At 67.4% G+C, this 54,788-nt stretch carries 60 protein-coding genes (1 of these 60 only partly in view); 30 read left to right on the top strand and 30 right to left on the bottom strand.

Annotation, left to right across the window (positions count from 1 at the left end; genetic code table 11):
• Nucleotides 1–69: 69 nt before the first annotated feature.
• Nucleotides 70–1,326 (bottom strand): cytochrome P450, encoded by a 1,257-nt coding sequence (locus IEY68_RS20335; RefSeq protein WP_058853269.1) that lies wholly within the window; start codon nucleotides 1,324–1,326, stop codon nucleotides 70–72.
• Between the two features lie 157 nt (nucleotides 1,327–1,483).
• Here IEY68_RS20335 and IEY68_RS20340 point away from each other — a divergent pair, with 157 nt between their 5' ends.
• A complete protein-coding gene (locus IEY68_RS20340) occupies nucleotides 1,484–2,647 on the top strand; it encodes a steroid 3-ketoacyl-CoA thiolase (RefSeq protein WP_058853270.1) in 1,164 nt (387 codons plus the stop codon).
• A 436-nt stretch (nucleotides 2,648–3,083) separates the two neighbouring features.
• Complete coding sequence (locus IEY68_RS20345; protein ID WP_011207048.1) at nucleotides 3,084–3,500, top strand: helix-turn-helix domain-containing protein; 417 nt, start codon at nucleotides 3,084–3,086, stop codon at nucleotides 3,498–3,500.
• A 234-nt stretch (nucleotides 3,501–3,734) separates the two neighbouring features.
• Here IEY68_RS20345 and IEY68_RS20350 read toward each other — a convergent pair whose 3' ends face one another.
• The 5 genes from IEY68_RS20350 to IEY68_RS20370 all read right to left on the bottom strand — a co-directional run bounded on the left by IEY68_RS20350 (nucleotide 3,735) and on the right by IEY68_RS20370 (nucleotide 8,598).
• On the bottom strand, nucleotides 3,735–4,757 hold the full coding sequence (locus tag IEY68_RS20350; RefSeq protein ID WP_058853271.1) for a hypothetical protein: 1,023 nt from the start codon (nucleotides 4,755–4,757) through the stop codon (nucleotides 3,735–3,737).
• Nucleotides 4,754–5,266, bottom strand: a complete 513-nt coding sequence (locus IEY68_RS20355; protein WP_058853440.1) for an ImmA/IrrE family metallo-endopeptidase — start codon at nucleotides 5,264–5,266, stop codon at nucleotides 4,754–4,756. Before IEY68_RS20355 ends, IEY68_RS20350 begins: the two co-directional genes overlap by 4 nt.
• Before the next feature lie 5 nt (nucleotides 5,267–5,271).
• Nucleotides 5,272–6,528, bottom strand: a complete 1,257-nt coding sequence (locus tag IEY68_RS36825; RefSeq protein WP_058853272.1) for a hypothetical protein — start codon at nucleotides 6,526–6,528, stop codon at nucleotides 5,272–5,274.
• A 313-nt stretch (nucleotides 6,529–6,841) separates the two neighbouring features.
• Nucleotides 6,842–7,753 (bottom strand): SDR family oxidoreductase, encoded by a 912-nt coding sequence (locus IEY68_RS20365; RefSeq protein WP_058853273.1) that lies wholly within the window; start codon nucleotides 7,751–7,753, stop codon nucleotides 6,842–6,844.
• Nucleotides 7,754–7,800: 47 nt separating this feature from the next.
• Nucleotides 7,801–8,598, bottom strand: coding sequence for an SDR family oxidoreductase (locus IEY68_RS20370; RefSeq protein WP_058853274.1), 798 nt, complete (start codon nucleotides 8,596–8,598; stop codon nucleotides 7,801–7,803).
• Between the two features lie 65 nt (nucleotides 8,599–8,663).
• Here IEY68_RS20370 and IEY68_RS20375 point away from each other — a divergent pair, with 65 nt between their 5' ends.
• Genes IEY68_RS20375 through IEY68_RS20390 form a run of 4 tightly spaced genes read left to right on the top strand, consistent with a single transcriptional unit; the run spans nucleotide 8,664 to nucleotide 12,157 of the window.
• Nucleotides 8,664–9,428, top strand: a complete 765-nt coding sequence (locus tag IEY68_RS20375; protein WP_058853441.1) for an enoyl-CoA hydratase family protein — start codon at nucleotides 8,664–8,666, stop codon at nucleotides 9,426–9,428.
• Nucleotides 9,429–9,444: 16 nt separating this feature from the next.
• Nucleotides 9,445–10,323, top strand: coding sequence for a CoA transferase subunit A (locus IEY68_RS20380; RefSeq protein ID WP_082681141.1), 879 nt, complete (start codon nucleotides 9,445–9,447; stop codon nucleotides 10,321–10,323).
• On the top strand, nucleotides 10,320–11,078 hold the full coding sequence (locus tag IEY68_RS20385) for a CoA-transferase subunit beta (RefSeq protein WP_058853276.1): 759 nt from the start codon (nucleotides 10,320–10,322) through the stop codon (nucleotides 11,076–11,078). Before IEY68_RS20380 ends, IEY68_RS20385 begins: the two co-directional genes overlap by 4 nt.
• Nucleotides 11,075–12,157, top strand: coding sequence for an NAD(P)H-dependent flavin oxidoreductase (locus IEY68_RS20390; protein WP_058853277.1), 1,083 nt, complete (start codon nucleotides 11,075–11,077; stop codon nucleotides 12,155–12,157). Before IEY68_RS20385 ends, IEY68_RS20390 begins: the two co-directional genes overlap by 4 nt.
• A 177-nt stretch (nucleotides 12,158–12,334) precedes the next feature.
• Here the strand turns inward: IEY68_RS20390 and IEY68_RS20395 are convergent, their stop codons facing one another.
• The 5 genes from IEY68_RS20395 to IEY68_RS20415 form a co-directional block, all read right to left on the bottom strand.
• Nucleotides 12,335–13,075: a group II truncated hemoglobin gene (locus IEY68_RS20395; protein WP_058853278.1), complete on the bottom strand. Its 741-nt coding sequence runs from the start codon at nucleotides 13,073–13,075 to the stop codon at nucleotides 12,335–12,337.
• 193 nt (nucleotides 13,076–13,268) lie between these two features.
• Nucleotides 13,269–14,015 carry a DUF427 domain-containing protein gene (locus tag IEY68_RS20400; protein WP_058853279.1) on the bottom strand — a complete coding sequence of 249 codons (747 nt, stop codon included), beginning with the start codon at nucleotides 14,013–14,015 and terminating at the stop codon, nucleotides 13,269–13,271.
• Nucleotides 14,016–14,108: 93 nt separating this feature from the next.
• Nucleotides 14,109–15,356: an MFS transporter gene (locus IEY68_RS20405; protein WP_058853280.1), complete on the bottom strand. Its 1,248-nt coding sequence runs from the start codon at nucleotides 15,354–15,356 to the stop codon at nucleotides 14,109–14,111.
• Nucleotides 15,356–15,823, bottom strand: a complete 468-nt coding sequence (locus IEY68_RS20410) for a MarR family winged helix-turn-helix transcriptional regulator (protein WP_082681120.1) — start codon at nucleotides 15,821–15,823, stop codon at nucleotides 15,356–15,358. The genes IEY68_RS20405 and IEY68_RS20410 overlap by 1 nt, the downstream gene beginning before the upstream one ends.
• 19 nt (nucleotides 15,824–15,842) lie before the next feature.
• A complete protein-coding gene (locus IEY68_RS20415; RefSeq protein ID WP_156426020.1) occupies nucleotides 15,843–16,019 on the bottom strand; it encodes a hypothetical protein in 177 nt (58 codons plus the stop codon).
• Between the two features lie 35 nt (nucleotides 16,020–16,054).
• Between IEY68_RS20415 and IEY68_RS20420 the strand changes: the two genes are divergently transcribed.
• Nucleotides 16,055–16,777, top strand: coding sequence for a cytochrome P450 (locus tag IEY68_RS20420; protein ID WP_058853283.1), 723 nt, complete (start codon nucleotides 16,055–16,057; stop codon nucleotides 16,775–16,777).
• A 185-nt stretch (nucleotides 16,778–16,962) separates the two neighbouring features.
• Here IEY68_RS20420 and IEY68_RS20425 read toward each other — a convergent pair whose 3' ends face one another.
• From IEY68_RS20425 to IEY68_RS20440, 4 genes are all read right to left on the bottom strand, one after another.
• On the bottom strand, nucleotides 16,963–18,339 hold the full coding sequence (locus IEY68_RS20425) for an alpha/beta hydrolase family protein (RefSeq protein ID WP_156426021.1): 1,377 nt from the start codon (nucleotides 18,337–18,339) through the stop codon (nucleotides 16,963–16,965).
• A 7-nt stretch (nucleotides 18,340–18,346) separates the two neighbouring features.
• A complete protein-coding gene (locus tag IEY68_RS20430; RefSeq protein WP_058853285.1) occupies nucleotides 18,347–18,928 on the bottom strand; it encodes an ArsR/SmtB family transcription factor in 582 nt (193 codons plus the stop codon).
• 189 nt (nucleotides 18,929–19,117) lie between these two features.
• Nucleotides 19,118–20,269 (bottom strand): acetyl-CoA C-acetyltransferase, encoded by a 1,152-nt coding sequence (locus tag IEY68_RS20435; RefSeq protein ID WP_058853442.1) that lies wholly within the window; start codon nucleotides 20,267–20,269, stop codon nucleotides 19,118–19,120.
• 42 nt (nucleotides 20,270–20,311) lie between these two features.
• Nucleotides 20,312–20,959 carry a TetR/AcrR family transcriptional regulator gene (locus tag IEY68_RS20440; protein ID WP_156426022.1) on the bottom strand — a complete coding sequence of 216 codons (648 nt, stop codon included), beginning with the start codon at nucleotides 20,957–20,959 and terminating at the stop codon, nucleotides 20,312–20,314.
• A 205-nt stretch (nucleotides 20,960–21,164) separates the two neighbouring features.
• Between IEY68_RS20440 and IEY68_RS20445 the strand changes: the two genes are divergently transcribed.
• Nucleotides 21,165–21,671, top strand: coding sequence for a nitroreductase/quinone reductase family protein (locus IEY68_RS20445; protein WP_058853286.1), 507 nt, complete (start codon nucleotides 21,165–21,167; stop codon nucleotides 21,669–21,671).
• Between the two features lie 78 nt (nucleotides 21,672–21,749).
• Here IEY68_RS20445 and IEY68_RS20450 read toward each other — a convergent pair whose 3' ends face one another.
• On the bottom strand, nucleotides 21,750–22,547 hold the full coding sequence (locus IEY68_RS20450; RefSeq protein ID WP_058853287.1) for an SDR family oxidoreductase: 798 nt from the start codon (nucleotides 22,545–22,547) through the stop codon (nucleotides 21,750–21,752).
• A complete protein-coding gene (locus tag IEY68_RS20455) occupies nucleotides 22,544–23,695 on the bottom strand; it encodes an acyl-CoA dehydrogenase family protein (RefSeq protein WP_267886551.1) in 1,152 nt (383 codons plus the stop codon). Before IEY68_RS20455 ends, IEY68_RS20450 begins: the two co-directional genes overlap by 4 nt.
• A 201-nt stretch (nucleotides 23,696–23,896) precedes the next feature.
• Here IEY68_RS20455 and IEY68_RS20460 point away from each other — a divergent pair, with 201 nt between their 5' ends.
• The 6 genes from IEY68_RS20460 to rsgA all read left to right on the top strand — a co-directional run bounded on the left by IEY68_RS20460 (nucleotide 23,897) and on the right by rsgA (nucleotide 31,013).
• Complete coding sequence (locus IEY68_RS20460; protein ID WP_058853288.1) at nucleotides 23,897–25,465, top strand: FadD3 family acyl-CoA ligase; 1,569 nt, start codon at nucleotides 23,897–23,899, stop codon at nucleotides 25,463–25,465.
• On the top strand, nucleotides 25,465–26,379 hold the full coding sequence (locus IEY68_RS20465; protein ID WP_058853289.1) for an enoyl-CoA hydratase: 915 nt from the start codon (nucleotides 25,465–25,467) through the stop codon (nucleotides 26,377–26,379). Before IEY68_RS20460 ends, IEY68_RS20465 begins: the two co-directional genes overlap by 1 nt.
• Nucleotides 26,380–27,519: an acyl-CoA dehydrogenase family protein gene (locus tag IEY68_RS20470; RefSeq protein WP_058853290.1), complete on the top strand. Its 1,140-nt coding sequence runs from the start codon at nucleotides 26,380–26,382 to the stop codon at nucleotides 27,517–27,519. It abuts the gene before it with no gap.
• The gene (locus IEY68_RS20475; RefSeq protein WP_058853291.1) at nucleotides 27,516–28,550 is read left to right on the top strand and encodes an acyl-CoA dehydrogenase family protein; all 1,035 of its coding nucleotides are present in this window, start codon (nucleotides 27,516–27,518) and stop codon (nucleotides 28,548–28,550) included. Before IEY68_RS20470 ends, IEY68_RS20475 begins: the two co-directional genes overlap by 4 nt.
• Nucleotides 28,551–28,623: 73 nt before the next feature.
• Nucleotides 28,624–29,676 (top strand): acyl-CoA dehydrogenase family protein, encoded by a 1,053-nt coding sequence (locus IEY68_RS20480; protein WP_058853292.1) that lies wholly within the window; start codon nucleotides 28,624–28,626, stop codon nucleotides 29,674–29,676.
• 290 nt (nucleotides 29,677–29,966) lie between these two features.
• A complete protein-coding gene (gene rsgA / locus IEY68_RS20485; RefSeq protein ID WP_058853293.1) occupies nucleotides 29,967–31,013 on the top strand; it encodes a ribosome small subunit-dependent GTPase A in 1,047 nt (348 codons plus the stop codon).
• A gap of 332 nt (nucleotides 31,014–31,345) precedes the next feature.
• On the opposite strand, the gene IEY68_RS20490 is transcribed toward rsgA, so the two are convergent.
• The 3 genes from IEY68_RS20490 to IEY68_RS20500 are packed head-to-tail and all read right to left on the bottom strand — an operon-like array spanning nucleotide 31,346 to nucleotide 33,305.
• A complete protein-coding gene (locus IEY68_RS20490; RefSeq protein WP_058853294.1) occupies nucleotides 31,346–32,107 on the bottom strand; it encodes an SDR family NAD(P)-dependent oxidoreductase in 762 nt (253 codons plus the stop codon).
• 2 nt (nucleotides 32,108–32,109) lie between these two features.
• Nucleotides 32,110–32,790 (bottom strand): SgcJ/EcaC family oxidoreductase, encoded by a 681-nt coding sequence (locus tag IEY68_RS20495; RefSeq protein WP_229718883.1) that lies wholly within the window; start codon nucleotides 32,788–32,790, stop codon nucleotides 32,110–32,112.
• Between the two features lie 56 nt (nucleotides 32,791–32,846).
• Nucleotides 32,847–33,305: an SgcJ/EcaC family oxidoreductase gene (locus IEY68_RS20500; RefSeq protein ID WP_058853295.1), complete on the bottom strand. Its 459-nt coding sequence runs from the start codon at nucleotides 33,303–33,305 to the stop codon at nucleotides 32,847–32,849.
• Nucleotides 33,306–33,394: 89 nt separating this feature from the next.
• On the opposite strand from IEY68_RS20500, the gene IEY68_RS20505 reads away from it, so the two are divergent.
• Nucleotides 33,395–33,919 carry a MarR family winged helix-turn-helix transcriptional regulator gene (locus IEY68_RS20505; RefSeq protein WP_058853296.1) on the top strand — a complete coding sequence of 175 codons (525 nt, stop codon included), beginning with the start codon at nucleotides 33,395–33,397 and terminating at the stop codon, nucleotides 33,917–33,919.
• Between the two features lie 66 nt (nucleotides 33,920–33,985).
• Here IEY68_RS20505 and IEY68_RS20510 read toward each other — a convergent pair whose 3' ends face one another.
• A complete protein-coding gene (locus tag IEY68_RS20510; protein WP_058853297.1) occupies nucleotides 33,986–34,315 on the bottom strand; it encodes a hypothetical protein in 330 nt (109 codons plus the stop codon).
• A gap of 1 nt (nucleotide 34,316) precedes the next feature.
• Entirely contained in the window at nucleotides 34,317–35,600 is a 1,284-nt protein-coding gene (locus IEY68_RS20515; RefSeq protein WP_189094402.1) for a 3-ketosteroid-9-alpha-monooxygenase, oxygenase component, read from the bottom strand.
• 214 nt (nucleotides 35,601–35,814) lie between these two features.
• Here IEY68_RS20515 and hsaA point away from each other — a divergent pair, with 214 nt between their 5' ends.
• From hsaA to IEY68_RS20545, 6 genes are all read left to right on the top strand, one after another.
• Nucleotides 35,815–36,978, top strand: a complete 1,164-nt coding sequence (gene hsaA / locus IEY68_RS20520) for a 3-hydroxy-9,10-secoandrosta-1,3,5(10)-triene-9,17-dione monooxygenase oxygenase subunit (protein WP_058853298.1) — start codon at nucleotides 35,815–35,817, stop codon at nucleotides 36,976–36,978.
• The gene (gene hsaD / locus IEY68_RS20525; RefSeq protein WP_058853299.1) at nucleotides 36,978–37,856 is read left to right on the top strand and encodes a 4,5:9,10-diseco-3-hydroxy-5,9,17-trioxoandrosta-1(10),2-diene-4-oate hydrolase; all 879 of its coding nucleotides are present in this window, start codon (nucleotides 36,978–36,980) and stop codon (nucleotides 37,854–37,856) included. Before hsaA ends, hsaD begins: the two co-directional genes overlap by 1 nt.
• A 2-nt stretch (nucleotides 37,857–37,858) precedes the next feature.
• The gene (gene hsaC, locus IEY68_RS20530; RefSeq protein WP_058853300.1) at nucleotides 37,859–38,758 is read left to right on the top strand and encodes an iron-dependent extradiol dioxygenase HsaC; all 900 of its coding nucleotides are present in this window, start codon (nucleotides 37,859–37,861) and stop codon (nucleotides 38,756–38,758) included.
• 92 nt (nucleotides 38,759–38,850) lie between these two features.
• Nucleotides 38,851–39,474 (top strand): 3-hydroxy-9,10-secoandrosta-1,3,5(10)-triene-9,17-dione monooxygenase reductase subunit, encoded by a 624-nt coding sequence (hsaB, locus tag IEY68_RS20535; RefSeq protein WP_058853301.1) that lies wholly within the window; start codon nucleotides 38,851–38,853, stop codon nucleotides 39,472–39,474.
• An 81-nt stretch (nucleotides 39,475–39,555) separates the two neighbouring features.
• Nucleotides 39,556–39,768, top strand: coding sequence for a type II toxin-antitoxin system VapB family antitoxin (locus IEY68_RS20540; protein ID WP_058853302.1), 213 nt, complete (start codon nucleotides 39,556–39,558; stop codon nucleotides 39,766–39,768).
• 2 nt (nucleotides 39,769–39,770) lie between these two features.
• Nucleotides 39,771–40,187: a PIN domain nuclease gene (locus IEY68_RS20545; RefSeq protein ID WP_058853303.1), complete on the top strand. Its 417-nt coding sequence runs from the start codon at nucleotides 39,771–39,773 to the stop codon at nucleotides 40,185–40,187.
• 230 nt (nucleotides 40,188–40,417) lie between these two features.
• Here IEY68_RS20545 and IEY68_RS20550 read toward each other — a convergent pair whose 3' ends face one another.
• Entirely contained in the window at nucleotides 40,418–41,299 is an 882-nt protein-coding gene (locus IEY68_RS20550; RefSeq protein ID WP_058853304.1) for an NAD(P)-dependent oxidoreductase, read from the bottom strand.
• A 158-nt stretch (nucleotides 41,300–41,457) separates the two neighbouring features.
• On the opposite strand from IEY68_RS20550, the gene IEY68_RS20555 reads away from it, so the two are divergent.
• Nucleotides 41,458–41,844: a winged helix-turn-helix transcriptional regulator gene (locus IEY68_RS20555; protein WP_058853305.1), complete on the top strand. Its 387-nt coding sequence runs from the start codon at nucleotides 41,458–41,460 to the stop codon at nucleotides 41,842–41,844.
• Here the strand turns inward: IEY68_RS20555 and IEY68_RS20560 are convergent.
• Both IEY68_RS20560 and IEY68_RS20565 read right to left on the bottom strand, forming a co-directional pair.
• Nucleotides 41,823–42,572, bottom strand: a complete 750-nt coding sequence (locus tag IEY68_RS20560) for a hypothetical protein (protein ID WP_058853306.1) — start codon at nucleotides 42,570–42,572, stop codon at nucleotides 41,823–41,825. The genes IEY68_RS20555 and IEY68_RS20560 overlap by 22 nt on opposite strands.
• 164 nt (nucleotides 42,573–42,736) lie before the next feature.
• Nucleotides 42,737–43,114 carry a MerR family transcriptional regulator gene (locus tag IEY68_RS20565; protein WP_058853307.1) on the bottom strand — a complete coding sequence of 126 codons (378 nt, stop codon included), beginning with the start codon at nucleotides 43,112–43,114 and terminating at the stop codon, nucleotides 42,737–42,739.
• Between the two features lie 65 nt (nucleotides 43,115–43,179).
• On the opposite strand from IEY68_RS20565, the gene IEY68_RS20570 reads away from it, so the two are divergent.
• Nucleotides 43,180–44,283 (top strand): alkene reductase, encoded by a 1,104-nt coding sequence (locus IEY68_RS20570; RefSeq protein WP_058853308.1) that lies wholly within the window; start codon nucleotides 43,180–43,182, stop codon nucleotides 44,281–44,283.
• A 97-nt stretch (nucleotides 44,284–44,380) separates the two neighbouring features.
• Here the strand turns inward: IEY68_RS20570 and IEY68_RS20575 are convergent, their stop codons facing one another.
• On the bottom strand, nucleotides 44,381–45,334 hold the full coding sequence (locus IEY68_RS20575; protein WP_058853309.1) for a helix-turn-helix transcriptional regulator: 954 nt from the start codon (nucleotides 45,332–45,334) through the stop codon (nucleotides 44,381–44,383).
• 97 nt (nucleotides 45,335–45,431) lie between these two features.
• On the opposite strand from IEY68_RS20575, the gene IEY68_RS20580 reads away from it, so the two are divergent.
• A complete protein-coding gene (locus tag IEY68_RS20580; protein ID WP_058853310.1) occupies nucleotides 45,432–46,049 on the top strand; it encodes a TIGR03086 family metal-binding protein in 618 nt (205 codons plus the stop codon).
• 165 nt (nucleotides 46,050–46,214) lie between these two features.
• On the opposite strand, the gene IEY68_RS20585 is transcribed toward IEY68_RS20580, so the two are convergent.
• Complete coding sequence (locus tag IEY68_RS20585; protein ID WP_058853311.1) at nucleotides 46,215–47,864, bottom strand: FAD-binding protein; 1,650 nt, start codon at nucleotides 47,862–47,864, stop codon at nucleotides 46,215–46,217.
• Between the two features lie 103 nt (nucleotides 47,865–47,967).
• Between IEY68_RS20585 and kstD the strand changes: the two genes are divergently transcribed.
• Both kstD and chsH3 read left to right on the top strand, forming a co-directional pair.
• Nucleotides 47,968–49,656 carry a 3-oxosteroid 1-dehydrogenase gene (kstD, locus tag IEY68_RS20590; protein WP_058853312.1) on the top strand — a complete coding sequence of 563 codons (1,689 nt, stop codon included), beginning with the start codon at nucleotides 47,968–47,970 and terminating at the stop codon, nucleotides 49,654–49,656.
• A gap of 22 nt (nucleotides 49,657–49,678) precedes the next feature.
• Entirely contained in the window at nucleotides 49,679–50,542 is an 864-nt protein-coding gene (gene chsH3 / locus IEY68_RS20595) for an enoyl-CoA hydratase ChsH3 (RefSeq protein WP_058853313.1), read from the top strand.
• 143 nt (nucleotides 50,543–50,685) lie between these two features.
• On the opposite strand, the gene IEY68_RS20600 is transcribed toward chsH3, so the two are convergent.
• Together IEY68_RS20600 and IEY68_RS20605 are read right to left on the bottom strand one after the other, a co-directional pair.
• Nucleotides 50,686–51,489 carry an esterase/lipase family protein gene (locus tag IEY68_RS20600; protein WP_063916284.1) on the bottom strand — a complete coding sequence of 268 codons (804 nt, stop codon included), beginning with the start codon at nucleotides 51,487–51,489 and terminating at the stop codon, nucleotides 50,686–50,688.
• Nucleotides 51,490–51,764: 275 nt separating this feature from the next.
• Complete coding sequence (locus IEY68_RS20605; RefSeq protein ID WP_058853314.1) at nucleotides 51,765–52,742, bottom strand: helix-turn-helix domain-containing protein; 978 nt, start codon at nucleotides 52,740–52,742, stop codon at nucleotides 51,765–51,767.
• Nucleotides 52,743–52,784: 42 nt separating this feature from the next.
• On the opposite strand from IEY68_RS20605, the gene IEY68_RS20610 reads away from it, so the two are divergent.
• The 4 genes from IEY68_RS20610 to IEY68_RS20625 are packed head-to-tail and all read left to right on the top strand — an operon-like array spanning nucleotide 52,785 to nucleotide 54,393.
• A complete protein-coding gene (locus tag IEY68_RS20610) occupies nucleotides 52,785–53,390 on the top strand; it encodes an amidohydrolase family protein (RefSeq protein WP_062998192.1) in 606 nt (201 codons plus the stop codon).
• Entirely contained in the window at nucleotides 53,387–53,968 is a 582-nt protein-coding gene (locus IEY68_RS20615; RefSeq protein WP_058853316.1) for an acyl-CoA-like ligand-binding transcription factor, read from the top strand. The genes IEY68_RS20610 and IEY68_RS20615 overlap by 4 nt, the downstream gene beginning before the upstream one ends.
• A 44-nt stretch (nucleotides 53,969–54,012) precedes the next feature.
• Complete coding sequence (locus IEY68_RS20620; RefSeq protein ID WP_058853317.1) at nucleotides 54,013–54,222, top strand: inorganic diphosphatase; 210 nt, start codon at nucleotides 54,013–54,015, stop codon at nucleotides 54,220–54,222.
• Between the two features lie 3 nt (nucleotides 54,223–54,225).
• Nucleotides 54,226–54,393 (top strand): hypothetical protein, encoded by a 168-nt coding sequence (locus tag IEY68_RS20625; protein ID WP_156426023.1) that lies wholly within the window; start codon nucleotides 54,226–54,228, stop codon nucleotides 54,391–54,393.
• Nucleotides 54,394–54,580: 187 nt separating this feature from the next.
• On the opposite strand, the gene IEY68_RS20630 is transcribed toward IEY68_RS20625, so the two are convergent.
• Nucleotides 54,581–54,788, bottom strand: partial view of a hypothetical protein gene (locus IEY68_RS20630; RefSeq protein ID WP_156426024.1) — the 3' end only. It continues 995 nt past the right edge of the window; 208 of the gene's 1,203 nt are visible here — the last part of the coding sequence; its start codon lies beyond the right edge, outside the window; the stop codon is at nucleotides 54,581–54,583.

The raw sequence follows: 54,788 nt of genomic DNA on the forward strand, positions 1-54,788 counted from the left end.
CCCACCCCGCCTGTCACTTGTGCACAGACCCCCGTTGTGCGGGGTCGAGCTGTCGGCGTGAGGCCACCGTCAACCGGCGGTTTTGCCGGTGACCGGGCAGGTCTTGTAGTCGACCTCGAACTCCTTGATGCCGTTGAGCCAGCCCGAGCGCAGCCGCCTGGGGTCGCCCAGCTTACTGATATCGGGCATATGGTCGGCGATCGCGTTGAAGATCAGGTCGATCTCCAGTTTGGCCAGGTTGGCACCGATGCAGTAGTGCGCGCCCGTCCCGCCGAAGGCCACGTGCGGATTGTCCTCGCGCATGATGTCGAACTTCATCGGATTCTCGAAGACGTCCTCGTCGAAGTTCGCCGACCGGTACAGCATCAGGACCCGCTGGCCCTTCTTGATCTCGACGCCGCCCAGTTCGGTGTCCTCGAGCGCGGTGCGCTGGAAGGTGGTGATCGGGCTGGCCCACCGGATGATCTCGTCGGCCGTGGTCTTCGGGCGTTCCTTCTTGTAGAGCTCCCACTGGTCCGGGTTCTCCAGGAAGGCGATCATGCCGTGGGTGATGGCGTTACGGGTGGTCTCGTTACCCGCGACAGCCAGCAGCATCACGAAGAAACCGAACTCCTCGGACTTGAGGGATTCGCCGTCGATATCGGCTTCGACCAGGGTGGTGACGATATCGTCGGCCGGGCACGCCTTGCGGGCCTCGGCCATCATGTAGGCGTAACCGAGCAGCTCGGTGGACGCCTGCACCGGATCCACATCGATTTCCGGATCGTCGTATCCGGTCATCTCGTTGGACCAGGTGAACACCTTCATCCGGTCTTCCTGCGGGACTCCGATCAGCTCGGCGATCGCCTGCAGGGGCAGTTCGCAGGCGATCTGAGTGACGAAATCGCCGGACCCCGCCTCGGCCGCCGCCTTGACGATGGCCTCGGTCCGTTTCGACAGCTCTTCCCGCAGCGAGTTGATCGCCCGGGGGGTGAACCCGCGCGAGATGATCTTGCGCATCCGAGTGTGCTCGGGCGGGTCCATATTCAGCAGGATGAAACGCTGCAGTTCGATCTGCTCACGCTCGATATCGTCGTTGAAGCGCGGCAGCGCCGTGTTCTCGAAGGTCGAGAACACATCACTGCGCCGGGACACCTCCTTGACATCGGCGTGTTTGCTGACGACCCAGAAGCCGTCGTCGTGGAACCCGCCGACCTCCGGCGACTTCTCCTGCCACCAGATCGGCGCGGTACGCCGGAGTTCGGCGAACTCCTCGACCGGTATCCGCTGCATGTACATGTCGGGGTCCGTGACGTCGAACCCGTCCGGCAGGTTCGGCCGGGCCATGCGCGTATCCACCACCAGATGTCTCCTTCGACAAACTGAAACACGTTCTACAATCATTGAAGCACAGGCGGGAGAACGAGGAAAGAAACGGTCCGAACCCGCCTCGTGCCGTGCGCGGAACACGTTACAGTTTTATGTCCGAAACGAAAGGTTCAAGATGGGCACACCCGTTATCGTCGAGGCAGCTCGCACCCCCATCGGCAAACGCAACGGCTGGCTGTCCGGGCTGCACGCCGCCGAGATCCTCGGCCTCGCCCAGCGTGGGCTGTTGGATCGCGCCCACCTCGACCCCGCCAAGGTCGAACAGATCATCGGCGGCTGCGTCACCCAAGCGGGCGCACAGTCCAACAACATCACCCGCACGGCCTGGCTCGCCGCCGGTCTGCCGTGGCAGGTGGGCGCCACGACCATCGACGCCCAATGCGGTTCGGCTCAGCAGGCCAACCATCTCATCGCCGGCCTGATCGCCACCGACGCCATCGATATCGGTGTCGCCTGCGGTGTCGAGGCCATGAGCCAGGTTCCGCTGGGCGCCAATGTCGGCGATCAAGCCGGCCCGCGGCGGCCGGATTCCTGGGATATCGATATGCCCAATCAGTTCGAGGCCGCCGAGCGAATCGCAAAGCGGCGCGGTATCACCCGCGCGGACGTGGACGCCCTCGGCGTACGATCCCAGCGGCTGGCCGCGCAGGCCTGGACCGAGGGCCGCTTCGACCGTGAGGTGCTCACCCTCACCGCTCCGGTGGTCGACAGGGAGGGGAATCCGACCGGTGAGAAGCAGGAGGTCAGCCGGGACCAGGGTCTGCGCGAAACCAGCGCGGAGAGCCTCGCGAAGCTGAAGCCGGTCCTGGAAGGCGGAATCCACACCGCCGGAACGTCTTCGCAGATCTCCGACGGCGCGGCGGCCGTACTACTGATGGACGAGAAGACCGCGCAGCGAGAGGGTTTGCGGCCGCGGGCCCGGGTGGTGACCCAGTGCCTGGTCGGCTCCGAACCCGAGTTCCACCTCGACGGCCCGGTCCAGGCGTGCACCCGCCTGCTGGAGCGGTCCGGGATGAGCATCGGCGATATCGATCTCTTCGAGATCAACGAGGCATTCGCTTCCGTCGCATTGTCCTGGGCACAGGTCCATCAGCCCGATTTCGATCGGGTGAATGTGAACGGTGGCGCGATCGCCCTCGGCCATCCGGTCGGCTCCACCGGGTCCCGTCTGATCACCACGGCCCTGCACGAACTCGAGCGTTCCGATCAGAATGTCGCAATGGTTCTCATGTGCGCCGGTGGCGCACTCGCGACAGGAACCATCATCGAACGGCTGTAGCAGATCGGCCGAATTCCCTATTGCAACAGTGCATCGGGGCCCGTACGGACAACAGCCGCACCGTACGGGCCCTGTGTCCATCACAAATTCGACCCGGTAGGTTGAACGTTCATCTCAACTTTCGGCAGACGTGTCGTACGCCACACAATGGCCGGGACACGGCTACGGGAGGGATATCAGCTATCCAGAGGCTACTCGCCACCCGTCCGGGAAGACCCCCGCGACGGGCAGCTACCTGGCCGTATCAGAGGTCCACAAGTTCCGTGCGGGCAACCCGCAAACGCGATACCCCGGTCCACTTCACCTGATACGTGCCTGGAAGCTTCAAGGAAATCCTGATTCAGGCGTAGGTTTTCAGTTACTGAGCCGCTAATATCAATGATAGGTATCCGAGATAACATCTGTTAGTACAGTGAAGGGAATTGGGCGGCTCACAATGGCTGATTTCGCGGCGCGGCTGAACAAGCTGTTCGAAACCGTGCATCCCCCAGGGCGAAAGCCGCATACCAATGCAGAGGTAGCGGCAGCACTGACGGCATCCGGTCATCCGATCTCCAAACCGTATCTGTCGCAGTTACGGTCGGGCCAGCGCACGAATCCTTCCGATGAAACGGTTGCGGCGCTGGCGAAGTTCTTCAAGGTGAAGCCCGACTACTTCTTCAACGACATCTACGCCGCGAAGATCGACCACGATCTGGAACTCCTATCGCAGCTACAGGGTTACGGTCTGCGCCGGCTGTCCAGCCGGGCGTTCGACCTGTCGGAGGAGTCGCAGAATCTGCTCACCTCCATGGCGGAGAAACTGCGCGCAAGCGAGGGCTTGCCCGAAATTCCTCCGGACGGCACCGAATAGTAGACATCGTCGGCGCGGTGCGATCCCCAAGTGGGGTCGCACCGCGCCGACGCCTGTGCGGTAGAAATCCGTACACCGTGTTCCCACGGTCGGCATGAATTCTTCGGTGTAGGTATCAGCGTGCCTGAACATCTGCGGTACGGAAGAATGCAGACCGACCGCTCGGCACGATTTCGCGGCCCTCGCCGGACTTAATCACAGTGACGTAACGGACATACCGCACACCCCGGGCAACTAACGAATGGAGGCTCCGGGGCGTTCTGCAGTTTCCGGCTGTGCCTCGAAGGCCGCCGCGATCGCCCGCACCCAGCCGCGCGGGCTGATGCCCTCGGGCGGGGCGATCCACCGCGAATCCACCACCGCCCGGCCGAGCGGATGGCGTGCCCACTGCGCGACCCGTTCGGCGCGCGCGGCCACCGCGGCGGGAGGCTCTCCGGCAGCGGCGATCTCGACACCACCACCGGACTGCAGATACAGAGCGTCCATGATCTGGGCCACTCGATCGGAAGCTCTGAGTTGGGTCGAAGTCCCGGTTTCCTCTCCGACGACCTCCGGGAAACGTTTCACCAACACGTTGTGCAATGTACGCACGCGGCGCAGCAGCAATCGTGCGCGCACCCACATCTCGACCACGATCCACACCGCGCCGAAGGCGATGAGCAGCGCGGCCAGCTGCCAGAAAGGCCAGGCCCAGCCCGGCTCACCCGAACCGGGCCGGGTAGCGCCGATGACATCGCGCTGCACCTGACCGGCAGCCAGCACCACCACCAGAACGGTGCCTGTCACATAGACGGCGATACCCCGGCCGAGCGCGGTCCAGCTCAGATTGCGCAGGCCGGTCACTACGACGAACATCCCGGCCAGCCCGGTCACCACCCAGCCCGCGGTGAACGAGGTACTCAACGTCGCGGCGACGGCGAAAAGCCAGGTGCCGTATATACCCCCGGCGATCTGGCGCAGATTCCGGCGCGAAACCACAGGCCAGGCCGCCGAGGCGACGACCGAGGTCGCGGCGGCGAACAGCAGCCACGCGGAGACCACCGATCCCTCGGAGAGCCTGCCCGGCGGCAACCCACCGGGCAGCAGGTTGTCGAGGGCCAGCGCGATATCGGGAACGGCGGCGGTGCAGGCCAGCGCGACGGCCGAGACGGCCACCACTATCGCCACCCGCGCGGTGGTCGCGGGTTTGACGAGCACCCGTCCCACCCGCGCACCCGCGGCGATCCAGACGATCAGGGCGGTCAACCAGAACGTCATCCCAGAGCCTCATCGAATCGAAGGACCGAGACGCCCGCGCCCCGGCTGTTGAACACGCGCAGCCGCGTCATCAGCATGGCGGCGAAAGTTTCGGCCTCCCATTCGGCCTGATCGTCCGCGCCGTCCTCGAGCGCGGTCTGATGAGCGCGCTGACTCAGCATGTACGCGATGAGTTCGTCGCTCACCTCGAGAGTCACCTCGGGGGCAGGTGCGCCTTCGTGATCGAAAACGATATGCCCCAGTTCGTGGGCCAGCGTATGGTCGCGGCTCGGCAACGTGCTGGCCAGCACGATGATGTCCTTGTTCGGGTAGTAACGCCGCTGTCCGCAGACTCCGGGGCCGAGGTCGGCATCGGCGATCTCGATCGGGCGGCCGCGTTCGGCGGCCACCGCTTCCACGACCTCCGCGAGGGTGGTGGCGTCCGCGTCCGCGGCGACCGCGCATACCGCGTCGACCGCGGCGGCCACCCGGCGATAGGCCCGCGCGCTCTGTGTCCGGCTCTGCGTCATCGCGATCACGCACCCGTTCCGAAGAATTCGGCGCGCGCGGCATCGACCCGCGCCTGCGCCTGCGCGGCACTCTGGTAACTCATCACGGCCGATCCGGTCCCGGCGATGGCCAGCGCGATCAGCCCGCCGATCACCGACAGCACCTTGGGTTCGGGCAGCAGACCCTCCGCATTCGTCGGGCGCACCGCGTGATTCGGCGGCGCGGCGACGATCGACGGTGCGGCCCCGCCGGGGGCGGGCGCACCGGGAATACCCACCGCGGGTACCGGGGCGGCGACACCGAACACCGGCATACCCGCACCGCCACCCACGCCGGGCGCCGGCAGGGCCAGCGGTGGTCCGACCGGAGGGGCCGGCAACGGAGGTACCGGCAGGAGCAGCAGGAGAAGTGGTGCCGCCGAGCCCACTCCGGCGGAACCGAGCGCGGCCGAACCAGTGGCCGCCGAACCCGCGGCGGCCGAACCGGTCGCCGCGGAACCGACGGCGGCGGAACCGAGAGCAGCCGAACCGGTGCCCAGCACTCCGGTTCCGGCCGAACCCGTAGCCGCGGAACCGGTACCGAGCGCCCCGATACCGGCCGAACCCACGGCAGCCGAACCCGTGCCGAGCGCGGCCGAACCGGTCACGCCCACCCCGATACCGGCCGAACCCACGGCAGCCGAACCCGTGCCCAGCGCGGCCGAACCCACACCGAGCGCAGCGGATCCGGTCGCGCCCAGTGGTGCGGCGGCGGAGCCCACCGCGGCCGAACCGGTGGCGAGAATGGTGCCGAGAGCCGTCCCCAGGCCGACCGGTTCGGCGATCGGCGCCGGATCCGGTTGCGGAGCAGCGATCTCCGAAGGTTCGCCGGTATCGACTGTTTCGGTCTCCGCGACACGGCCGGGGATCCCCAGCCGCTGCCACTGCGCGATCTCCCCCGAGTCCGGGCCGCGGCTGCCGGTACCGGCGTCGCCTGCGGGCGGATCACCCACCGGTGCCGGAGCACTACTGCCCGTCCCGAGACCGGTGGGCGGCGCTGTTTCGATCGTGGGTTGCGGTCCGGCCGGTTCGCCGGGGGACGGGATGGCGAGCGCTCCACCGCCGTCGGCGGGTTCTCCCGCGCCCGGCCCCGGTGGGGCGATACCGCCGCTACCGGTCGGCCCCTGTTCGGGTACCGATCCCCGTCCCGGGTTCGCTTGGGCGAGCGCCGGTCCCCCGAGTAGTCCCAGGCATCCGGCCGCTCCGGCTACTGCGAGCAATCGCTTGATGCGACCCACGGCCATGCGCCAGTCAACCCCTTGATCGATATTGCGGATTCGCCCGGCGATGACGCCTTCCAGGCCGAACGAATAGATGGTTGCTCATGGTAAACCAGCAAACTCGCCGGTGCATGATGAAGCGACAACCTCGAGGGGACGGTAAGGTCTATCCGCTGTTCGAGCGGCAGTACATCGCGGACGGCGACGGCTGAACCATGGGATAGATCACATTCACCCGGCAGCCGCTCCAGTAGCTGGGGACCCGGGGCCGCTACAGAAAAAAGCCCGTCCCGCCGCCGACCGGCAGCGGGACGGGCCCGTCGGGCTGTGCGGGCCCTTACGCTCCGTATACGGGTTCCGGAGTCACGCCCTTCGCGATCAGCTCCGAGACCACGGTGCCGAGTTCGGCGGGATTCCACCGGGCGCCCCGGTCGACCGGAACCCCGTGCCGCCAGCCCTCGCCCAGTGCGAGACGGCCGCCCTCGACCTCGAACATCCGGCCGGTGACACCCGCCGATTCGGTACTGCCCAGCCACACCACGATCGGCGAGATGTTCTCCGGCGCCATAGCGTCGAATCCGTCCTCCGGCGCGGCCATCATATCGGCGAAGACGGTTTCGGTCATCCGGGTCCGCGCCGACGGGGCGATCGCGTTCACTGTGACGCCGTAGCGGCCGAATTCGGCTGCGGCGGTGAGGGTGAGACCGGCGATACCCGCCTTGGCGGCGCCGTAGTTGCCCTGGCCGACGCTGCCCTGCAGACCGGCGCCCGAGCTGGTGTTGATGATCCGGGCGTCGACCGCGCGACCGGCCTTCGATTCGGCACGCCAGTACGCGGCGGCATGGCGCATGGTGGCGAAATGGCCTTTGAGGTGAACTCGGACAACCGAATCCCATTCCTCCTCGGCGAGGTTGACCAGCATACGGTCGCGGACGAATCCGGCGTTGTTGACCAGGACGTCCAAGCCACCGAAGGTGTCCACTGCCTGCTGGACGAGGCGCTGCGCACCCTCCCAGCTCGCGACGTCGTCGCCGTTGGCGACAGCTTCGCCTCCGGCCGCGCGGATCTCCGAGACCACCTGTTCGGCGGGAGTTTCCGCGGTCGATTCACCGCTGAGGGTGGATCCGAGATCGTTCACCACGACCTTCGCGCCCTCGGCGGCGAAGGCCAGAGCGTGTGCCCGGCCGATACCCCGGCCGGCACCGGTGATGATCACGATCCGTCCGGCGCAGATGCCCTCGGTTGCCATATCCGTTCCTATCGTCGATGGTCGATATCTGTTCGAGCTGGGCCGGGTCAGGTCTTCGCCGTGTCACCGGGGTGAGTGGCGGTCGCGACCGACAGGAAGGCGGGGGGTTCGCCGCCGCCGTGGATCTGCAGGGTCGCTCCGGAGATGTATCCGGCCAGGGGGGAGAGCAGGAAGGCCACCCCGTTGCCGACATCCTCGGGCCGGGCCAGCCGGCCCATCGGGATGGTCCGCCCGACGGCGGCCACTCCGTCGGCGTCACCGTAGTGCAGCGCGCTCAATTCGGTTTCCACCGCGCCGACGATCAATGAGTTGATGCGGACCTTCGGCGCCCATTCGGCCGCGAGGGAAACCGTGAGCGAGTCGACCCCGGCCTTCGCCGCACCATAGGCCGCTGTTCCCGGCGAGGGGCGGTGGCCGCTGAGGCTGGAGATGTTGACGATCGATCCGCCTTCTTCCTGCCGGCTGATCACCGCGTGCGCCGCCTGCGCGACGTGCAGGGCCGAGAGCAGGTTCAGCTCGATGATCTTGGTGTGGAATTTGGGGCTGGCGTCCTGCGCCAGAGCGTAGGGCGCTCCCCCGGCGTTGTTGACCGCGTGGTCCAGCCGGCCGTGGCGCCGGACGATCTCGGCGATCATCTCCCCCACCGCCTCCGCGTCGCGCACATCGCACGGCAGGAAGTCGATACCACGCCCGTCCACCTCGACCGGGATATCGCCGGGGCGGCGGGCACATGCCACCACCGTCGCACCCGCGGCCAGCAGGACGCGACTGATCCCGGCGCCGACGCCGCGGACGCCGCCGGTTACCAGAACGACGCGATCGGACAGGTCGATTTCGAGTGCCACCGTGTTAACCTACCAAGCAATTGCTTGCTTAGCCAAGATGCTCGAGATGCGAGATGGGATACGCGATGGGGATCAAGCGCCATTCGGAATCCGCCGGTATCGCCGTGGTCACGGTCGACTATCCGCCGGTCAACGCCATACCCTCGGACGGCTGGTTCACCCTCGCCGACGAGATCCGCGCCGCCGGGCGCGACCCGCAGACCCGCGTGGTGGTGCTGCGCGCCGAGAACCGCGGCTTCAACGCGGGGGTCGATATCAAGGAGATCCAGCGCAAACCCGGGCATCAGGCGCTCATCGACGCCAATCACGGATGTTTCGAGGCGTTCGGCGCGGTCTACGACTGCCCGGTCCCGGTGATCACCGCGGTCCAGGGCTTCTGCCTCGGCGGCGGTATCGGCCTGGTCGGCAATTCCGACATCATCATCGCCTCCGAGGACGCGACCTTCGGCCTGCCCGAGGTCGACCGCGGCGCCCTGGGCGCCGCCACCCACCTCTCCCGGCTGGTCCCCCAGCACCTCATGCGCGCGCTCTTCTTCACCGCGAGCACCGCCACCGCGCAGCAGCTGCACCATTTCGGTTCAGTGCTCAAGGTGGTCCCGCGCGAAGAGCTCGACGCCGCCGCGCTCGAGGTCGCCAAGGACATCGCGGCCAAGGACGGCCGGGTCATCCGGGCCGCCAAACGCGCGCTCAACGGTATCGACCTACAGGACGTGCACCGCAGCTATCGCTTCGAACAGGGGTTCACCTTCGAACTGAACCTCTCGGGCGCCTCCGACGAGATCCGCGAGCGTTTCGACGACGATCTGGCGGCGCAGAAGGACAAGAACTGACATGGAGCGGAAAACCATGCGAGACAAGCGGAAAACGCTGGACGAGATCGTCGGCGAACTGCGCAGCGGTATGACCATCGGGATCGGCGGCTGGGGATCGCGGCGTAAGCCGATGGCCCTGGTGCGCGCGCTGCTGCGATCGGATGTCACCGACCTCACGGTGGTCACCTACGGCGGCCCCGACCTGGGGCTGCTGCTCTCGGCCGGGAAGGTCCGCAAGGCCTACTACGGCTTCGTCTCCCTCGACTCGGCGCCGTTCTACGACCCCTGGTTCGCGAAGGCCCGTACCTCCGGGCAGATCGTCGCGCGGGAAATGGACGAGGGCATGCTCAAATGTGGGCTCGAGGCAGCCGCGGCCCGGCTGCCGTTCCTGCCGATCCGGGCAGGCCTGGGGTCGGATGTACCCAACTTCTGGGACGGCGAACTACAGACAGTCGCCTCGCCCTATCCGGGTCCGGACGGGCGGACGGAAACCCTGATCGCGATGCCCGCGCTGAATCTCGACGCGGCACTGGTGCACCTGAATATCGGCGACGCACACGGTAATGCGGCCTACCAGGGCGTGGACCCCTACATGGACGACCTGTTCTGCCTGGCCGCCGAGAAGCGCTACCTCTCGGTCGAACGTGTCGTGGAGACCGAGGAACTGGTGAAAACCGTTCCCCAGCAGGCACTACTGCTCAACCGCATGATGGTCGACGCGGTGGTCGAGGCACCGAACGGCGCGCACTTCACCCTGGGCGGCGAAAGCTACGGGCGGGACGAGAAATTCCAGCGGCACTACGTCGAGGCAGCGGGTTCACCGGAGACCTGGAAAACCTTCGTAGCCACCTACCTCAGCGGCTCCGAGGACGACTACCAGGCCGCCGTCGCGCGATTCGAGGAGGAGCAGTGACCAGCACCGAAACCAGCACCCGGGCCGAGGTGTGCGCGATCGCCTGCGCCGAGATCTTCCGCGGCGCCGGGGAGATCTTCGCCAGCCCGATGTCACCGATGGCACAACTGGGCGCGCGGCTGGCGAAACTCACCTTCGAACCCGATCTGCTGCTCTCCGACGGCGAGGCGTTCTTCCTCGCCGAAACCCCGCCCATCGGCGGTAAGGCGCCGGTGGAGGGCTGGATCCCGTTCCGCAGGGTCTTCGATGTGCTGGCCTCGGGCCGCCGTCATGTGGTCATGGGCGCCAACCAGATCGACCGCTACGGCAACCAGAACCTCTCGGCTTTCGGCCCGCTACAGCAGCCGACCCGGCAGATGTTCGGTGTGCGCGGGGCGCCCGGCAACACCATCAACCATCCGACCAGCTACTGGATCGGCCGCCACACCAAACGAGTGTTCGGCGAGAAGGTGGATATCGTCGCCGGTATCGGCTACGACAAGGTCGACCCCGGCAACCCGGCCTTCCGTTTCCACCACCTCCACCGGGTGGTCAGCAACCTGGGTGTTTTCGATTTCAACGGCCCGGACCACACCATGCGGGCGCTGAGCCTGCATCCCGGGGTCACCGCCGACGAGGTCGCGGAGAACACTTCGTTCGAGATCGCCGACCTGGGCACCGCCGGGGAGACCCGCCTGCCGACCGCCGAGGAACTGCGGATCATCCGTGAGGTCCTGGACCCGAAGAAGATCCGCGACAGGGAGGTCCCGCGGTGACTCCCCGGCTGCGGACCCCGCTGACCGAGCTGGTCGGGATCGAGCATCCCGTCGTGCAGACCGGAATGGGCTGGGTCGCGGGCCCCGGCCTGGTTTCGGCCACCTCCAATGCCGGCGGACTGGGCATTCTGGCCTCGGCCACCATGACCTACGACGAGCTGGAAGCGGCCATCGCCAAAACCAAGGCGCAGACCGATAAACCTTTCGGCGTGAACATCCGCGCCGACGCCTCGGACGCACCCGAGCGGATCGACCTGCTCATCCGCGAGAACGTGAAGGTCGCCTCCTTCGCCCTGGCGCCGAAGAAAGACCTCATCGCGAAGCTGAAAGACGCGGGCGTCGTGGTGGTCCCGTCGATCGGCGCCGCCAAACACGCGGTGAAGGTCGCCGCCTGGGGCGCCGACGCGGTAGTCGTACAGGGCGGTGAAGGCGGCGGGCACACCGGCCCTGTCGCGACCACCCTGCTGCTGCCGTCGGTCCTGGACGCGGTCGATATCCCGGTGATCGCGGCCGGCGGTTTCTTCGACGGGCGCGGCCTCGCCGCCGCCCTCGCCTACGGCGCCGCCGGTGTCGCCATGGGCACCCGCTTCCTGCTCACGCAGGAGAGCAGCGTCCCGGATTCGGTGAAACAGGAATACCTGCGCCGCCAACTGGGCGAAACCGTGGTGTCCACCAAGGTCGACGGTATGCCGCACCGGGTGCTCAACACCGAGCTCGTGCAGAAGCTGGAGAACTTGGGGCGCGTCCGCGGCCTGACCGCCGCCGTGGGTAATGCGGCCAAATTCAAGAGTATGACCGGGATGAAGTGGTCCACGCTGGTCCGCGACGGCCTGGCCATGCGCAAGGCCAAGGACCTCACCTGGTCTCAGGTGATCATGGCGGCCAATACCCCGATGCTCTTGCGCGCCGGACTGGTCGAAGGCAACACCGAGGCCGGGGTGCTGGCGGCGGGACAGGTGAGCGGGATCCTGGAAGATCTGCCGACCTGCCAGGAGTTGATCGACCGGATCGTCACGGACGCGTTGGCCCGGATCGGCACCCTCGCCGAGATACCCCACACCGTCGATTCGGCCGGCTGACGAACCAAGGGCCCGCCCGCGAATTCGTGGGCGGGCTTGTCGGCGGCCTGGAACCGCTGCCGGCCGGCTCGATTGGCGGGACGTATCGCCATGGCCCGGCGGACGGGGCGTGGGCATTGGTGAACCGTGCGGAGAGAAGTCCGAAACCCGGACGAACTCAGCAGATCCGGTAGGCGGTCAGCCCCGGGGCCACGGACGCACCTCACCCCAGCCCCAGGCGGGGGTGGGTTCGCCGGCGGAGTCCGGGGCATCCGGGCCGGAGAAGAGCAGAGCCATGCGGGTGCCCCATTCCAGATATCCCACGAAGGCCGACCGGAACTCGGCGTCGGCGGGCAGCCCCACCTGGTCGGCGGTGTCGATCAACAGGCTCATCCAGCGCTGACGCTGTTCCTCGGTAAGCGCCCGGCCCCGGTGCCGGGAGATCATGTGCTGATGACCGCCGTGGCGATCGGAATACACGGTGGGACCCCCGAAGACCTCCCCCAGCCACGCGGCCACATGCTTCGCGTGATCGGGATGCATTCCCTCGAACACCGGGGCCAGCACCGGATCTTCGGGGACCCGGTCGTAGAAGGCCGAGAAGAGTCTCTCGAACGCCGGGGCGCCACCGGCCCACTCGTACAGCGACGGGACCAGGGCAACCGGCTCGTAGTGCCGCATCTCCTCGATACCGGTCACATAGTCCTTGATCTCGGCGAAGAACGCGCGGAACTGGGGACTGTCGCGGAACTTCTCCAGATGATCGCTCGCCGAAGTCCAGGTGAGCCGGAGGATATAGGTTCCGGGATCCTCGACGCACCGGTCCAGGTCGTAGGTCCGGCAGTACGGCGAGGACTGCAGTGATACGGCGGCCCGCCGGTACGCGTCCTCGAACGCGGCCGGATCGCTGACGCGGTACCGGATGTACTCGGTGATCATGGATGAAGTCGACCACCTTGGAAGTAACCGCGCAAGAACGTACTTTGTGGTACGTGAGTGTGCGGCGGACCTACTACTCCTGCCCCTCCTGTACCTCCTGTACCTCGTCCCCGCCGCCGCCACGCTGGCCCTGTGACCGGCCCGGTGAGGTGGGCCGCGGACGATCACCCTGGAGCGAGGCGCCCCTGGTTCCTCACCCGAACGGTGTCCGCGGCCGCTCCTGCAACTCTCCGTCGACATACATATCGACCTTCTCGTTGTAGAAGCAGGCCAGCCCCGCGATCTTCTGGCTCTCCGGTGTAGGGGTGCGATAGATCCACACCAGGTCCGGATATTCGGTTTCGCCGACCCGGATGTTCCAGTAATCGGCATTGCCCTTGTACGGGCAGCTGGTGTGGGTCTCGGAAGGCCGCAGCAGATCCATCCGGATATCGGTGAGCGGCAGGTAGAACCGGGCGGGCAGGCCGGTTTCGAACAGGATCCGCGGCGACCGTGAATCGGCCACCGTCACACCGTCGAGTTCCACCCGCACGTGCCGGGAACTCGCCAGAACGTCCACCCGCGTGTAGGGGCTGCGCGGGTGGACGTAGATCGGCTCGTCCTCCTCGAACCATTCGTCCATCGCGTCCCAGTCCAACCGCACCAGATCGCGCAACCGGGGTGATTGCGAGTACTGGAGTGCGGCGCCGGGGGCCGTGGTGCCGTCGACGACGACGGCGTATCCGGTGCCCTCGCCGCGGCTCGCCGAGGTACGGGTGCTGCCGTCGGCTTCGAGTTTCGCGCGGATATCGGCGGCCGGGATGTAGTAGGCCGGGTAATGGGGGTTCTCCCACACCAATGCCGGCCGCACGGTATCGGCGACCAGGTGGCCGCCGAGATGAACGCGGACCCGCTTCTGGATGGTCTCGACCCGGACCTCGTCTCGCTGTGCATCGGTCATACCCCCCGACCCTACGCCGGGCAGGTTCGCCCGGCGGTCACGAAAAGCGGGCCCCGCCTGTCGGCGGGACCCGCGGGCGACCTCTCGTGAAGGTCAGTCTCCGACCGTGATGGCCTGTGCCTCTTCCACACTGTGCGGGGCCGGGTCGTGGTCGTCTATATGGGCGAGAGCGGAGCGGCCGGCCAGCAGCACCGCGACGCCCGCGGCGGTGCAGACCGCGCCCACCCAGAAGGGCAGCGAAACACTGGTCTCACCGAGCTTGCCCGCCAGCCAGGGCGCGGCGGCGCCGCCGGCGAATCGGACGAAGCTGTAGGCGGCGGACGCGGTCGAGCGCTCGACCGGAGCGGAGATCATGACGGCCTCGGTGATCAGCGTGTTGTTCACACCGAGGAACAGGCCCGCCAGGACCACACCGGCGATCAGCACCGGCTTGTGCTCGGCGAACAGGGCCATCACCGCCAGGTCGGCGGCGAACAGACCGACCGCCACCGCGATCATCGGCAACGTGCCGAAGCGGCGCTGGAGCTTCGGCGCGAAGAACACCGAAGCCACGGCCAGCAGGATGCCCCAGCCGCAGAAGATGAAGCCGATCGCGTAGGTACCCATATCCAGCGGGAACGGGGTGTAGGCGAGCAGGGTGAAGAAGCCGAAGTTGTAGAGCAGCGCCGTGATGCTCACGACCAGCAGACCGCGGTGGCGCAATGCTTTGAACGGCGCGGCCAGCGAGGTCGGTCGAGCGGCTTTCGGGCTCTCGGGCAGCAGGACGACGATCGCGACGAAGGCGACGGCCATCAGCACGGACACGCCGAAGAACGGGCCGCGCCAGCTGATGCCGCCGAGCACACCGCCCAGCAGCGGCCCGGTGGCGATACCGATACCCAGTGCGGCCTCGTAGAGGATGATGGCGCGGGCGACCCCGCCGCTGGCGGCGCCGACGATGGTGGCCAGCGCGGTCGCGATGAACAGCGCGTTGCCCAGACCCCAGCCCGCGCGGAATCCGACGATCTGCCCGACCGTGCCCGAACAACCCGCCAGCGCCGCGAAGATGATGATCAGTGTCAGGCCGGCGAGCAGCGTCTTCTTCGCGCCGAATCGGCTGGAGACCACACCCGTGACCAGCATGGCGACGCCGGTGACGAGCATATAGCTGGTGAACAGCAGCGATACCTGCGAAGGCGAGGCATCGAGCTGTTCACCGATGGGTTTGAGAATCGGATCGACCAGGCCGATGCCCATGAACGCGATAACGCTGGCGAAGGCGACGGCCCAGACCGCCTTCGGCTGCCCGGTCGATGTGCTGTGTCGATCCGGCTCGGTGTCCGTCCTGGTCGTGATGCTCATCAGTGTTTCCTCGATTGCGTGTGGTTCCCGGCCGACTCCCGGATCGCCGCCAGTAGCTCCCGTAGATCGGCTGCGAGTCCGGTCAGGCGTTCGGCGTCGAATCCGGGTAGTGGGCCGGACAGCGCCTCGCGCATGGACGCGCGGGTGGCGGCGAGCCGGGCATGCCCGGCCGGCGTGAGTTGTACGACGACCGCGCGCGAATCGTCCGGGTCACGGTGGCGGGAGGCGTATCCCTCCCCCACCAGCCGGGCGATGAGAGCGGTCGCGGTGGGTTGCGATGTGCGATCGATACGAGCGAATTCGCTGACCCGCAGCGAACCGTGTTCCTCGAGCACTGCCAGTGCGCGCACGGTGGCGCGCGGCAGGTCGTCGACACTGAGCGTTCCCGCCGCACGCGTGAGCCGACCCGCGGTGACCAGCAGATCGACGACGGTGTCGTCCACATCGGTTACCGGGTTCGGCTGCACCGAAATATTATTACATAGGCTAACTATCTATTTCCAGGCCCGCCGGTGGGATGCCCGCCACATGCCTCAATTGCGCGAGGAAAGACCCCCGGTCCTCACCCCGGATGACGTAGTGACAGGCCGCCAGCCGGACGATCGCCGCGGCGACGATATCGGCGTCGGCACCCTCGACCATCGGCCGGATGAGTTCACGCATGATCGGCATGACGCGGGCGAGTTCGGCTACGCGAGTTGCACGCACTCCCGCTGGAACGCCGGCCCGGGGCCACCGGAATGCGTCCCGAAGCGGCGGAGGCGATCCAGGAAGCCGGTCGCTACTACTTCGAACTGATCCTGGAACGACGTGCCCGCCCACGGGAGGACATGATCAGCCACCTCATCGCGGCCGAAGTCGACCGCGATGACGGGACGAAAACTGCGCTGACCGATATCGAGATCGCCGGATTCATCTCGCCGCTGGGCGGCGCGGGCGCCGAAACAGTCGCCAAACTCGTCGGCATCGCCGCCGTACTCTTCGCCGATCACCCCGAGCAGTGGCGTGCACTGCGCACCGATCGATCGAAGATCCCCGCGGCGTTCGAAGAAGTGCTGCGCTACGACGGGCCTGTCCAATACGACCTGCGCTACACGCTGCACGATGTACAGCTACACGACAGGACCATCCCCCAGGGCAGCTATGTGCTGATGTTGCTCGCCTCGGCCACCCGCGACGACCAGGCGTTCCCCGATGCCGGCCGGTTCGATATCGACCGGCCGCATTCCGGGCACAACCTCGGCTTCGGGTACGGCATCCACAGTTGCCTCGGCGCCGCCCTGGCCAGGCTGGAGGGCCGGATCGCGCTGGACGCGCTACTGGATGTGATGCCCGAATACGCGCTCGATCGGGCCGGCCTGCGCCGGGCGACGGTCACCAATGTCGCCGGGTGGGCCAATGTGCCTATCCGGGTCGGCTGAGGGGCGGATGGTTCCCCGCGGGGAAATCGGCTGCGAGTTCTTCTCGGACACCTGGTTACGGGTCGACCAGGTGTTCCGGCCGTACCCGGACCTGTAACCCGACGCTGCCGGCCAGATTGGCACTTTGCTGTACTCGGCAGGTAGCGCACAGGGTCTTGCGGTAAGGCGGTGGCGATCGGAGGGGTTCACGGAAGCAGCAGGCCCCAGTAGATCGCCCAGAGCGCGAAGCCTGTTCCGCCGCCGGCCATTACCGCCCATCGGATACGTGCGCCTCTGGGCGCCCCGGCCAGCGTGCGGCGTCCCCGCACGACGACGAAGCCCAGCGCGAGCACCGCGCATACGGCGACCATCTGCAACGCCAGCCACGGCAGGGTGCGTCCGAACAGCAAGGGGCCGAAGGATGTGGCGCGGGTCGTGAGGATATAGCCGAGTTGGACGACAGCGCCGACGATACCGATCACCGCCGCGGACACGAGTATTCGCGCGGGCCGCCGATCCGGCAGCCGCCAGGCCCGCACTGTGCCGGTCAGCGCATAGCCACTGAACGCGAGCACGATCGCACCCAGCAGCACCAGGTTCGCCGCGGCCGACTCCCACCAGGCCAACGGCTCGAGATCGCGCACCGGATGCCCCTGCACCGCGGGTCGATCCACCTGCGGCGCGGCAGCCGAACCGGGCAGCCCGTTCACCCACTCACCCATGAGTTCGCCGTAGCCCGGCGCCAGGCCGGGCAGCTTGTCGAAGCCGTCGGTGGTCGGCTGCCCGCCGTGCTGGGCGCCGGGCAGCGTGACCAGCGTGTAGTTCGTCTTCCCGGCCCGGTCGAACGCGGCCTGGAAACCCCGCAGGCTGTCACCCGGCGGGGTCAGCCGATCCTGATCGCCCCAGATGGCGAGCACCGGCTGCGCGATCTGTTCCAGTACCGGAATCGGGTCGTAGTCGGCCTGTGCGAACTGCCCGGCCCCGACCAGCTGCCGAATCCCATTGCGCGCCAGCACGTCGACCATCGATCCACGCACTCCCGCCGCACCGAACCTCGTCTCGTTCGCCCACGCCTGCTGTGCGGCCGGCGCGACCGAGTTCGCGCCGATCGTGATCAGGAAAGCGGCGTCGGTGGACCGCGAGGCGGCCAGCGGTGCGACCCATCCACCCTCGGACAACCCCCACAGGCCTACCCGGGCAGGATCGACTTCCGGCCGGTTCCGCAATGCGGCGAGACCTGCCAGCGCGTCATCGGCCAGCAGCGAATAGTCGCGGTGCGCCGGGGTATACCCCTCGGTGCGCTTGTCATAGCGCAGCGCGACGATGCCCGCGCGGGCGAAGGCAGCGGCGACCCGGTCGTATTGAGCGCCCCGGCCGTCGCCCGACCCGTGGACGAGCACGACCCCGGGTCGTCCGGTGGCGGCGACCGGCGCGTGGACAGTGCCGGTCGTCGTGGTGCCGTCACCACGAGTGAAGGTGATATCCACGGTGGTGTGTTCGTGCGCGTGCGCGCGGGGCATCCCGCAGCACACAGCGGCGATCATGATGGCGAACACTGCGATACGTCGAACTGTCGAGAGCATTGTGGTCCTACTCGGCCGAGGTCGCGCCGGGCGCGGGGAAGGCGAGAAAGCGAGTCAGCACGCGACGGGTGCCGGGCCGGTCCTGCTGATGGGTCGCTTGAAAACGCTTGAGCAGCGTCAGGTAGTCCTCGAAGAATTCCTCGATTTCCGCCGGCGTCGCATAGATCGCGCCACGCGAGAAGGGCATGATGTCCGCCCACTCACCCAGCCCGGCGCGTTCGGCCTCGAATCGCTGGAACATCTCGATGTCCTCGGCGAGGTGCTGCGCGAACAGTCCTTCCAGTAGTTCGCGCACCTCCGGTGACTGTTCGCGGTCCATCCGGTACCGCAGATCCTTGGCCGGCGAACGCCACCACCGCTCCTTCCCCTTCGCCAGCTCCGGCGCCTCCTCGATGAACCCGTGTTCGGCGAGCTGTCGCAGGTGGTAGCTGGTCGCTCCAGTGTTCTCGCCCAGCAGCGCGCCGAGCGCGGTGGACGTCGCCGGGCCGTTCTCGGCGAGTGCGCGCAGGATGCGCTGACGTAGGGGGTGCGCCAGCGCGCGTAGCGCGGCCGGATCGGCGATCTCTCTGGGTGGTATCTCCTCGGGCATAGTTACAAAATAGTCTTTGCAAAGTAATTTATGCAAACAAAGTTGTGCAACTAGCGCGCGGCTGCGAAACACGAGCCCAGCACCGGACTGAGGCCCGTCCCGCCGCTGCGCCCACGAAGCGCGAAACCCGAGGGCGCGGCGGCCGGACTTCAGGGAGCCGCGACTCCGCGGCGCCGGCGGGGGCGCAAATCAAACACAGCGCTCGATGATGGTGGCGTTGGCGGTGCCGCCACCTTCGCAGATGGTGAGCAGGCCGTAGCGGCCGTTGATCCGCTCCAGTTCGTTGAGCAGCGTCGCGAAGAGTTTCGCGCCGGTCGCGCCGAGCGGATGGCCCAGGGCGATCGCACCGCCGTTCACGTTCACCTTCTCCGGATCGGCGCCGGTTTCCTTCAACCAGGCCAGCACCACGGGGGCGAAGGCCTCGTTGATCTCCACGACGTCGATATCGTCGATGGTCAGACCGGCCTTCTCCAGCGCCCACTTGGTGGCCGGGATGGGCGCGGTGAGCATGTACAGCGGATCGGCGCCACGGGCGCTGACATGGATGATGCGGGCGCGCGGGGTCAGACCGTATTCCTGCACCGCCCAGTCCGAGGCGAGCAGGGTCGCGCTGGCGCCGTCGGAGATCTGCGAGGCGACCGCCGCGGTCAACGGGCTGCCCTCTTCCAGAGCGGGCAGCGAGGCCATCTTCTCCAGGCTGGTCTCGCGCGGCCCCTGATCGATCCAGAAATCGCCCACCGGCACGATCTCCTTGTCGAATCGACCGGCCTTGATGGCCGCGCGGGCCCGTTCGTGGCTGCGCAACGCCCACTGCTCCATATCCTCGCGGGTGATCCCCCACTTCTCGGCGATCATCTGCGCACCGCGGAACTGCGACACCTCACCGGTGCCGTAGCGGTGGTCCCAGCCCTCGGCACCGACGAACGGCGAATCGAAGCCGTACTCTTTGCCCGCGATCATGGCCGCGGAGATCGGGATGGCACTCATGTTCTGCACACCGCCGGCCACGATCACCTCGGCGGTACCGCTCATGATCGCCTGGGCACCGAAGTTGATGGCCTGCTGGCTGGACCCGCACTGCCGGTCCACGGTCACACCCGGGACCTCTTCCGGGTATCCGGCGGCCAGCCAGATGGTGCGGCCGATATTGCCGGCTTGGGGGCCGACATTGTCGACACAGCCGACGATCACATCGTCGACCCGCGCCGGATCGATCGAATTGCGTCCGAGCAGGCCCTGTAGCGCGGCCGCACCGAGATCGGCCGGATGGACCTCCGCGAGTGCACCGTTTCGCTTACCGACCGGGGTGCGCACCGCATCGATCACATACGCCTCGCTCAGCGGGGTATAGGGGCGGCGGGCAGCTGTTGCCATGGATTTCTCCTAATCGGTGTGGCCCGGCACGGTGAGACCGTCGAGCACGATGGTGAGGTACTGCTTGGCGAGCGTGTCGACGGTGATCGATCCGCCGCCCGGCTGGTACCAGCGCACGGCCACCCAGACGGTGTCGCGCAGGAAGCGGTAGGCCAGATCGATATCGAGTTCGGGACGGAAGCTGCCGTCGGCTACACCGCTGGTCAGCACGCGGCGCCAGAGCTCCCGGAATTCGCGGTTGTAGTCGTCTATGTAGGCGAATCGCTCGGCGGCCCGCAGGCGTTTGGCCTCGGACTGGTAGATGGCGACGGCGGCGTGGGATCGGTCGAACGCCTCGTAGGAGGCCAGCACCAGAGCCTCCAGCGTGGCACGCGAATTGAGCCCGGCGGCGACGATCTCGCGGTAGCGTCCGAACAGTTCGTCCAGGAAACCGCGCAGGATCTCGTCCACCATCCCCTCTTTCGAGGAGAAATGGTGGTACAGGCTGCCGGAGAGGATGCCCGCCGCATCAGCGATATCACGCACTGTGGTGGCGCGCACGCCCCGTTCGGCGAACAGGTCGGCCGCCAAGTCGAGTAGTTCGGTTCGCCGGGCCGATTTCGAGGGGTCGGGTGCGGTCACCTCGCCATGATACAACCAAGCATTTGCTTGGTCCATGCCCGGTGGGCAGACGAAGCAGGCCCGAGGTTTCCGGCTCCCCCCTCCTGTCGGAGCCGGACCCCTCGGGCCCACATCTCGGAAGAAGTCCGAACTCCGCACTGCTTCCGATCTTTTGGACGCGACTGATACGGCACCGGTTCCGCCACAGGCAGAATTTCCGCGCATTCCTCGGCCGCCACGGCCGCGCCGGTATATTCCGGCCATGACGACGCCGTTCCCGCAACGACAGTGGGGTTCTCCGGAGAGCCCGCCGGCCCGTCTGGCGAACAGGTTCGCAGGTACGCGGATCGGCTCCAAGGTGATCCGTGCCCTGACCCCGCTGGATCGCCGGGTGCTGGAGCGCACCGATGCCCGTTACACGGTGCTCGGACCGATCGGGGCCCCGGTGATCCTGTTGACCACCACGGGCCGCAGGTCAGGACAGCAGCGCACCCAGCCGCTGCTGTGCGTGCACGACGGCGCCACCCTCTATGTCATCGGCAGCAATTTCGGTGGCGCCCACCATCCCGCTTGGACGGCGAACCTCCTCGCCGATCCGAACGCGATCGTATCGATTGCGGGCAAGCGGATTCCGGTCACCGCCGCCCGGGTCGAAGGCGCGGCCGCGGAATCGATTTTCGAGCGGTTCGTCGAGATCACCGGCGCCTACGCCGCCTACCGGCAACGCACCGACCGCGAACTACGAATCTTCGCCCTGACCCGCGTGTGATCCGCTCGCCGCGGCTCGAACCCTGCGTGATTCGCACTCGCACCGCACCCGGGTCGACGACCGGCCGGGCCGGTGCAGTCAGGCGCGCTGGCTGCTGATGGATACCACCTCACCGGTGAGGTAGGTGGTGTAGTCGCTGGCGAGCATCGCGATGGTGGCCGCGACCTCCCACGGTTCGGCGGCCCGGCCGAAAGCCTCACGCTCGGAGAGCCGGTCGAGCAGTTCGGTGGAGCTGGACTTGTCCAGGAAGGCGTGCCGGGCGATGCTCGGCGACACCGCGTTGATCCGGACCCCGAATTCGGCCGCCTCGACCGCGCTGCACCTGGTCAGCGCCATCACCCCGGCCTTGGCGGCGGCATAGTGCGCCTGACCGTACTGGGCCCGCCAGCCCAGCACACTCGCGTTGTTGACGATCACGCCGCCGTGTTTCGCGTTCCGGAAGTAGTTGAGCGCGGCCCGGGTGCAGCGGAAGGTGCCGTTGAGGGTGATGTCGAGAACGCGGTCCCACTGTTCGTCGGTCATCTCGACCACCGGCGTCTCACCACCGAGACCCGCGTTGTTGACGAATATATCGACTCCGCCCAGCGCAGCGGCCGAGCCGCGCACCAGTTCGTCGACCTGCTCGGTGCTGGTCACATCGCAGACGATCGCGGCGACCGAGCGGTCGGCGAATTCCTCGGACAATTCGGCCCGGGTGGCCTCCAACCGGCGTTCGTGCCAGTCCGAGACCACCACATCGGCGCCCTCGGCGAGCAGCCGGCGAGCCGTCGCGGACCCGATCCCGGTACCGGCGGCCGCGGTGACCACGGCCCGGCGGCCGGTGAGCAGCCCATGTGCCGGAGTCTGCTGGGGCGCGACCGACAGCGGCCCGCTCACTGCCGGGCCTCACGGGGCAGACCGAGCACCCGCTCGGAGATGATGTTGCGCTGCACTTCGTTCGAACCTCCGTAGATCGTGTCGGCGCGGGTGAACAGATACAGCCGCTGCCATTCGTCGAGATCACCGTCCGCGGCGACGAGCCCCGCCGCACCGCGCACCGCCATGGCGAGTTCGCCGAGCCCGCGATGCCAATTTGCCCACAGCAGTTTGCCCACCGAGGCCTGACCGCCGTCGTCCGCGGTCTCGGCCATGGTGCGCAGTGCGTGAGCACGCAGTACCCGCAGCCCCACCCAGGCGCGATCCATCTTGTCCGCGAGCAGCGGATCGTCGAGGGCACCGGATTCGCGGGCCAACTCCTCGATCGCCGCGAGTTCCCGGGCGAAACGGATCTGCTGGCCGAGCGTGGAGATACCGCGTTCGACGTTGAGGGTGCCCATCGCGACGCGCCACCCGTCCCCCGGTTCGCCGACGACCAGATCGGCGTCGGTGCGCGCGTTGTCGAAGAACACCTCGTTGAATTCGGAGGTGCCCGTGAGCTGCACGATCGGCCGGACCTCGATACCGGGCTGATCCATCGGCACCAGCAGATACGAAAGACCTTTATGACGTTTCGAGCCCGGTTCGGTGCGGCAGACCGCGAAGCACCAGTCGGCCACATGCGCCAGGGATGTCCAGATCTTCTGCCCGTTGATCGACCACTGGTCACCGTCGAGCCGTGCCGAAGTGGAGACCGCGGCGAGATCGGAGCCGGCGCCCGGTTCGGAGTACCCCTGGCACCAGAGCTCGGTGACGGTCCGGATCCCCGGCAGGAAGCGGTCACGCTGGGCGTCGGTGCCGAAGGCCAGCAGGGTCGGGCCGAGCAGTTCCTCGCCCACATGGGAGACCCGCGCGGGCGCGTTCGCCCTGGCGTACTCCTCATGGAAGATGATCTGCTGCGCGACACCGGCCGCGCGACCGCCGTACTCGACCGGCCAGCCCAGGCAGGTCCAGCCCGCGGCGGCCAGCACACGGTCCCATTCCAGGCGTTCGTCGAAGGCCTCGTGTTCGCGACCGGGCCCGCCCAGCCCGCGCAGTTCCCGGAATTCACCGCTGAGCTGCTCGTCGAGCCAGCTCCGCACCTGATCGGCGAATTCGCCGTCGTTCAGGGCGGCCACGCTGGTCCGCTCGGCCGTCGGCCGCGCTCCGGCGGCGTGTTCGGCCGAAAGCCGTCCGCCGTCGCGACCGGTACCGGATTCTGAGGTCTGGATAGCACCCACGTTCGTAGGATAACCTACCAAGCACTTGCTTTGTAGACCGCAACTCGCAGACCGCGCACCGCCCACGGCCGCACGACATCGAGGACACCCGTGACATCCCCCGCGCACACACCACCGACGGACCGGACCACACCACTGGCCCTGCACACCGCCGCCCGGACCTACGGCGCGGCGCCCGCGCTGGCCGACGGCCCCGTCCGGCTCGACTGGACCCAACTGCTCGAACAGGTGCAGGACGTGGCACGCGCGCTGCTCGCCCGCGGTATCCGCACCGGCGACCGCGTGGGTATCTGGTCGCCCAATACCCATCACTGGGTGATCGCCGCCCTGGGGGCGCACTACGCCGGCGCGACGCTGGTCCCCCTCAACACCCGCTACGTCGCCGACGAGGTGGCCGATGTCCTGCGGCGGGTCGATGCCAAGACCCTCTTCATCGCCGGCACTTTCCTGAAACGCGACCGGCTCGCCGAGTTGCGCGCGACCGCGCCGGACCTGCGGATCGACACCGTCGTCGTGCTGCCGGTCGAAGGCGTCGAGGAACCGGTGGAGGGCGCGCTGAACTGGTCGGCGCTGGCCGAGGCCGGCGCCGGAGTGAGCCGCGACCGGGCCCGCGAACGCGCCGAATCGATCAGCCCCGAGGACCTGTCCGACATTCTGTTCACCTCGGGCACCACCGGTCGCAGCAAAGGTGTGCTGATCGCGCACCGGCAGACCCTGTCCGCGGTCCGTGGCTGGACCGAATGCGCGACTCTGAACAGTGATGACAACTATCTGATCGTCAACCCGTTCTTCCACAGCTTCGGTTACAAGGCCGGGATCGTGGCCTGCCTGCTCACCGGGGCGACCATGGTGCCGCAGATCGTCTTCGACGTACCGACCACCATGCGGCTCATCGGTCAGGAGAAGATCACCGTCCTGCCCGGCCCGCCCACCATCTACCAGTCGATCCTGGACTTCCCGGACCGCGGCGAGTACCGGCTCGACAGCCTGCGGGTGGCGATCACCGGGGCCGCGCCGGTACCGGTCGTCCTGGTGGAACGAATGCGGTCGGAACTGGATTTCGATATTGTCCTCACCGCGTACGGGCTCTCCGAATCCAGCGGTTTCGCCACCATGTGCCGAGTCGAGGACGACGCCGAGACCATCTCCGCCACCAGCGGCCGGCCCATGGCCGGGTTCGAGCTGAAACTCAGCGACGCGGGTGAGGTGCTGCTGCGCGGCCCCAATACGATGCTCGGCTACCTGGACGACCCGGAGAGCACCGCCAGAACCGTGGACGCGGACGGCTGGCTGCACACCGGCGATATCGGTGTGGTCGATGATCGCGGATATCTGAAGATCACCGACCGCCTCAAGGATATGTACGTCAGCGGCGGCTTCAATGTGTATCCCGCCGAGATAGAACAGGCACTGGCCCGACTGGACGGAGTCGCCGTATCCGCGGTGGTCGGCGTGCCCGACAACCGGATGGGCGAGGTGGGCAAGGCCTTCATCGTCCGGAAACCGGGCGCCGCGCTCACCGAGGACCAGGTGTTCTCCTACGCCACCAAGGCGCTGGCCAATTTCAAGGTGCCGCGATTCGTCGAATTCCGCGCCGAATTGCCCTACAACGCCAGCGGCAAGGTGCTCAAACGCCAGCTACGTGAGGAGAATTCGTAATGACGGAAAACGGGGCCGGTGGCACCACCGGGAGCATCCCCTACGAGCCGGATGTGGTGACCTACGAACGCCGCGGCGCGATCGCCGTGGTCACCTTGAACCGGCCGGATTACCGCAATGCGCAGAACTCCGTGATGACCTACGCCATCGACGCCGCGTTCGAGCGGGCGGTGGAGGACCCCGAGGCCAAGGTCATCGTGCTGGCCGGGAACGGGAAACATTTCAGCGCCGGCCACGATCTGGGCACCCCCGGTCGCGACCACCACGTGAAGTACCCGAACAAGGCCGCGCTGTGGTGGGACCATGTGGATCGCCCCGGCGGTGACCAGCGGTTCTCCCGCGAGATGGAGGTGTATCTGGGGATGTGCCGCCGCTGGCGGGAGATCCCCAAGCCGACCATCGCCATGGTGCAGGGCGCCTGTATCGCCGGCGGGCTCATGCTGGCCTGGGTCTGCGATATGATCATCGCCTCCGACGACGCGTTCTTCTCCGATCCCGTCGTGCGTATGGGAATTCCGGGCGTCGAATATTTCGCCCACCCGTGGGTCATGGGTCCCCGTGCCGCCAAGGAGTTCCTGTTCACAGGTGACCGTTTCGGGGCCGCCCAGGCCAAGGAATGGGGAATGGTCAACCGGGTCGTGCCGCGCGCCGAACTGGAATCGGAGACCATGGCGCTGGCCGAGAAGATCTCCGCGATGCCGCAGTTCGGGCTGGCGTTGACGAAGAAAGCGGTCAACCAGTCCGAGGACCTCATGGGTATGCGTGCCGGTATGGATTCGGTATTCGGACTCCACCATTTCGCGCACGCGCACAATGCCGAGGTCGGAGCCGATTCCCTGGGCGGGATGAACGCCAAATCGATGAAAGCGCAGGCGAGTTCGGCCGACGCGGAGAAGACGGACGGGAAAGACTGAATGGACCTCGATCTCGACGAAGGCACTCGGGAATTCCAGCGGGAAGTCCGCGAATTCCTGGCCGGATGCGTTCCCGCGGAACCGCTGCCGTCGATGGATACCGCAGCCGGATTCGAAGCCCACCGCGCCTGGGAGAACACCCTGGCCGACGCCCGGTTGTCGGTGGTGTCGTGGCCGCGTGAGTTCGGCGGTCGCGACGCCTCACTGCTGGAATGGGTGCTGTTCGAGCAGGAGTACTACGCGGCGGGCGCGCCCGGGCGGGTGAGCCAGAACGGTATCTTCCTGCTGGCCCCCACCCTGTTCGAACACGGCACGCCGGAACAGCTGGAACGGATCATGCCGCGGATGGCGCGCGGCGACGATATCTGGGCCCAGGCCTGGTCGGAGCCGGAGGCCGGCAGCGACCTGGCCGGTATCCGGTCCACCGCCCGGCGCACCGACGGCGGCTGGGTGCTGAGCGGTCAGAAGACCTGGAGTTCGCGGGCCGCGTTCGCCGACTGGGCCTTCGGTCTGTTCCGCAGCGACCCCGCCGCCGAGCGGCACCGTGGCCTCACCTATCTGATGTTCCCGCTCACCGCCGACGGCGTCACCGTGCGCCCGATCCCCCAACTCGACGGCGAACCGGGTTTCGCGGAGATCTTCCTCGACGATGTCTTCGTCCCCGACGGCGATGTGATCGGCGCGCCCAACGAGGGCTGGCGGGTCGCGATGAGTACTTCGAGCAACGAGCGCGGTCTCTCGCTGCGCAGCCCCGGCCGGTTCAGCGCGACCGCGCAGCGGCTGATCGAATTGTGGACCGAACGCGGCGATACCGGCACCGCCGCCCGCGACGCGGTGGTGGATGCCTGGATCGGCAGCGAGGCCTACCGGTTGCACACTTTCGGTACCGTCACGCGATTGAACGAGGGCGGCAAGCTGGGCGCCGAATCATCGATCACCAAGGTGTTCTGGTCCGAGCTCGATATCGCCATGCACGAGACCGCGCTGGACCTGCTGGGCGCCGAGGCCGAGCAGGAGAGTCGCTGGACCGACGGCTACCTGTTCTCGCTGTCCGGCCCGATCTACGCCGGCACCAACGAGATCCAACGCAACATCATCGCCGAGCGGCTCCTCGGCCTACCGAGGGGAAGCAGCCGGTGAAATTCGCGCTCAGCCCGGAACATCTGGACTTCGGTGCCAGTATCCGCAAACTCTTCGAATCCGGCTCCACGACCGCCGCGGTGCGGGCGTGGAGCGCCGATGATCCGGCGCCCGGCCGCACACTGATCGAACAGCTGGCCGCCGCCGGGACGTTCGGATTGACCATCAGCGAGGAATTCGGCGGCCTCGACGCCGAACCGCTCGATCAGCTCGTCGCCTTCGTCGAGATCGGCCGGGCCGCGGCACCCGGACCGCTGGTGGAATCGGCCGCCGTCGTCCCCGCGCTGCTGCAATCGCCGGCGACCACCGACCCGGAACCGGCCCGGCGCTGGTTGCCGGGAATCTCCGAGGGCACACTGTCGGCCACCGCGGCCTTCGCCGGCCGTGGTGGCCGCGCGGTGGCCGTCGACGCGGACCGGGTCGATCTCGTGCTGGTGGTCGACGGCGACCGGATGAGCACCGGCCGGGTCGGCGAACCGCTTCGCTCGGTGGACCCGGCGCGCCGCCTGTTCGTGGTCGAGGCCGATGAACTCGTGGCCGAGGGTCCGCAGGTGGCCGCGGCCGCGGCGGCCGGTTTCGATGCCGGGGTCCTGGCCAACGCCGCGCAATTGCTCGGCGCGGGCAAGGCCCTGCTCGACGCGTCCACCGACTATGTGCAGCAGCGCAAACAGTTCGGTCGCCCGATCGGTGAGTTCCAGGCCCTCAAGCAGAAACTCGCGGATGTCTTCATCGGCCTCGACCTGGCCGAGCCTCTGCTGTACCGGGCCGCGCTGACCACCGCGACCCCCAACCGGGCCCGCGATACCTCCGCCGCGGCCGTGGCCTGCGCCGACGCCGCCTACCGGGCGGCGCGAAGTGCCCTGCAGGTGCACGGCGCCATCGGCTACACCGCCGAATACGACCTGTCGCTGTGGCTGACCCGGGTCACCGCCCTACGCAATGCCTGGGGCACCCCGGATCTGCATCGCGGCCGGGTGGCCGACGCCCTGCGCGCCGGGACCGCGGTGGATCACTCCGGCGCGCTCACCTGACCGGAACCAGCAGGCAGCGGCGAATGCGGACGGATGCGCTGCCGGTGTCCGTCCGAAACACACGGGAGAAGAGATGATCAGCGAGGAACAGCAGGAGCTGGTGACGGCGGTCCGAGGGCTGCTGGCCAAACGGGACGCCCGCGCCGGTGTCCGCAAGGCCATGGACACCGATCTGGGCTACGACCCGCAACTGTGGGCGCAGCTGTGCGAACAGGTCGGGGTGGCCGCGCTGGCGGTTCCGGAGGAGTTCGGCGGATTCGGTGCGGGGCTGGCCGAATCCCTGCTGGTGGTCGGCGAACTGGGCCGGACCCTTACTGATGTGCCGATGCTCGGATCCGCGGTACTCGGTGTGCAGGCGGTGTTGCTCTCCGGTGACGAGGAGGCCTGCGCGCGACTGCTGCCCGGCGTCGCCGAAGGCCGCAGCACCCTCGCTGTCTGCTGGGCCTCGGCCCGGGGCTGGGACGATTTCGGGGTGCGGGCCGACGGCGACACCCTCGACGGAACGGCGCACTACGTCCTCGACGGCACTATCGCCGATACGTTGATCGTGGTGACCGGAACCGGGCTCTTCGAGGTGGACCCGGCCGCCGCCGGTGTCGAGCGGCGCCGGGTCGCCGCCATGGACCCCTCCCGCGCGCTGTCCGAGATCTCCTTCACCGCGACTCCGGCCCGCCGCCTGGGGGATGCGGAACCGGGTCCGATCATCGAACGCCTGCACCGAATCGCGTGGGCCACGATCGCCGCCGAGCAGGTCGGTGCCGCCGAGTACTGCCTGGAAGCCACGGTCGAGTACACGAAGTCGCGCGTACAGTTCGGCCGGGCCATCGGGAGCTTCCAGGCCCTCAAACACCGGATGGCCGATATGTATGTGCTCGCCGAGTCGGCGAAATCCGCGTCCTTGGCCGCCACTTTCGCGGTGGCCGAGAATTCGGCGTCGGCGGCCGAGGACGTTTGGGTCGCCCGCCGCCAGTGCTCCGAATCGTTCTCCGTGATCGCCGCGGAAACCGTTCAGCTGCACGGCGGTATCGCCATCACCTGGGAACACGACGCGCACCTGTACTTCAAACGCGCCCACGGCGACGCCGAACTCTTCGGCACCCCACGGCGGCCGTCGGTCCAGAAATGAACGGCCCGTTCCCCTGGTGAAACGCGCAGGACTCGATATCGCGCCCGCTGCGTGCACGGCGGCCGGGGGTGGGCGCCGGTCACCCGCCGCGAAAAACAATTGCGCGGCGGCGGGACGCCGTGCCAGAGTGGCCGACAACAGCGAGTCGTGAAGGAGGTGGAGAACGTGACAGTCGCCCGGATTGTCGTGCGGCGGACCGTTGCGGTCCGGACCGCCCCGTCGTTCTCCCTCTCGAACTCCACTCGCTGAGCCCGGTCGGGCTCGGCGCCCGACGAAGGATTCCTTCCCTCATGGTCGACTTCGACCCGCTCGTCCCTTTCGGCTGGACTGAAGCCGTAGCCGCGCAGTATCTGCCCCTCCTCGACGCCGATTGCGTACCCGCGCGCATCGTCCGGATGGATCGCGGCGAATGCGATGTGATGACACCCACCGGCCCCGCCCGGGCCACCTGCCCACGCGCGGACTCACCGGTGAGCGGACTGTGCACCGGCGATTGGGTGAGCCTGGACGCTCGCTCGCACGTCCGCGCCCAGTTGCCACGCCGCACCGCCATCACCCGTTCCGTCGCGTCCGGGCGGTCGGAGGGCCAGGTGCTGGCCGCCAATGTCGATACCGTGCTGATCTGCGCGCCCGCCGACGGCGACGTGGATCTCGGGCGGATCGAACGGATGCTCGCCCTGGTCTGGGAGAGCGGCGCCCAGCCCGTGGTCGTGCTCACCAAAGCCGATACCGCCGAGGATCTACCGCTCGACGAGGTCCGCGCCGTGGCGCCGGGCGCATCGGTGCTGGCGGTCAGCGCGACCGCCGGGTCCGGGCTCGATGTGCTGGTGGCGATGCTGGACGGGACGGTGGCACTGCTCGGGCCCTCCGGCGCGGGTAAATCCACACTTGCCAACGCACTGCTCGCCGCGGAGGTCTTCGCCACCGACACCGTGCGCGCGACCGACAAGAAGGGGCGGCACACCACGGTGCACCGCGAACTGCGGCCGCTCCCCACCGGCGGCACCCTCATCGACACCCCCGGGCTGCGGGGTGTCGGACTGTGGGATGCGGCCGAGGGCATCAGCCGGACCTTCAGCGATATCGAGAAACTCGCCGCGGACTGCCGGTTCGCCGACTGCGCCCACGACGCCGAACCGGGTTGCGCGGTCCGCGCGGCCGTCGAATCCGGGGAGGTACCCGAACGGCGGGTGCGCAGCTACCGCAAGCTGGGTAAGGAGAATGCCTGGATGGAAGCGCGGTCCGACAAACGGCTTCAGGCCGAGCGCAACCAGGTGTGGCGGGGTATCGCCAAGGAGCAGCGGCGGATGTATCGCGAGCGCGGCTCCCGGCGCTGACCACGCGGACAACTCCGCAATGTTTCACCGATAGCGGTGGCTGCTTCCGGGTCCTCCGTAAGCGGCCACCACCGGACGGTCGGCGCCCGCCGCCCGCACCGAAGGGCTGCTACTGCTCGATATCGGCGATCTGGACACGGCGAACCGGTGCGGCACAGTCACACGCAAGGGCGGGGCAAAGGATGTGGTCGCCCGGCAGACCGGTACCGCCCGACTGCTGCCGCGACTGTTGGCCGCCAGCACTCATCCGGTGGCAGCTCGGACCGATCCGGCCGCCCGGCGACGGTGATCATTCGGAGACACCGCGGCGGATCATATGGAACGACGCCGGTTCATCGGGTGTATTGCCTGGTGGGGCGGGTGGCGAGCAGACGCAGGACCGCCCGGCGCGGCAAGGCCCTGGCGGCCGTGGCGAACAAGGTGTTCTTCTTGCCGGAGATGACGGTGGGTTGTTTGCGGCGGTGCAGGGCCGTCAGAGCTGTGGCGGCGACCTGTTCGGGGGTCTGCACCAGGCCGGCGGGTAGGTCGTCGTTGTGCGGCTGCGATCGGGTGGCGGTCGTCCCTGGGCACAGGCCCAAGACGTAGACGCCCTGGGACTTGTGCTCGTGCCACAAGGACTCCGACAGTGACGTGACGAAGGCCTTGGTGGCGCAGTAGACGCTCAGGTTCGGCATGGGGGCGAACGCGAGAGTCGACGAGACGTTGATCAGCGCGTCGCCGGGCCGGGCCCCTACGAGGAAGGCGTGGGCGAGGGCTACCAGTGCGTGGCAGTTGAGGTTCATCATGATGGTCGCGCTGTCGAGCGGGATCTCGGCGAACGGTCCGGTGGTCGCGGTGCCCGCGTTGTTGATCAGGACATCGAACGGGGCCTGCCGGATGGCCTGAACCACGCGTTCGCGGCCCTCCTCGCTCGCCAGGTCCGCGACGAGAGCCGCATGGCCGTGACCCAGGCTGTCGATGACCGTGCGCAGGCGCTCCTCGTTGCGCGCGACCCCGGTGACCGTGTACCCGGCTGCGGCGAGCGCACGGGCCAGCGCGCGGCCGATGCCCTCGCTCGCGCCGGTCACCAGGGCCGTGCGCCCGGCTGTCGGCACAGTCACTTCTCGGCCTGCGGCTCGGTGTCCGGCGAGAGGATGAACGAGATGCGTTCCATCACCGATCGGCGCTGGGTGTTATGGAATGCCGCGACCCGCCATCGGCCGTCTGCCTCGCGCACGAGCGTGTAGGTCTGGACCTTGGACAGCTCGTCCGGCACATCACCGGTGTAGGTATCGCCGCGGCCCGTGACGACGACGGTGTCGGGGGATAGGAAGCGTATGCCGAGGAAGGAGTCGGCCAGTTTGCTGCCCTCCAGGAATCCGCCGAAGAGGGCCCGGTGAGAGTTGACGATGTCAGCGCGGCTTTCGTAGTGGCTGCCGGCGAAGGTGGTGTAGGTGGCATCCTCGGTGAACCACGCGCCGTAGGCGTCGGCGTCGTTGCGGTCCCAGGCCTCGACCAGCGAGGCCATCACACCGCACACCGCGTCGCGGTCGCCTGGCTCGGTCTGCCCGGTGGAGCCGGTCGGGGCGATGCTCGTGCACTCGGCCTGGCCAGTGTTGTGCACGTCGGAGGTGGCCTCGAGCCACAGGTACCCGCCGCCGCCCGCGACAGCGAGGACGAGTACCACGATGCCCAGCACGCGCCACCACCGGCGTCGGCGAGGGCGAGCGGGGGACTGCTCGGGACCCGGGACTTTCGCCCCGTCCCGGGGTGCGGGGATCTGGTTGGAGGTGGTCACGAGTGGGAGTCGGTCCTTCGGTATGTAAAGCGGGGTGTTGCGCAGGAGCGGACGGGTCATTTCTGTGCGGCCGGGATCGTGCCGGGGGCGGTTTTGAAGGAGATGGCCTCCATCAGCGGTTTGCGTTGGGTGTTGTGGAAGGCGGCGACCCGCCATCGGCCGTCCGCCTCGCGCACGAAGGTGCACGTCTGAACCTTGGACAGCTTCGACACCCTGGGCGCGGTCGCGCCCTTGTAGGTGTCGCCGCGGCCGGTGACCACCGCGGTGTCCGGGCCGAAGAAGCGGATATCGGTGATCTCACCGGCGAGTTCGGTGTTCTTCAGGAACTTCGCGAAGAGCGCGCGGTGGCACTCCACGATGTCTGCCCTGCCGCTGTAGTACGTCCCGACGAAAGTGACGTAGGTGGCGTCCTGGGTGAACAGCGCCCCGTATGCGTCGGCGTCGTGACGGGCCCATGTGCTGCTCATCTCTGCCATTACGGCGATGATCGCTGCCTTGTCGTCCTGGGTGGTCATGTCCTCCCCGTTCGTTACACTGAAGCACAATCTGCTTCAAAACGATATCTGCTTTCGTGCAGACATTAGCTTAAGGGGAATCCGCAGCGATGGCAAACGAGACGCCCACGGACCCGCACGTGATCTTCCGCCAGTACCTCGACGCGGTGGGACTGCACGGCATGGCCGGCGCGGAAGCCGCCGGACTCCAGCCCACCGAGTGGTACGCGGTGAGCATGATCAGCCTGGTGGGAAGCATCACCGCGGGCGATCTGGCCGCCCGCGCCGGTCTGACCACCGGGGCCACGACTCGACTCATCGACCGCCTCGAAAAGGCGGGCTACCTCCGCCGCACCACGGACCCGGCCGACCGCCGACGGGTCATGGTCGTAGCTTCAGCAGCGACCTTCCCCGATATCGAGGACGTGGTCGGCCCCGCCCGCCGACGGATCGCCGAGGTCCTTGCCCGCTACACGCCGGAGCAACGTGAGGTCCTCTTCGATTACTTCACCCACGCCGCCCCCGCCTACCGGGCAGCCACCGAAGAGATCCGTGCCCGTGCCGCACGTCATCGCCGCCCCGGCCGCAAACCCAAGGAAGACGCCCCCCACCCCGCACCTCCCACGAGCGAGTAACCGACGCCACCACAGGAACGCAGAGTGAACGGCCGACCCGCTAGATGCCGGGGTTCGACAGCCGGTTTACTCCGGCACCTCGAGCACGCCCTCGTCGACGGCCCATTTGATGGTCTTCTGCAAGCGTTCGCAGGTTTCCGGCCGGCCGGGCCCGTACCCCTTGGCACTCAGTTCGGCGAAAACCGGGCAGTGAGTGGCCGGGTTCTCGGTCCACTGCACCGAGGTCTGCCGGGAGCTGCTCTTGCGGACCCGCACCTCGGTATGGCAGGCCTGACACCGCAGCGGTGTCAGGCCGTCCTCCAGATATCGTTCCTGGTCCACGACCGTCTGGGCCCGCACCTCGGCCCGCCGGGCGGGCTGGTCGGCGAAGTCGGGTGCTTTCGCCCAGCTGGTCATATCAGACTCCCGCCTCCGCTTGGTCGGCGTTCGCTTCTTGTTCGCGTTTGCGCCGCAGGTTCTCTTCGACCTCGGCCTCCCAGGCCTCGTTGGCCTTGGTGGTGTCGACCTCGAATTCGAACCGCTGGGTCATCTTCTCGGTGACGTCGGCGATATCGACGTAGAACTGGTCGTACCAGCGCCGCAGCTGGTAGACCGGGCCGTCCTCCTCGCAGAGCAGCGGATTCTCGACCTTGGACTTGTGCTTCCAGATCTCCACGTCCTGCAGGAACCCGTCGCCGAAGAAATCGGCCATGGTCCGCGCGAGGTTCTGCGCTGTCACGTCGTCGAGGCCCTTGGGCTTCTCGACGGTCAGACCCCACTGCAGCATGAACGAATCCTGCGACACCGGATAGTGGCAGTTGATCAGCTGGACCTTGATCTCGTAGCCGCCGTAGCTGTTGATCAGCGGATTGATCATGTAGGAGGGTCCGAAGTAGGACGCCTCCGATTTCAACAGCTGCTCACCGGCGTACTTGGCCCCCGCACCGACATCCGGGCGCCCCTTGGTCTCCAGGAACTGAGTGGCCACATGCCCCTCGAAGACGTTCTTGAAGTAGGTGGGGAAGGCGAAGTGGATGTAGAAGAAATGGGCCATATCGACCACGTTGTCGATGATCTCGCGGCAGTTCGCGCCCTCGATCAGCAAATTGTTCCAGGTCCACTGGGTCCAGCCGCTGTCGAGTTCCTCGACCGGGTTGCCGTCGGCATCGGTGTAGGGGCCCTCGATATGCGGGATGGTGACCTCGGGCGGGGGTTCGTTGCCCTCGTGGTCGTGCCAGACGAAGAACTGACCGTTACGTTCGAGGGTGGTCCACCGCCGCGTCCGAGCCAGCGGCGGTACCCGCCGGGCGTAGGGAATCGAGGTGCACTTACCGTTGGCCCCCCAGCGCCAGTCGTGGAACGGGCAGGCGATATCGTCGCCCTTCACCTCACCCATGCTGAGGTCGCCGCCCATATGGCGGCAGTACGCGTCGAGTACGTGCAACTGGTCGGCACTGTCGGCCCACACCACCAGTTTGGTTCCGAACGCCTGCACCGAATGCGGTTTGCCGTCACGGAAATTCTGCGCCAGTCCCAGGCAATGCCATCCGCGCGCGTAGCGGGTGGGGGCCGAACCGACGTCGAGCTCCCGCACCCTCGAACCGCCGCGCTGCGCCGAATCGGCCGCCACGCGGATCCCTCCATGGTTACGCACGCTGCCGCCTCCGGGCCCATCGCTCGACGACGGGGGGGTTACTGCCATCGCAATTCCTCCTCCTGCTGTACTAGAACACGTTACAAAACTGACGTCCCGAACGCCAGCGATTCGCGCCACATCCAGCACATGTCGCATATTCGCACCACGCAGGCACCGGTTCTCGACATGAACAAGAACCTGTTCTAGTCTCAGAAGTAATTTCTGCGGTGAGCAGATGACTACCGGTTAGCAAAACGACCAGGCAGGAGCAGGGCCGGAGATGACGCGACAAGTGACGATGCGGGTCGAAGCGCTATTGCCCACACTGCGCGCCCGCGCGCAAGAGGCGGAAGATCTTCGGCAGATCCCCGAGGAATCCATCAAGGACCTGCAGGAAGCCGGCTTCTTCCGGCTGCTGCAACCCAAGCAGTGGGGTGGGCACGCAGCGGACCCGGTCGTCTTCTACGACACGGTCCGCAAGATCGCCAGCGCCTGCGGCTCCACCGGCTGGGTCGCCGGGATCATCGGCGTACACAACTGGCATCTGGCACTGTTCGGCCAGGACGCGCAGGAAGAGGTGTGGGGCGAGAACACCGATGTGCGGATTTCTTCGTCCTACGCGCCGATGGGCGCCGGCACCGTGGTCGACGGCGGCTACCGGGTCAGCGGCTCGTGGGCGTGGTCCTCGGGTTCCGGCCACGCCGACTGGACCTTCGTCGGCGGACCGGTGATCAAGAACGGCAAGCCGGTGGATTTCGGCAGCTTCCTGATCCCGCGCTCGGAGTACGAGATCGATGACGTCTGGAACGTGGTGGGCCTGCGCGGAACCGGTTCGAACACCCTCGTGGTGAAGGACGTTTTCGTCCCCACGCACCGGTTCCTCAGCTACAAGACCATGAACGATCTGAAATCGCCCGGTCTGGAACGCAATACCGATCCGGTCTACAAGATGCCGTGGGGAACCATCCACCCCACCACCATCTCCGCGCCGATCGTCGGTATGGCCTACGGCGCCTATGAGGCTCATGTCGAGCACCAGGGCAAACGGTTGCGCGCGGCCTACGCCGGCGAGAAGGCCAAAGAGGATCCGTTCACCAAGGTCCGGATCGCCGAGGCATCCAGCGATATCGACGCCGCCTGGCGCCAGCTCGCCGGCAATGTCGCCGACGAATACGCGCTGCTGCTCGAAGGTAAGGAGATCCCGTTCGACCTGCGCGTGCGCGCCCGGCGTGACCAGGTCCGCGCGACCGGCCGGGCTATCGCCTCGATCGACAAACTCTTCGAGAGCTCCGGTGCCACGGCCCTGGTCAACGGCACCCCGCTACAGCGGTTCTGGCGCGACGCGCACGCCGGCCGCGTGCACGCCTCCAACGATCCCGAGCGGGCCTACGTCATGTACGGCACGCACGAGTTCGGGCTCCCGGTTTCCGACGGGATGGTGTGATGACCTCGACCGCCGAACTCACCTACGAGTCCACTTCGCGGTTCGCGCAGGTTCGTCCGGATCTGAAACTGCACTATCACGAGGCCGGGGCCGGTAACGTTCCCACCATCGTGCTGCTGCACGGCGGCGGCCCGGGCGCTTCGTCGTGGTCGAACTTCTCCCGCAATATCCCGGTGCTGGCCCGCGACTTCCATGTGATCGCGGTCGACCAGCCCGGGTACGGGCAGTCCGACAAACCGACCGAGCATCCGCAGTACTTCGTGCACAGTTCCGCGGCGCTGAAAGATCTCCTCGACACCCTGGAGATCACCGACCGCGTCCACCTGCTGGGCAACTCGCTCGGCGGCGGCGCGGCGGTACGGTTCGCGCTCGACTACCCCGATCGCGCCGGAAAACTGATCCTGATGGGTCCGGGCGGGCTGAGCACCAACCTCTTCGCCGCCGACCCCACCGAGGGCGTCAAACTGCTGGGCAAGTTCAATGTCGAACCGACCCGGGAGAATCTCGAGGCGTTCCTGCGGATCATGGTGTTCGACCAGTCCCTGGTCACCGCGGAACTGATCGACGAGCGGTTCGCCTCCGCGAGCACCCCCGAGGCGCTCGCCGCCACCCGCGCCATGGGTAAATCCTTCGCGAGCGCCGATTTCGAGAAGGGCATGCTCTGGCGGGACGCGTACAGACTGCGGCAGCCGGTACTGCTGATCTGGGGCCGCGAGGACCGGGTGAACCCGCTCGACGGCGCCCTGGTGGCACTCAAGAGTATTCCCCGCGCCCAGCTGCACGTCTTCGGCGGCTGTGGCCACTGGGCGCAGCTGGAGAAGTTCGCCGAGTTCAACCGGCTGGCCACCGATTTCCTGCTCGGCGTCAAGGAGAAATGACAATGAGTATCAAGGCACTCGGGTACATGCGTATCGAGGCCACCGATATGGCGGCCTGGCGCGAGTACGGCTTGAAGGTGCTCGGGATGATGGAGGGTGACGGAGCGAATCCCGACGCGCTCTACCTGCGCATGGACGATTTCGCCGCCCGTCTGGTGATCGAGCCCGGAGAGAAGGACCGGTTGCTGGTCTCGGGCTGGGAGGTCACCGACGGCCCCGCGCTACAACGCCTCCGGGAGACGCTGGACAAGAACGGCGTCGCGTTCGAGGAGGGCACCAAGGAGGAGCTCACCGAGCGCCGGGTCGAGGGACTGATCCGGTTCTCCGATCCCTCCGACAACACCCTCGAGGCGTTCTACGGCGCCCAGTACCTCGGTCGCCGGTTCGTCAGCCCCTACGGCCACAAATTCGTCACCGCCGAGCAGGGGCTGGGGCATGTCGTCCTGACCTGTAACGACGATGCCGCGGCGCAGACGTTCTACCAGGACGTACTCGGATTCCGGCTGCGCGACTCCATGCGGTTGCCACCGCAGATAGTCGGCCGCCCGGCCGACGGCGATCCGGCCTGGCTGCGGTTCTACGGCTGCAACCCGCGCCACCACGCGCTGGCCTTCCTACCGCTTCCCAACCCGACCGGCATCGTCCACCTCATGGTCGAGGTGGAGAACTCCGACGATGTCGGCCTGTGCCTGGATCGCGCCCTGCGCAAGAAGGTGAAGATGTCGGCCACGCTGGGCCGGCACATCAACGACAAGATGCTGTCGTTCTACATGAAGACTCCGGGCGGATTCGATATCGAATTCGGCTGTGAGGGACTGGAAGTCGACGACCACAGCTGGACCGCCCGGGAATCCACCGCGGTGAGCCTGTGGGGCCACGATTTCTCGGTGGGTTTCAAGTGATCTCCGGCCGGGCCCGGTGCGATACTCGCACCGGGCCCGGCTGAATCCGGCGGTCCGTCCGCCGGCAGCTCCAGGAACGAGGCGAGGACGGTATGAACGTGACGGCACCAGCGGATCCGGCGGACAGCACGGGCGAAGCGGCCGCGGACCAGACCCCCATCGATCCCCGGCAGTTCCGCAATATCCTCGGGCAGTTCTGCACCGGTATCACGGTGATCACCACGGTCACCGACGGCGATGTGCCCATCGGTTTCGCCTGCCAGTCCTTCGCCGCGCTCTCCCTGGAACCGCCCCTGGTGCTGTTCTGTCCGACCAAAGGTTCCCGCTCGTGGGCCGCGATCGAGGCCAACGGCCGTTTCTGCGTGAATGTACTGGCCGAGGAGCAGCAGCCGGTCTGCGCGAAATTCGGCTCCCGCGAACCGGACAAGTTCGGCGGAACCGATTGGCACACCTCCGAACTGGGCCTGCCCCGGCTCGACAACTCGCTGGCCACCATCGAATGCCGGGTGGACAGCGTGGTCGACGGCGGCGACCATTTCATCGTGATCGGCCGTGTCCTGGCCATGTCGGAAACCCCCGCGACCTCGAACGGCCGCCCGCTGCTGTTCTACCGGGGCCAGTACACCGCCATCGAGCCGGACAAGACCACCCCGGCCCCCTGGCGCGCCGACCTGGACCATTTCCTCACCACGACGACCCTGGACACCTGGCTATAGCGCCGCACGTCGCGGTTGATATCAAAATCTGCCAAGTGCGATATCATCAGGGTGGCTCTGGCTACCCGGAGGTGATGCGCCATGGCACGAACCGTTATCGACGTCGACGATGAGAAATTGGCCGCTGCGGCCGAAATCTTCGGCACGACGACCAAGGTCGCGACGGTCAACGCAGCCCTCGAGGACGCGATCAAGCGCCGTCGGCGGCAGTCCTTTCTCGACTGGATCGGCGAGGGCGGCCTTCCCGACCTAACCGGCCCCGTCGATCCCCCGGCCGATCATGGTGCGGCCTGAAGGTGCCCGCCCGATACCTCATCGACAAGTCCGCGTTCGCTCGTTATCCGAAGCCTGCCGTCCGTGCCGTCATAGATCCGCTCCACAACGCGGGTCTCCTGGCTGTCTGCGGGGCGGTGGAGCTGGAGATCCTGCATTCGGCCAGGTCGAAGGCCGACGCCCAGCGTATTCGCGAGGAACTACGAGGTTTCGACTGGTTACCGACCCCGGACGAGACCTGGGACCGGGCCGCGGAGGTGCAGAGCCTCCTGACAGAACGCGGGAATTGGCGCGCACTTTCCGTCGCCGACCTCATCATTGCGGCTGTCGCCGAACGTCAGGGCGCCACCGTGCTGCACTACGACGGCGACTACGACATGATCGCCGTGGTCACCGGGCAGCCGACTCTATGGGTAGTCCCGGCCGGAACAGCAGACTGAGAACAGCAGACTGATCGGCGCTGATACGCGTAGATCCCGGCCCGGAGCACTGGGCAAGGTGCAGAAGTTCGGGGCGGTTCGCCAGAGCCCATTGGTGAACGCCATAGCCGGGTCCTGCCGGTGACCACCGACAGGACCCGTCGAACGCGGTCCTGATCGCCACCATGCCGGTGAACGGGCTCGGACACCTGAATTCGTGAACAAGCGGGCCGCACACCGGCGCAGTGTAGCTACCTGCGGTTTCCCGCGAGTTCCTCGGTGATCCTCTCCAATCCCTCTCCGGCCCGGCCGTCGGCGATCTGCCGGTCGATGAGGTTCTTGACGGGGCCGATCACGTCCAGTGCGACCCCCGCGTCGCGACTGGCGCGCACGATCGCGTCGAACGCGGGTTTGTGGAAACGCGCGGGCTGGATCTCGTCGGCATAGTCGCCGCTGTCGATCACCGCGGCGTAGGCGGGCAGCAGCTCGGCCATGGCGGTGATGTAAGCGGCCGCACGTCGCGCGAAGGACGCGGCGGTCACACCGGCCGTGCGCACCATGGCGGTGCCGTGGAAGAACCCGGCGAACATCGAGTACATCCCGGCGAGCAGCGCGAAATCGTACAGCGCCGCGGTACCCGTGTCGGCGCCGAAATAATCCGCGGAACCCAGCTTTTCGAGGTCCGGCCGGAATCGGTCGAATACCTCTCCCGTCCCGCTGTAGAGGATCGAGGCGCCCGGACCGCCGATCATCGGCGGAACCGCCATGATGCCACCGTCCAGGAAGGCGATATCCCGCGCGGCGGCCCATTCACCGAGTTCCCGTGATTCCTCGGGCGTGGTGCTGGTGAGGTCGATCAGCGCCTTGCCGCGCAGTCGCTCGGCGATCGGATCCAGTACCGCGTGGACGGATGCGTGATCGCTCAGTACCGTGATCACCAGGTCGGCGCCGACGGTCGCCGCGGCCGGATCGGCGGCAGGCACCGCGCCCAGCCCGACGAGTTCGGTGTCCTTTCCGGAGGTGCGGTTCCACACGGTGGTGTGGTTGCCGCTCTTCACGAAAGCGGCGGCGATGGCACGGCCCATCGGTCCGAGGCCGAGTACCGTCACCGCTGCCTGTTCGTTTGCGGTCATAAGTGTGCCGACTCCCTTGCTGATATGTTGCGGATGCTTCGGTGAACACTGGCTCGGCGCGCCGTGTTCGAGAATCGCCGTCCGCGGGTGTCACGGCAAGTACCTACTATTCGGTGCGGTAATTACCGCAACGTATGTGAACAGGCAGCGAGGCCGAAATGGGCGCAAAAAGGTTCGGGCCGTACTTCTGCGGAATCGATGCCGCAATGGATGTGGTCAGCGGCAAATGGAAGGGCCTGATCCTCTGGGAGCTGGAGAATTACGGGGTACGCCGATTCGGTGAACTGCGCCGGGGGCTACCGGGGGTCTCGGAGAAGATGCTGATCCAGCAGCTGCGCGAACTCGAAGAAGACGGCCTGGTCGACCGGACGGCGCACCCGGAGGTGCCACCCCGGGTGGAGTACCGGCTCACCGCCCTCGGCCGGTCGCTGAACACCGCGCTGGAACCGCTCGGCGCGTGGGGGCGCGAACGTATCGAGCGCACCGGCGCCGCCCGTATCCATCCGCTCAGCGACACCACCGGTCAGGGCGCCGCCGCGAAATAGGCCGTTCGCACGTCCACGATCGTCGGCGGCGGCAGGTCGGGCGAACCGGCACCGAGTTCTCCCATCGAGACATGCCAGGTAGGGGCGGAGGTGTCGATGGCGGTGCGGGCATCGGAAGGTTGCAGGACGACTTCGGCGCCGCCGGTACACGAGTAGGCGCCGACCAGACCGTCGGCGCGCCCGCCCCACGCCCCTCCCACCCGGATACGGCATTTGCGGCCGTCGGCCAGTTCGAGCGCCCACGGTTCGGGGTTCGCGGTCTTCCCTACCGGTTCGAGCCGGGTATCGACCCTGTACCAACGCAGTTCGCGGCTCCACGGATCGTCGGCGCAGAACAGTTCGCGGCGGCCGGTTCCGGCCCAGCACACATCGGCAGCATCGGCGGAGGCGCCGCAGTGATAGATACCGGGACTGGTAGCGGAGCGACTGGACGTGCCGTAGGTGCAGTCGAGTTCGCCCACGGGGCCGGTACCGGATACGACGAAACCATCGGCGGGCTGACCGGACGCGTCGACCGCGACCAGCGAGACCTCCGTGGTGGGCGGCGGGTCCGGCGACTCCTGTTCCGAAGTCGCGGCGACTGTGGACGATCGAACCACCCCCGGTGGCGCGGTCGCGGAAACCACCGAGCCGGGGTCACCTCCGCTCGGCGACGCACAACCACTCAGCGCCGCCACCAGCAGCGCCGAGAAGACCGGAATCGACCGCACCCATACCGCGAACGCCATGAGTCACCACCTGACTCGGGGACAGTGGGGCCGAGTGTAGGCCGGATGAGCCACGAAGTCGGCAGAACCGCCGGAGTGGTCCGGGACCGGACTCGACGCGGAACCGGTCGGCCGCAGGCCCGTTACGCGTCGTCGGTCCCGGGTGACCTCCTATACAACGGTTCTCACACGACTGTGGTCGTAAAACCCGCGCCTGCCCGCTCGATCACTTCGTCGAGCACCCCGCGGGAGCGGAGCAGATCGGCGATCATCCCGTCGATCCGGGCGCGCTCGACCTCCAGTTCACCGACGAGTTCCGGTGTCGCGTATTCGTTGGCGCCGCCATCGGTATCGCGCATGCAGGGCAAGATCTGCACGATCTTCTTGCTGCACAGTCCGGCCGCGAACAGCTCCTGGATGTGCACGACCCGATCCACCGCCTGTTCCGCGTAGTCGCGATGTCCACCCGGGGTGCGCTCGGCCGCGAGCAGCCGCTGCTCCTCGTAGTAGCGCAGTGATCGTTCGCTGACCCCGGTCCGCTGTGCCAGTTCCCCGATTCGCATTCTCACCTCGCGGTTATTGCTCAGGACTTGAATCTCACATCAATGTCAGGTCTTACTGTCCAGGCATGACAACCACAGCAGCCCGCGATCTATTCGCTCCCGCCCGTCTAGCCGGGATCGAACTGCCACATCGCCTGGTCATGGCGCCGTTGACCCGCAATCGCGCCGAAGCCGACGGAACACCCTCCGAGCTGATGGCGTCCTATTACGCTCAGCGGGCCGGAGCGGGCTTGATCATCGCCGAGGCCGCCACCCCGAACCAGGTGGGGCAGACCTACGCGAATATCCCCGGCATCCACCGGGCCGAGCACATCGCGGGCTGGCGGCGCGTCACCGACGCCGTCCACGCCGCCGGAGGCCGGATGTTCCTGCAACTCCAGCACGGCGGCCGGGTCGGCCATCCCGACAACAGCGGCCTGGTACCGGTGGCTCCCTCACCGATCCCGCTGCCCGAGACCGTGCACACCCCATCGGGCCATCAACCGGCCGTGACGCCGAGGGAGCTCTCGATCGACGAGATCCACTCGACCGTCGCAGATTTCGTCGCCGCCGCGCGCAACGCCGTCGAGGCCGGGTTCGCGGGAGTGGAAGTGCACAGCGCCAACGGTTACCTGCTACACCAGTTCCTCGCCGAGAACACCAACCGGCGTACCGACGTCTACGGGGGCCCGATCGAGAACCGGATCCGTTTCACGGTGGAGGTCGTGGCGGCGGTGGCGGCGGCCATCGGACCGGAGCGGGTGGGGCTGCGCATCTCCCCGGCGAATCCGGTCAACGGCATCGTCGAAGGTGATACCGCGGCCATCTACCCGGCGCTCGTGACCGCACTCGCCGGCCTGGATCTCGCCTACCTGCACATTGTCCGCATCGGCTCGGACGATCCACTGCTGCGGCAGATCCGGGAGATCTGGCCCGGCAGCCTCGTCGCCAATCCGGCGAAAGCGGGTGACACCCGCGACCCCGGTGCCCTCACAGCCGAAGCCGAGCGGCTGCTCGCCGCCGGAGCCGACCATATCGCCCTGGGCCGCGCCTTCCTGGCCAACCCCGATCTGGTCGAACGTCTGCGTATCGGCGCACCACTGAACGCGATACGCGACGCACACCTGATGTACGTGGGTGGGGCCGAGGGCTACACCGACTACCCCACACTCGCGGAAAGCGCCGTCTGACCACCGGACCACTCCGCAACGTCGAACCCGACGCGCAGACTTCACCTATCCGATCGCGCGGCACCGCCGGGACCGCCCCCGCGCGGATTCGGCACGGTCAGAGGTGGGCGACCGCGTTCCGGTACCGCCGCCCCAGGGCGCGGATGTGATCGACCAGCTCGGGTGGGCCGTCGATCCGGAAATCCATCATGAGCATGCTCAGATAGATGGCGATCGTCTCCATCGCATCCGCGCCGGTGAGCAGCAGACACGAGTGCTCGTCGACCGGTTCCACCACGCCGACCGCGGGATTGATCCGGGCGATAACGGTTTCCGCGGGCGCCAGGACGGTCACCCGCGCGTGCACCTTCCAACCCGCCGACGCGACTTCCCGGAGGACGAAGGCGACCAGATCACTATCGGGCGGGGTCCGGGCGGCGAAGCGGCGGCTGTCCGGCGCGACCCGGTGCACCCGGGCCACCGGGAAGGCACGCCAGCTGTGCTCGTCGAGGTCGTAGCCCACCAGATACCAGCGCCGCTGCCAGCTCACCAGGCGATAGGGCTCCACCTGGCGCTGATCGAGTTCGAGGACGCGGGCGGCGCGGATCGCCGCCGCGATGGTCGCCAGGGTTTCCGCGGGAACCGGCGCGTCCGGTTCACGGGACCCGATCGTGGCCGGGCCCACCGCGGTCGCCTCCCGCAGCGCGTGCACGGTGCGTTGCAGACGTTTCGGCAGGATCCGCTCCAGTTTGGCCAGGGCTCGTTTCACGCTGTGGTCGATATCGGCGATACCGGTGGACCCGTCCTCGGCGAGGCCGACCGCGACCGCGACCGCGATCGCCTCGTCGTCGTCGAGTAGTAGTGGCGGCATGGTGGCGCCCTGACCGAGGCGGTAGCCACCGATCGGGCCGCGGGTGCCGTGCACCGGATAGCCGAGTTCGCGAAGCCGGGCGATGTCTTGACGCAGGGTGCGATCGGTGACGCCGAGCCGCTGTGCGAGCTCCGGACCGGTGTATCCGCGGTCCTGGAGCAGGGAGAGCAGTCGCAGGACTCGGGTAGTGGTGGAGGTCACAAAATCCTCGTTCGCACGGAGTTTCTATCAGGAAGGAAATGAGCCTAATAGGGCCATAGTCTGAGTTCAACGCCGAAAACGACCGAGAGGTAAGACGATGGAAATCACCACCACCGCAACCGAGATCACCGCTGCGCTCGCGCCGGTCTGGCGCGATGTACTGACCGCCGCGCACGAAGCGCTGCGAGCGGTTGTCGCACAGGTCGACTCGGACCAGTGGCAGCTGTCGACCCCGTGCGCGGAGTGGAATGTCGCGCAGGTGGCGGAGCACGCGGCCGGCGATCAGCGGGCCTACGCCGCGGCACTCGGGGTGGGCACCGGCCCCGCCTACGACCCGTTCTCCCCCTCCGGCACGATCGCCGGCGGACCCGCCGCGCTGGTCACCGCCGCCCTGGAAGAAACGGCGACCGCCTGGGCGACCGTCACCGACGACACCGAGAACGTCCCCACGCCACTGCCCTTCGGCCCGCTGTCCACTCCGGTGGCCGCGGTGCTGTGCGCCCTGGACGCGGCCGTGCACGCCTGGGATATCGCCGTCGCCACCGGTCAGCAGTCGCCGCTGACCGACGAACTGTCGGCCCCGATCCTCGCGGCCGCGCAGGGCCGGATCGAACCGCTGCGCGACTGGGGCGCCTACGGCCCGATCGCCGCGGGTGAGTCCGGCTCCAGCACCGATCAGCTCCTGCGCTATCTGGGCCGCGCTCCCCGCCACTGACCCGCGTCGTCGTGCGAAGCGCCCCGGCTGGTTCCGCCCACATCGTGAACGCGGCCGCCGGACACATCCGCCGCCCAGCGGCCGCCCTCTCGGCCGAGCCGCCCGGACCGCGGCTGAACCCCCGGTGCCGCGACCACTCGGGTCCGGCCCTCGCCGGATACCGGCCTAGACCCCTTCCGCAGACGTCTTCCGAGCCGCCCGCGATCCGGTCACGCCCTCCACGACGGATACTTCCCCCGCCGCGCTCCGGCCCGCACGCCGACCGGAGAAAATACAATCCGCCAGTGAAAGTCCGCTGACGTAGGAGTTCACGCAGATCCCGGCGGCCGTCCGGCCCGCCGCGTACAGCCCCGGGATCTCATCGCCACGGGTATCGCGGACCGCGCCCGTCTGCTCGTCGACCATGAGACCGCCGACAGTGAACATCGGGCACGGATTGGTCAGGCTCGGTTTGATGGAGACATCGAGCATCCAGTACGGGCCCCCGCCCACCGGGCGAACGTACTCGGCCGGTTTGCCCACCGGATCGGGTGCGCCGGTCGCGTAGGCGGTGTTGTGGGCGGCCACCGTCTCCCGTAGCTCCGCCGGGTCCACCCCCGCGGCGGCGGCCACCGCGTCGAGAGTTCTTCCGCGTTTCGCCTTGCGGCGCATCACCTCGAACTGCATCCGCTGGAACCAGGCGGCCTGCGGTCCGATCTGGGAGATCGCGGTACACATGAGCGCATCGTCGGCGAGTAACCAGCCGATACCGTCGTGCCGGTTGATCAGCGCATCGCCGACCGCCGCGCCGTAGCGGGTCTCGTCGATGACACGCTTTCCCTTTCCATCGACCAGCATCGCCCCGGCGAACGAGCTCGGGGGCAGCAGGAAACGCCAGGCCGAGACATTGCCCATCCGGTCGGTCGCGGCGCCGACGCTACGACCCAGTTCGATCCCGCTGCCGTCGTCACCGGAGCTACCCAGGGCCAGCCCATTCCTATAGGCGAGTGCGTAAGCGTGCAGCATCTCGCGGTTGGCGATGAATCCGCCCGCTGTCAGGACCACGCCGCGCCGGGCGAGGACCCGGATCGTGGTCGCGTACCGGCGATCCAGCCGGGCCAGTCGCTTCTCCAGAACGCGGCGCAGCGGCGGGTAGTAGATACCGGGTTTCGCGGCGATCGCGGCCATCCGGGCGTAACGGGACTTGACGCGCGCGGGCGCGTCGCGCAGGGTCCGGCATTCGACTCCTATGACCTCGCCGGTGTCGTCGGTGAGCAGGGCAGTGGCGGTGGTGAGTGTTTCGACCCGCACCCCCTTGTCTTCCGCCGAACGGGCCAGCGGCGCGAACAGTTTCTTGCCGGAGGTGCCCCACCCCTTGACCCGGTGACCGCGCTGAGCAGGGGTGATATCGGCGAACGCACCGGATATCTCACTACCGGAGTAGTAGAGGTAGTAGTCGTTGTTCGGGTAGGAGGTCTTGTACGGGCACAGCGACGCCTCGAACGGCACCCCGTGCCCGGTCAGCCAGTCGATCATGGCGGGGCTGTCGTCGACGAAACGGCGCAGGGTAGCCGGGGAGACCGCGTCACCGACCTCGCGTTCGAGGTAGGCGAGCATCATTTCCGGGGTGTCCTCGACCTTGCCCGCACGCTGCACCCGGGTGCCGCCGCCCGCGTAGATGATGCCGCCGGACAGGGCGGTCGCTCCCCCACCGGTGAAGCGGTCCAGCACCAGAACCTGGGCACCCTCCTCGGTGGCCTGCAGTGCGGTGGCCGCGCCCGCCGCGCCGTATCCGACGACCACCACGTCCGCGGTCAGGTCCCATTCGTGCGTCATCTACCAACTCCACCAGAAACTGAAACGAGTTTCCCTACTGTTTACGCCGGGGATCAAGTCTTCTGCCAGACAACATAGACCAACAGCGGACTCATTCTATAACGTGTTCTACATGAACGATCGGGAATACGATGTGGTGGTGGTCGGCAGCGGCGCCGCCGGGATGACCGCCGCCCTCACCGCCGCGCACAACGGGCTGAGTGTGGTGCTCCTGGAGAAGGCGCCGTACTACGGCGGATCTACCGCGCGCTCGGGCGGCGGGGTCTGGATCCCCGGCAACAAGGCTTTGCGCGAGTCGGGCGGTCCCGACGACCGCGAGGAAGCGCGCCGGTACCTGCACAGCATCATCGGCGACGTGGTCCCCGCCGAACGGATCGACACGTATATCGACCGCGGCGCGGAGGCGATGGATTTCGTCCTCGCGCATTCACCGCTGAAGATGACCTGGGTCAAGGGCTACTCCGACTACTACCCCGAGGCCCCGGGCGGCCGGGCCGGCGGCCGGTCCTGTGAACCGAAGCCGTTCAACGCCAAGATCCTCGGCGAGGAGCGGTTCAATATCCATCCACCCTATTCGAAGGCTCCGTTGAACGTGGCGGTGACCCAGGCCGACTTCGTCCGGCTGAACCTGATCCGCCGGCACCCGAAGGGCGCGTTGCGAGCTCTGCGGGTCGGAGTACGCACCTACTGGGCCAAGTTCACCAACAAACATCTGATGGTGATGGGCCAGGCGGTGATCGCCGGTATGCGCAAGGGCCTGATGGACGCGAACGTGCCCCTACTGCTCGACACACCCATGACCAAACTGGTCGTCGAGAACGGCAAGGTCACCGGCGTCGAGGCGACCCACAACGGTGAGACGGTCACCTTCACCGCCCGCCGCGGTGTCGTACTCGGCAGCGGCGGATTCGAGCACAACGCGGAGATGCGGGCCAAGTACCAGCGCGAACCGATCACCACTGAGTGGACAACCGGCGCCGCCACCAACACCGGCGATGGCATCGTCGCGGGTATGGACGCGGGCGCCGCTATCGGCTTCATGGAGGACGCCTGGTGGGGTCCGACCATCTTCAAGGGCGGTAAGCCCTGGTTCGCACTGTCCGAACGCAATCTCCCCGGTTCGATCATGATCAACCCGCAGGGCGAGCGCTTCGGCAACGAATCCGCACCGTATGTCGAGGCCGTGCACACCATGTACGGCGGTGCGTACGGACAGGGCGAAGGTCCGGGCGAGAACATCCCGACCTGGCTCGTCTTCGACCAGCGCTACCGCAACCGGTACATGTTCGCCAGCCTCCAGCCGGGCCTGAAGTTCCCGTCGCGCTGGATGGAGAACGACCTCATCGTCAAGGCCGCGACCCTGCAAGAACTGGCCGAGAAGATCGGGGTCCCCGTCGATAAGCTCGCCGCCACCGTGGAACGCTTCAACACGTTCGCCGAAACCGGTAAGGACGAGGACTACAACCGCGGCGACAGCCAGTACGACCGTTACTACGGCGACCCGACCGTCAAACCCAACCCGTGCCTCGCGTCGCTCGTCCAGGGCCCGTTCTACGCGGCCAAGATGGTCCCCGGCGACCTCGGCACCAAGGGCGGGCTGGTCGCTGATACCGCTGCGCGCGTGCTACGCGAGGACGGCACCCCGATCGAGGGTCTGTACGCCTCCGGAAACGTCTCGACCCCGGTGATGGGCCACACCTACGCGGGCCCCGGCGCCACCATCGGACCGGCGATCGCCTTCGGCTACCTCGCGGTCCACGACATCATCGACCGCAAAAAAGCCGGCGCCTGAGCCGATTCGAGGAGAACCCCGTATGCCCATCGATCCCGAAATCGCGCTGGGAGCCGAACTCCCGAGCAAGGAATTCTCCTGGACTTCCTCCGACGTCCAGCTCTACCACCTGGGTATCGGCGCGGGACACCGCTGGACCGACCCCGCCGAACTGCGTTACCTCGACGATCGGGAACCGCAGGTACTGCCCACTTTCGCCACCGTCGCCCACACCTTGCGCGATACCGACCCACCGAAGGTCAAATTCCCCGGCGTCGATATCGACCTGGCCAAGGTCGTACACGGTTCGCAGGAGGTGCGGGTACACCGGCCGCTGCCCGCCTGCGGCAAAGCGACCCGCACCGGCCGGATCAGCGAACTGTGGGACAAGGGTTCCAATGCGGTGATCGTGCAGGAGTTCACCGTCACCGGCTCCGACGGCGAAGCGCTGTGGACCGAAAGGTCCTCCATCTTCGCCCGCGGGGAGGGCGGATTCGGCGGTGAGCGCGGCCCGAGCAGCAAAGCCGAACTCCCCGAACGGGACCCGGATTTCGATGTGACCACCGCGACCCTGCCGCAGCAGGCCCTGCTCTATCGTCTCTGCGGTGACCGCAACCCGCTGCACTCCGACCCGGAGTTCGCGAAGGGCGCGGGGTTCCCGGCGCCCATCCTGCACGGGCTGTGCACCTACGGGATCATCTGCAAAACCGCCACCGATACGGTGCTGGACTCCGTGGCCGGCCGCGTGACCGGATTCGAGGCGAGGTTCGCGGGCGTGCTGTTCCCCGGGGAGACGCTGCGGTCGCGGATCTGGCAGGAGCCGGGTCGGCTGATCATCAGCGCCACCGCCGTCGAACGCGACGGCGCGCCGGTGCTGGGCGATGTGGTGCTCACCTACGCCGACTGATATCGGCGGCACGATCCACGACCGGCGGGTTCCTCGGTGGACCCGCCGGTTCGTCGGGTGTGGGTGCCGCGTGGATCGGTTGCGGCGGAGCCGGTCCGGAGACCCGGGTTCGCCCGGCCCGCCGGGTGGCGGCTATCGGCGGTTCAACCGATATCGGGGTGTTCGATATCCGGCTCGAGCGAAGACCGCTGCGAGCTGAGGAAGAACTGCCGCGGGCAGTCCGTGGCGAGGGGCCCACCGCGCAGGGCCGAATCGATCAGGTCCTGGAAGGCCGCGTCCTGCGGTTCGTCGCGGTGGCTGACCTGGCGACCCGGACAGAATCGCTGAACACTCGCGTTGACGGCCCCCGGCAGGTGTGAACGTTCGGGCCCCTCGTTCTCCGAGTAGAGGTGGTACGCCGGGATACCGGGCGGCAGTACCGGTGGTGTGTTCAGCTGCTGCAGGAAATCCGAGTCCGGTGCGATATCACGGCATCCGGGGAAGAGGGGCGCGCAGAGAAATCCCAGCGGTTGACCGTCGTTCGGGGTACCGAGATCGAGATAGGTGCCCACCGAATCGAGGCCGCCGAGGAATTTCACATAGTGCCGCTGCGCAAGCCCACCCATCGAATGCCCGACCAGGTCCACTCGCCGGGCTCCGGTGGTCCGCCGGATATCGGCGACCTTGTCGGCGATCACCGTCGCCGATTCGGCTATTCCCGCAGTCCCCGAGGACCCGGCGGGTACTCCCGGCAGAACCATGGAGTAGGCGTTGTACCCGCGATCGGCCAAGTCCGACCGCAGGTTCTCCAGAATGCCCCGGTCGGCGTCGAAACCACCGATGACCAGAACGGGATTCAGAGGTGCGGGGTCGGCCCCGGCGAAGTCGTCCGGCAACGCCGCCACGGCGCAGCCCAGCGATACGACCACGACAGCGAATCGAGCGAGCACCGCGAGCACAGTTTTCATCGACCTGCTTTCCGGAGGCTGAGCGACCGCTGCCCCGTCACCCCGGACCGCGAACAGCGTCGACCGACGGCCAGGATGCTAGCGCGGTGAACACACGGCTCCAGGTAGGCGCGACGGGATCACCCCGCGGGTGATCGAAGACCATCCTGCGGGCGCCCATCGCGACCTTTCCTCCCACACGCCCCGAACACCCGCCACCGGCGACTCGGTGGATCGTTCCCGATGAAGCGATCCACCGAGCCGGCCGACCGGTCGCCGCGGCGACCGTCTCGAAGTCACGGTCGTAGTGGAGCATCGTGAGCCGGTTCGCTTCCGCCGCCGCGATGAGATTCCCGCAGCGCCACGGCGAACCAGCCGAATACCGGCCCCAGATCCGCCGGCGCGGGCCAGTCGTTGACGGTGGAGACCAACTGCCAGTACCGCGCCACCCGGGGATCGTCGGCCACCTCCAGCCGCTCCAGGATCCACGACCGCAGCGCGCTGTCGTCCGGCCTGCCGAAAGTCTCGGCATATCGCGTACTCAGCCGGTCGAGGATCGGGCGAGCCGCCGCAGCGCCCGGGTCGATTCCGGCCGCCAGCGCCCGGGTCACCTCGTCGCGCACCGCCTCCGTCAGATCGTGGTGCAGTCCGGTGTCGTCGCCGGCGGCCCTTTCCCTCGCCTGATATTCGGCCATCCGGCGAACCGCGGCGCGGAAGGTCTCGTCCCGCACCAACTCCACCAGGTCCATCCATGCCGTCACCTGTTCGGTGGTGGGGTCGGCGGGCAGGTCCGGCATGCTCGATCGCAGCAGCTCCACGACAGCCGGGTTCGCATCGACCGCGCCGAAGGTCTCGTCGACGAAATCGTGGACGAGACGGTGACGTTCGGATTCGGACAGGTTGATCAGTTCGTTCATCAGTTCCATCTCCTCAGGGTTCGATTCCCGTTCGGCCACCGCTCGCAGCACCGCACGCCGGAGCCGCAGAGTGCGGATCTGCACGTCCAAGGCATCGGCGTGCGCGGCCGCCACCTCCCTCAGGGAGACCTCCCGGGCCAGGATCGCGCGCACCGTCGCGAGGTCGATATCGAGCGCGCGCAGCGTGCGGACCAGTTCCAGACGGGCCATCGCGTGCGTGTCGTAGAGGCGGTAACCGGCGGGGCTGTGCTCGGTCGGCGGGACGATGCCCGTATCGGAGTAGAACCGGATCGTCTTGACCGAGAGTCCGGTCCGTTCGGCCAGGGCTCCGATCGTGCAGAGCGTCGCGTCGTCCATGGCACCAGCCTGCTGTCTCCCCCGGGTGGAGACACAAGATATTTGTCGTCCGGTTCGCACCACCGCACTGCGTCGCGCCGCTACCTGGACGACGACTTCTTCCGACCGATCCTGGCGCGCGCCGCCGAACTGCGGGTCCCGATCTATCTGCATCCCACACCGCCCCCACCTGCGGTGATCGAGGCGTCCTATCTCGGCAACTATCCGCCCGAGGTGGCGCAGGCCTTCGCGACCAGCGGGTGGGGATGGCATATCGAGACCGCCACCCACGTCCTGCGTATCGTGCTGAGCGGGGTGTTCGACCGCTTCCCCGATCTGCAACTGGTGGTCGGCCATATGGGAGAGGGACTGTCGTTCATGATGCCCAGGTTCGAACAGGTCATGTCCCGGGTGGTGCAGCTGCAGCGGCCGGTCGGCGAATACTTCCGCACCAATCTCCACTACACCTTCGCCGCCTTCAACTGGACTCCCACCTTCCTGAACCTGCTGCTCCAGGTGGGTGTGGAACGGATCCTGTTCGCCACCGATCACCCCTACGGGTCGATGGAGACAGCCCGTGCGTTTTTGGACCGGCTCCCGGTCGCCCCCGCCGACCGGGAACGGATCGCGCAGCACAACGCCGAACGGCTGCTCGGGCTGGGAACATGACCGGGCTACGCGAGCGCAAGAAGCAGCGCACCCGGCTGGCGATCCAGGAACAGGCACTGGCGTTGTTCGGCCGCGACGGCTACGAGAACACGACGATCAAACAGATCGCGGCGGCCGCGGAGGTCTCCGAGCGGACTTTCTTCCGGTACTTCCCCACCAAGGAAGATGTGGTGACCTGGGATGGGCTGGACCTGTCGTTCGCCGTCCGGTTCCGCGCGCAACCCGCCACCGACAGCACCTTCGACGCCGTGCGGGCGACGCTGCTGGAGACCTTCACCGACCTCTCCCCCACCGAACAGCGCCGCCTGCGGGAACGCGTGGTGCTGATGACATCCGTGCCACCGCTGCGGGCCCTGCTGCTGGACCAGCTGGTCGGCACCGGGCACGCGATCGCACGATTGGTGGCCGACCGTATCGGCGCGGAGCCCGGCGACCCCGGGGTCCGCGCCCTGGTCGGCGCGGTCGTGGGGGCCGCCTTCGCGGCGGTTCTCGCGGTGCCGGAGCATCCGGATACCGATTTCGCCACATTGCTCGACGAAACCCTCGAGCACCTGTCCGTGATGCCAACCGTCGAATAGCGAGCGACCCGTGTGGTCGTTACCCGGCTCGGTAATCTCGTCCGGTGACCGACCGCAGCGCAGACCACGAATCGGGATCGCTCGCGCTGGCCCGCCCGTTCCTCGACCGGATCGTCGATCTCACCTTCGACCGCCCCTATGGAAGCCGGCACCCACGGTGCGGGTACCGCTACCCGGTCAACTACGGTTTCGTTCCCGGCACGCGCGCGCCCGACGGCGAGGAGTTGGACGCCTACTATCTCGGTCCGCGTTAACCGTTGGCGTTCGCCCGAGGCAGGTATATCGCGATCGTCCACCGGTTGTACGACGATGACGACAAACTGGTCGTCGTACCGGCGGAGAGCCCGGATCTCGACGACGATGCCATCGCGACCGCGGTCGAATTCCAGGAGAACCCGGGGGAATACATCATCGTGCGGCACTGAACGGCCCGTATGCCCGACCACATTCGACCGCCACCGGTGTGTCCGCCACGCAGCTGATCGCGCTGGATGCCGATATCGTGTGCGTCGGTCACGGCGACGTGCTCACCGGTGACCCGTTGCGTGCCCGGCGGGCCGGATCGCCGCGCTGACGGCGACCGCGTACCGAAGTGCTGCGGATCGCTCCCCGTCAGAGCGGGCGGTGGAATCCCGGTGAAGCGACGGCCAGTCGTAATCTGGCGTCGTCGCGATGGGACAGGGTGAGTTCGTACCAGTCCGGCGTACGAGCCCGCGCGGAGATACCGTCTATGCCGGTGGAGGTGGTCACCTCCCAACCCAGTTGCTCCCAGATCCGCAGGATCAGCGGCAGATATGCCTGCGGGCGGTCCGGGGGTGGT

This window comes from Nocardia jinanensis, from assembly GCF_014645735.1.
GTDB classification, from domain to species: Bacteria; Actinomycetota; Actinomycetes; order Mycobacteriales; family Mycobacteriaceae; genus Nocardia; species Nocardia jinanensis.

What these genes read in the sequence shown, in the direction of transcription:
- IEY68_RS20335 (WP_058853269.1), bottom strand. Translation starts at nt 1,326, where the DNA reads ATGGCCCGGCCGAACCTGCCGGACGGGTTCGACGTCACGGACCCCGAC.
- IEY68_RS20340 (WP_058853270.1), top strand. Translation starts at nt 1,484, where the DNA reads ATGGGCACACCCGTTATCGTCGAGGCAGCTCGCACCCCCATCGGCAAA.
- IEY68_RS20345 (WP_011207048.1), top strand. Translation starts at nt 3,084, where the DNA reads ATGGCTGATTTCGCGGCGCGGCTGAACAAGCTGTTCGAAACCGTGCAT.
- IEY68_RS20350 (WP_058853271.1), bottom strand. Translation starts at nt 4,757, where the DNA reads ATGACGTTCTGGTTGACCGCCCTGATCGTCTGGATCGCCGCGGGTGCG.
- IEY68_RS20355 (WP_058853440.1), bottom strand. Translation starts at nt 5,266, where the DNA reads ATGACGCAGAGCCGGACACAGAGCGCGCGGGCCTATCGCCGGGTGGCC.
- IEY68_RS36825 (WP_058853272.1), bottom strand. Translation starts at nt 6,528, where the DNA reads ATGGCCGTGGGTCGCATCAAGCGATTGCTCGCAGTAGCCGGAGCGGCC.
- IEY68_RS20365 (WP_058853273.1), bottom strand. Translation starts at nt 7,753, where the DNA reads ATGGCAACCGAGGGCATCTGCGCCGGACGGATCGTGATCATCACCGGT.
- IEY68_RS20375 (WP_058853441.1), top strand. Translation starts at nt 8,664, where the DNA reads ATGGGGATCAAGCGCCATTCGGAATCCGCCGGTATCGCCGTGGTCACG.
- IEY68_RS20380 (WP_082681141.1), top strand. Translation starts at nt 9,445, where the DNA reads ATGCGAGACAAGCGGAAAACGCTGGACGAGATCGTCGGCGAACTGCGC.
- IEY68_RS20395 (WP_058853278.1), bottom strand. Translation starts at nt 13,075, where the DNA reads ATGATCACCGAGTACATCCGGTACCGCGTCAGCGATCCGGCCGCGTTC.
- IEY68_RS20400 (WP_058853279.1), bottom strand. Translation starts at nt 14,015, where the DNA reads ATGACCGATGCACAGCGAGACGAGGTCCGGGTCGAGACCATCCAGAAG.
- IEY68_RS20405 (WP_058853280.1), bottom strand. Translation starts at nt 15,356, where the DNA reads ATGAGCATCACGACCAGGACGGACACCGAGCCGGATCGACACAGCACA.
- IEY68_RS20415 (WP_156426020.1), bottom strand. Translation starts at nt 16,019, where the DNA reads ATGCGTGAACTCATCCGGCCGATGGTCGAGGGTGCCGACGCCGATATC.
- IEY68_RS20425 (WP_156426021.1), bottom strand. Translation starts at nt 18,339, where the DNA reads ATGCTCTCGACAGTTCGACGTATCGCAGTGTTCGCCATCATGATCGCC.
- IEY68_RS20430 (WP_058853285.1), bottom strand. Translation starts at nt 18,928, where the DNA reads ATGCCCGAGGAGATACCACCCAGAGAGATCGCCGATCCGGCCGCGCTA.
- IEY68_RS20440 (WP_156426022.1), bottom strand. Translation starts at nt 20,959, where the DNA reads ATGGACCAAGCAAATGCTTGGTTGTATCATGGCGAGGTGACCGCACCC.
- IEY68_RS20445 (WP_058853286.1), top strand. Translation starts at nt 21,165, where the DNA reads ATGACGACGCCGTTCCCGCAACGACAGTGGGGTTCTCCGGAGAGCCCG.
- IEY68_RS20465 (WP_058853289.1), top strand. Translation starts at nt 25,465, where the DNA reads ATGACGGAAAACGGGGCCGGTGGCACCACCGGGAGCATCCCCTACGAG.
- IEY68_RS20470 (WP_058853290.1), top strand. Translation starts at nt 26,380, where the DNA reads ATGGACCTCGATCTCGACGAAGGCACTCGGGAATTCCAGCGGGAAGTC.
- IEY68_RS20480 (WP_058853292.1), top strand. Translation starts at nt 28,624, where the DNA reads ATGATCAGCGAGGAACAGCAGGAGCTGGTGACGGCGGTCCGAGGGCTG.
- rsgA (WP_058853293.1), top strand. Translation starts at nt 29,967, where the DNA reads ATGGTCGACTTCGACCCGCTCGTCCCTTTCGGCTGGACTGAAGCCGTA.
- IEY68_RS20500 (WP_058853295.1), bottom strand. Translation starts at nt 33,305, where the DNA reads ATGACCACCCAGGACGACAAGGCAGCGATCATCGCCGTAATGGCAGAG.
- IEY68_RS20505 (WP_058853296.1), top strand. Translation starts at nt 33,395, where the DNA reads ATGGCAAACGAGACGCCCACGGACCCGCACGTGATCTTCCGCCAGTAC.
- IEY68_RS20510 (WP_058853297.1), bottom strand. Translation starts at nt 34,315, where the DNA reads ATGACCAGCTGGGCGAAAGCACCCGACTTCGCCGACCAGCCCGCCCGG.
- IEY68_RS20515 (WP_189094402.1), bottom strand. Translation starts at nt 35,600, where the DNA reads ATGGCAGTAACCCCCCCGTCGTCGAGCGATGGGCCCGGAGGCGGCAGC.
- hsaA (WP_058853298.1), top strand. Translation starts at nt 35,815, where the DNA reads ATGACGCGACAAGTGACGATGCGGGTCGAAGCGCTATTGCCCACACTG.
- hsaD (WP_058853299.1), top strand. Translation starts at nt 36,978, where the DNA reads ATGACCTCGACCGCCGAACTCACCTACGAGTCCACTTCGCGGTTCGCG.
- hsaC (WP_058853300.1), top strand. Translation starts at nt 37,859, where the DNA reads ATGAGTATCAAGGCACTCGGGTACATGCGTATCGAGGCCACCGATATG.
- hsaB (WP_058853301.1), top strand. Translation starts at nt 38,851, where the DNA reads ATGAACGTGACGGCACCAGCGGATCCGGCGGACAGCACGGGCGAAGCG.
- IEY68_RS20540 (WP_058853302.1), top strand. Translation starts at nt 39,556, where the DNA reads ATGGCACGAACCGTTATCGACGTCGACGATGAGAAATTGGCCGCTGCG.
- IEY68_RS20550 (WP_058853304.1), bottom strand. Translation starts at nt 41,299, where the DNA reads ATGACCGCAAACGAACAGGCAGCGGTGACGGTACTCGGCCTCGGACCG.
- IEY68_RS20555 (WP_058853305.1), top strand. Translation starts at nt 41,458, where the DNA reads ATGGGCGCAAAAAGGTTCGGGCCGTACTTCTGCGGAATCGATGCCGCA.
- IEY68_RS20560 (WP_058853306.1), bottom strand. Translation starts at nt 42,572, where the DNA reads ATGGCGTTCGCGGTATGGGTGCGGTCGATTCCGGTCTTCTCGGCGCTG.
- IEY68_RS20565 (WP_058853307.1), bottom strand. Translation starts at nt 43,114, where the DNA reads ATGCGAATCGGGGAACTGGCACAGCGGACCGGGGTCAGCGAACGATCA.
- IEY68_RS20570 (WP_058853308.1), top strand. Translation starts at nt 43,180, where the DNA reads ATGACAACCACAGCAGCCCGCGATCTATTCGCTCCCGCCCGTCTAGCC.
- IEY68_RS20580 (WP_058853310.1), top strand. Translation starts at nt 45,432, where the DNA reads ATGGAAATCACCACCACCGCAACCGAGATCACCGCTGCGCTCGCGCCG.
- IEY68_RS20585 (WP_058853311.1), bottom strand. Translation starts at nt 47,864, where the DNA reads ATGACGCACGAATGGGACCTGACCGCGGACGTGGTGGTCGTCGGATAC.
- chsH3 (WP_058853313.1), top strand. Translation starts at nt 49,679, where the DNA reads ATGCCCATCGATCCCGAAATCGCGCTGGGAGCCGAACTCCCGAGCAAG.
- IEY68_RS20600 (WP_063916284.1), bottom strand. Translation starts at nt 51,489, where the DNA reads ATGAAAACTGTGCTCGCGGTGCTCGCTCGATTCGCTGTCGTGGTCGTA.
- IEY68_RS20605 (WP_058853314.1), bottom strand. Translation starts at nt 52,742, where the DNA reads ATGGACGACGCGACGCTCTGCACGATCGGAGCCCTGGCCGAACGGACC.
- IEY68_RS20615 (WP_058853316.1), top strand. Translation starts at nt 53,387, where the DNA reads ATGACCGGGCTACGCGAGCGCAAGAAGCAGCGCACCCGGCTGGCGATC.